General features: G+C 57.1%; 48 protein-coding genes and 2 tRNA genes (1 of these 50 running past the window's edge). 23 read left to right on the top strand and 27 right to left on the bottom strand.

Annotation, left to right across the window (positions count from 1 at the left end; translation table 11 throughout):
* Nucleotides 1-843: the 3' portion of an acetyl-CoA C-acyltransferase family protein gene (locus tag ACR0LI_RS10470; protein WP_210093232.1), read on the top strand. It extends 333 nt beyond the left edge of the window; 843 of the gene's 1,176 nt are visible here — the last part of the coding sequence; the start codon falls outside the window, past its left edge; it ends in the stop codon at nucleotides 841-843.
* Nucleotides 844-936: 93 nt separating this feature from the next.
* Here the strand turns inward: ACR0LI_RS10470 and ubiB are convergent, their stop codons facing one another.
* Together ubiB and ubiE are read right to left on the bottom strand one after the other, a co-directional pair.
* Nucleotides 937-2,466 (bottom strand): 2-polyprenylphenol 6-hydroxylase, encoded by a 1,530-nt coding sequence (gene ubiB / locus ACR0LI_RS10465; protein ID WP_152459789.1) that lies wholly within the window; start codon nucleotides 2,464-2,466, stop codon nucleotides 937-939.
* A gap of 3 nt (nucleotides 2,467-2,469) precedes the next feature.
* Nucleotides 2,470-3,222 carry a bifunctional demethylmenaquinone methyltransferase/2-methoxy-6-polyprenyl-1,4-benzoquinol methylase UbiE gene (gene ubiE / locus ACR0LI_RS10460; protein ID WP_171724136.1) on the bottom strand — a complete coding sequence of 251 codons (753 nt, stop codon included), beginning with the start codon at nucleotides 3,220-3,222 and terminating at the stop codon, nucleotides 2,470-2,472.
* A gap of 86 nt (nucleotides 3,223-3,308) precedes the next feature.
* On the opposite strand from ubiE, the gene mutM reads away from it, so the two are divergent.
* From mutM to recF, 6 genes are all read left to right on the top strand, one after another.
* Nucleotides 3,309-4,160 carry a bifunctional DNA-formamidopyrimidine glycosylase/DNA-(apurinic or apyrimidinic site) lyase gene (gene mutM / locus ACR0LI_RS10455; protein ID WP_480718482.1) on the top strand — a complete coding sequence of 284 codons (852 nt, stop codon included), beginning with the start codon at nucleotides 3,309-3,311 and terminating at the stop codon, nucleotides 4,158-4,160.
* A 66-nt stretch (nucleotides 4,161-4,226) separates the two neighbouring features.
* Nucleotides 4,227-5,003, top strand: coding sequence for an enoyl-CoA hydratase (locus ACR0LI_RS10450; RefSeq protein ID WP_117870917.1), 777 nt, complete (start codon nucleotides 4,227-4,229; stop codon nucleotides 5,001-5,003).
* A 221-nt stretch (nucleotides 5,004-5,224) separates the two neighbouring features.
* The gene (gene rpsT, locus ACR0LI_RS10445) at nucleotides 5,225-5,488 is read left to right on the top strand and encodes a 30S ribosomal protein S20 (RefSeq protein WP_170345656.1); all 264 of its coding nucleotides are present in this window, start codon (nucleotides 5,225-5,227) and stop codon (nucleotides 5,486-5,488) included.
* Between the two features lie 556 nt (nucleotides 5,489-6,044).
* A complete protein-coding gene (dnaA, locus tag ACR0LI_RS10440; protein ID WP_170345655.1) occupies nucleotides 6,045-7,430 on the top strand; it encodes a chromosomal replication initiator protein DnaA in 1,386 nt (461 codons plus the stop codon).
* A 225-nt stretch (nucleotides 7,431-7,655) separates the two neighbouring features.
* Complete coding sequence (gene dnaN / locus ACR0LI_RS10435) at nucleotides 7,656-8,777, top strand: DNA polymerase III subunit beta (RefSeq protein WP_171617360.1); 1,122 nt, start codon at nucleotides 7,656-7,658, stop codon at nucleotides 8,775-8,777.
* 59 nt (nucleotides 8,778-8,836) lie between these two features.
* Nucleotides 8,837-9,934: a DNA replication/repair protein RecF gene (recF, locus tag ACR0LI_RS10430; RefSeq protein ID WP_210093235.1), complete on the top strand. Its 1,098-nt coding sequence runs from the start codon at nucleotides 8,837-8,839 to the stop codon at nucleotides 9,932-9,934.
* Here the strand turns inward: recF and ACR0LI_RS10425 are convergent.
* On the bottom strand, nucleotides 9,931-10,497 hold the full coding sequence (locus ACR0LI_RS10425) for a carboxymuconolactone decarboxylase family protein (RefSeq protein WP_209834144.1): 567 nt from the start codon (nucleotides 10,495-10,497) through the stop codon (nucleotides 9,931-9,933). The two genes, recF and ACR0LI_RS10425, sit on opposite strands and share 4 nt — an antisense overlap.
* A 100-nt stretch (nucleotides 10,498-10,597) precedes the next feature.
* Here ACR0LI_RS10425 and ACR0LI_RS10420 point away from each other — a divergent pair, with 100 nt between their 5' ends.
* The 3 genes from ACR0LI_RS10420 (at nucleotide 10,598) to ACR0LI_RS10410 (ending at nucleotide 17,195) form a co-directional block, all read left to right on the top strand.
* Nucleotides 10,598-11,170 carry a TetR/AcrR family transcriptional regulator gene (locus tag ACR0LI_RS10420; RefSeq protein ID WP_171724140.1) on the top strand — a complete coding sequence of 191 codons (573 nt, stop codon included), beginning with the start codon at nucleotides 10,598-10,600 and terminating at the stop codon, nucleotides 11,168-11,170.
* Between the two features lie 114 nt (nucleotides 11,171-11,284).
* Entirely contained in the window at nucleotides 11,285-13,702 is a 2,418-nt protein-coding gene (gene gyrB, locus ACR0LI_RS10415; protein WP_480492242.1) for a DNA topoisomerase (ATP-hydrolyzing) subunit B, read from the top strand.
* A 724-nt stretch (nucleotides 13,703-14,426) separates the two neighbouring features.
* A complete protein-coding gene (locus ACR0LI_RS10410; RefSeq protein ID WP_480718481.1) occupies nucleotides 14,427-17,195 on the top strand; it encodes an AsmA family protein in 2,769 nt (922 codons plus the stop codon).
* Between the two features lie 11 nt (nucleotides 17,196-17,206).
* On the opposite strand, the gene ACR0LI_RS10405 is transcribed toward ACR0LI_RS10410, so the two are convergent.
* Both ACR0LI_RS10405 and ACR0LI_RS10400 read right to left on the bottom strand, forming a co-directional pair.
* A complete protein-coding gene (locus ACR0LI_RS10405; RefSeq protein ID WP_480485983.1) occupies nucleotides 17,207-17,707 on the bottom strand; it encodes a hypothetical protein in 501 nt (166 codons plus the stop codon).
* Nucleotides 17,708-17,915: 208 nt separating this feature from the next.
* Nucleotides 17,916-18,365, bottom strand: a complete 450-nt coding sequence (locus ACR0LI_RS10400) for a mechanosensitive ion channel family protein (RefSeq protein WP_480492238.1) — start codon at nucleotides 18,363-18,365, stop codon at nucleotides 17,916-17,918.
* 319 nt (nucleotides 18,366-18,684) lie between these two features.
* On the opposite strand from ACR0LI_RS10400, the gene ACR0LI_RS10395 reads away from it, so the two are divergent.
* Nucleotides 18,685-18,912 carry a hypothetical protein gene (locus ACR0LI_RS10395; protein WP_245218079.1) on the top strand — a complete coding sequence of 76 codons (228 nt, stop codon included), beginning with the start codon at nucleotides 18,685-18,687 and terminating at the stop codon, nucleotides 18,910-18,912.
* Between the two features lie 153 nt (nucleotides 18,913-19,065).
* Here the strand turns inward: ACR0LI_RS10395 and ACR0LI_RS10390 are convergent, their stop codons facing one another.
* The 5 genes from ACR0LI_RS10390 to ACR0LI_RS10370 form a co-directional block, all read right to left on the bottom strand.
* Nucleotides 19,066-20,565 (bottom strand): AMP-binding protein, encoded by a 1,500-nt coding sequence (locus tag ACR0LI_RS10390; RefSeq protein WP_480718480.1) that lies wholly within the window; start codon nucleotides 20,563-20,565, stop codon nucleotides 19,066-19,068.
* Nucleotides 20,562-21,965, bottom strand: coding sequence for an acylating sulfoacetaldehyde dehydrogenase (sauS, locus tag ACR0LI_RS10385; RefSeq protein WP_480718479.1), 1,404 nt, complete (start codon nucleotides 21,963-21,965; stop codon nucleotides 20,562-20,564). Before sauS ends, ACR0LI_RS10390 begins: the two co-directional genes overlap by 4 nt.
* Nucleotides 21,966-22,029: 64 nt before the next feature.
* Nucleotides 22,030-22,992 carry a tripartite tricarboxylate transporter substrate binding protein gene (locus ACR0LI_RS10380; protein ID WP_171635713.1) on the bottom strand — a complete coding sequence of 321 codons (963 nt, stop codon included), beginning with the start codon at nucleotides 22,990-22,992 and terminating at the stop codon, nucleotides 22,030-22,032.
* A gap of 49 nt (nucleotides 22,993-23,041) precedes the next feature.
* Nucleotides 23,042-23,512 carry a tripartite tricarboxylate transporter TctB family protein gene (locus ACR0LI_RS10375; RefSeq protein ID WP_171635715.1) on the bottom strand — a complete coding sequence of 157 codons (471 nt, stop codon included), beginning with the start codon at nucleotides 23,510-23,512 and terminating at the stop codon, nucleotides 23,042-23,044.
* On the bottom strand, nucleotides 23,509-25,020 hold the full coding sequence (locus ACR0LI_RS10370; protein WP_171724144.1) for a tripartite tricarboxylate transporter permease: 1,512 nt from the start codon (nucleotides 25,018-25,020) through the stop codon (nucleotides 23,509-23,511). The genes ACR0LI_RS10375 and ACR0LI_RS10370 overlap by 4 nt, the downstream gene beginning before the upstream one ends.
* Nucleotides 25,021-25,134: 114 nt before the next feature.
* On the opposite strand from ACR0LI_RS10370, the gene ACR0LI_RS10365 reads away from it, so the two are divergent.
* Nucleotides 25,135-26,160, top strand: a complete 1,026-nt coding sequence (locus tag ACR0LI_RS10365; protein ID WP_480718478.1) for a LacI family DNA-binding transcriptional regulator — start codon at nucleotides 25,135-25,137, stop codon at nucleotides 26,158-26,160.
* Nucleotides 26,161-27,173: 1,013 nt separating this feature from the next.
* Here the strand turns inward: ACR0LI_RS10365 and ACR0LI_RS10360 are convergent.
* Nucleotides 27,174-27,249 (bottom strand) — tRNA-Thr (locus ACR0LI_RS10360).
* Between the two features lie 145 nt (nucleotides 27,250-27,394).
* Here ACR0LI_RS10360 and ACR0LI_RS10355 point away from each other — a divergent pair.
* Nucleotides 27,395-28,300 (top strand): hypothetical protein, encoded by a 906-nt coding sequence (locus ACR0LI_RS10355; protein WP_480492230.1) that lies wholly within the window; start codon nucleotides 27,395-27,397, stop codon nucleotides 28,298-28,300.
* 268 nt (nucleotides 28,301-28,568) lie between these two features.
* Here the strand turns inward: ACR0LI_RS10355 and ACR0LI_RS10350 are convergent, their stop codons facing one another.
* The 4 genes from ACR0LI_RS10350 to ACR0LI_RS10335 form a co-directional block, all read right to left on the bottom strand.
* Nucleotides 28,569-29,288 (bottom strand): alpha/beta fold hydrolase, encoded by a 720-nt coding sequence (locus tag ACR0LI_RS10350; RefSeq protein WP_480718477.1) that lies wholly within the window; start codon nucleotides 29,286-29,288, stop codon nucleotides 28,569-28,571.
* Nucleotides 29,285-30,826 (bottom strand): ABC transporter permease, encoded by a 1,542-nt coding sequence (locus ACR0LI_RS10345; RefSeq protein ID WP_480492226.1) that lies wholly within the window; start codon nucleotides 30,824-30,826, stop codon nucleotides 29,285-29,287. The genes ACR0LI_RS10350 and ACR0LI_RS10345 overlap by 4 nt, the downstream gene beginning before the upstream one ends.
* On the bottom strand, nucleotides 30,823-31,878 hold the full coding sequence (locus tag ACR0LI_RS10340) for a quaternary amine ABC transporter ATP-binding protein (protein WP_480718476.1): 1,056 nt from the start codon (nucleotides 31,876-31,878) through the stop codon (nucleotides 30,823-30,825). The genes ACR0LI_RS10345 and ACR0LI_RS10340 overlap by 4 nt, the downstream gene beginning before the upstream one ends.
* A 67-nt stretch (nucleotides 31,879-31,945) precedes the next feature.
* Complete coding sequence (locus ACR0LI_RS10335; RefSeq protein WP_480485964.1) at nucleotides 31,946-32,911, bottom strand: ABC transporter substrate-binding protein; 966 nt, start codon at nucleotides 32,909-32,911, stop codon at nucleotides 31,946-31,948.
* A gap of 268 nt (nucleotides 32,912-33,179) precedes the next feature.
* On the opposite strand from ACR0LI_RS10335, the gene ACR0LI_RS10330 reads away from it, so the two are divergent.
* Nucleotides 33,180-34,064, top strand: a complete 885-nt coding sequence (locus ACR0LI_RS10330; protein ID WP_171635733.1) for a LysR family transcriptional regulator — start codon at nucleotides 33,180-33,182, stop codon at nucleotides 34,062-34,064.
* 53 nt (nucleotides 34,065-34,117) lie between these two features.
* Here ACR0LI_RS10330 and cuyB read toward each other — a convergent pair whose 3' ends face one another.
* Both cuyB and cuyA read right to left on the bottom strand, forming a co-directional pair.
* The gene (cuyB, locus tag ACR0LI_RS10325; RefSeq protein WP_480492223.1) at nucleotides 34,118-34,825 is read right to left on the bottom strand and encodes a cysteate racemase; all 708 of its coding nucleotides are present in this window, start codon (nucleotides 34,823-34,825) and stop codon (nucleotides 34,118-34,120) included.
* A gap of 3 nt (nucleotides 34,826-34,828) precedes the next feature.
* Nucleotides 34,829-35,842 carry a D-cysteate sulfo-lyase gene (cuyA, locus tag ACR0LI_RS10320; protein WP_480718475.1) on the bottom strand — a complete coding sequence of 338 codons (1,014 nt, stop codon included), beginning with the start codon at nucleotides 35,840-35,842 and terminating at the stop codon, nucleotides 34,829-34,831.
* Between the two features lie 122 nt (nucleotides 35,843-35,964).
* Between cuyA and ACR0LI_RS10315 the strand changes: the two genes are divergently transcribed.
* The 3 genes from ACR0LI_RS10315 to ACR0LI_RS10305 all read left to right on the top strand — a co-directional run bounded on the left by ACR0LI_RS10315 (nucleotide 35,965) and on the right by ACR0LI_RS10305 (nucleotide 41,327).
* Nucleotides 35,965-36,888, top strand: a complete 924-nt coding sequence (locus ACR0LI_RS10315) for a LysR family transcriptional regulator (RefSeq protein ID WP_209834130.1) — start codon at nucleotides 35,965-35,967, stop codon at nucleotides 36,886-36,888.
* A gap of 126 nt (nucleotides 36,889-37,014) precedes the next feature.
* A complete protein-coding gene (locus ACR0LI_RS10310) occupies nucleotides 37,015-38,352 on the top strand; it encodes a serine hydrolase domain-containing protein (protein WP_480718474.1) in 1,338 nt (445 codons plus the stop codon).
* Nucleotides 38,353-38,534: 182 nt separating this feature from the next.
* Complete coding sequence (locus tag ACR0LI_RS10305) at nucleotides 38,535-41,327, top strand: bifunctional aconitate hydratase 2/2-methylisocitrate dehydratase (protein WP_480718473.1); 2,793 nt, start codon at nucleotides 38,535-38,537, stop codon at nucleotides 41,325-41,327.
* Nucleotides 41,328-41,520: 193 nt separating this feature from the next.
* Here ACR0LI_RS10305 and ACR0LI_RS10300 read toward each other — a convergent pair whose 3' ends face one another.
* The 6 genes from ACR0LI_RS10300 to ACR0LI_RS10275 form a co-directional block, all read right to left on the bottom strand.
* Nucleotides 41,521-42,042, bottom strand: coding sequence for a GNAT family N-acetyltransferase (locus ACR0LI_RS10300; protein WP_171635747.1), 522 nt, complete (start codon nucleotides 42,040-42,042; stop codon nucleotides 41,521-41,523).
* A complete protein-coding gene (locus ACR0LI_RS10295; RefSeq protein WP_480492216.1) occupies nucleotides 42,039-42,593 on the bottom strand; it encodes a helix-turn-helix domain-containing protein in 555 nt (184 codons plus the stop codon). Before ACR0LI_RS10295 ends, ACR0LI_RS10300 begins: the two co-directional genes overlap by 4 nt.
* A 118-nt stretch (nucleotides 42,594-42,711) precedes the next feature.
* A complete protein-coding gene (locus ACR0LI_RS10290) occupies nucleotides 42,712-43,728 on the bottom strand; it encodes a Fe(3+) ABC transporter substrate-binding protein (protein WP_171120613.1) in 1,017 nt (338 codons plus the stop codon).
* A 196-nt stretch (nucleotides 43,729-43,924) separates the two neighbouring features.
* Entirely contained in the window at nucleotides 43,925-45,085 is a 1,161-nt protein-coding gene (locus ACR0LI_RS10285) for a WD40/YVTN/BNR-like repeat-containing protein (protein WP_480492213.1), read from the bottom strand.
* 113 nt (nucleotides 45,086-45,198) lie between these two features.
* Nucleotides 45,199-45,324: a type B 50S ribosomal protein L36 gene (ykgO, locus tag ACR0LI_RS10280; protein ID WP_005648635.1), complete on the bottom strand. Its 126-nt coding sequence runs from the start codon at nucleotides 45,322-45,324 to the stop codon at nucleotides 45,199-45,201.
* Nucleotides 45,325-45,414: 90 nt separating this feature from the next.
* Nucleotides 45,415-45,489: transfer RNA gene (locus ACR0LI_RS10275), tRNA-Val, on the bottom strand.
* A 148-nt stretch (nucleotides 45,490-45,637) separates the two neighbouring features.
* On the opposite strand from ACR0LI_RS10275, the gene ACR0LI_RS10270 reads away from it, so the two are divergent.
* A complete protein-coding gene (locus ACR0LI_RS10270) occupies nucleotides 45,638-46,498 on the top strand; it encodes an N-formylglutamate amidohydrolase (RefSeq protein ID WP_480620469.1) in 861 nt (286 codons plus the stop codon).
* Nucleotides 46,499-46,500: 2 nt separating this feature from the next.
* Here ACR0LI_RS10270 and ACR0LI_RS10265 read toward each other — a convergent pair whose 3' ends face one another.
* Both ACR0LI_RS10265 and pyrF read right to left on the bottom strand, forming a co-directional pair.
* Complete coding sequence (locus ACR0LI_RS10265) at nucleotides 46,501-47,754, bottom strand: DNA polymerase IV (protein WP_480485947.1); 1,254 nt, start codon at nucleotides 47,752-47,754, stop codon at nucleotides 46,501-46,503.
* 339 nt (nucleotides 47,755-48,093) lie between these two features.
* Nucleotides 48,094-48,804 (bottom strand): orotidine-5'-phosphate decarboxylase, encoded by a 711-nt coding sequence (pyrF, locus tag ACR0LI_RS10260; RefSeq protein ID WP_171635758.1) that lies wholly within the window; start codon nucleotides 48,802-48,804, stop codon nucleotides 48,094-48,096.
* Between the two features lie 87 nt (nucleotides 48,805-48,891).
* Between pyrF and ACR0LI_RS10255 the strand changes: the two genes are divergently transcribed.
* The 3 genes from ACR0LI_RS10255 (at nucleotide 48,892) to clpB (ending at nucleotide 53,308) form a co-directional block, all read left to right on the top strand.
* Nucleotides 48,892-50,148, top strand: a complete 1,257-nt coding sequence (locus tag ACR0LI_RS10255; RefSeq protein WP_209834114.1) for a tetratricopeptide repeat protein — start codon at nucleotides 48,892-48,894, stop codon at nucleotides 50,146-50,148.
* Nucleotides 50,149-50,248: 100 nt separating this feature from the next.
* Nucleotides 50,249-50,563 (top strand): hypothetical protein, encoded by a 315-nt coding sequence (locus ACR0LI_RS10250; protein WP_171635763.1) that lies wholly within the window; start codon nucleotides 50,249-50,251, stop codon nucleotides 50,561-50,563.
* Between the two features lie 126 nt (nucleotides 50,564-50,689).
* Nucleotides 50,690-53,308 carry an ATP-dependent chaperone ClpB gene (clpB, locus tag ACR0LI_RS10245; protein WP_480718472.1) on the top strand — a complete coding sequence of 873 codons (2,619 nt, stop codon included), beginning with the start codon at nucleotides 50,690-50,692 and terminating at the stop codon, nucleotides 53,306-53,308.
* 45 nt (nucleotides 53,309-53,353) lie between these two features.
* Here the strand turns inward: clpB and ACR0LI_RS10240 are convergent, their stop codons facing one another.
* Complete coding sequence (locus ACR0LI_RS10240) at nucleotides 53,354-53,890, bottom strand: hypothetical protein (RefSeq protein ID WP_171635767.1); 537 nt, start codon at nucleotides 53,888-53,890, stop codon at nucleotides 53,354-53,356.
* A gap of 100 nt (nucleotides 53,891-53,990) precedes the next feature.
* Complete coding sequence (locus tag ACR0LI_RS10235) at nucleotides 53,991-54,806, bottom strand: cyclase family protein (protein WP_480718471.1); 816 nt, start codon at nucleotides 54,804-54,806, stop codon at nucleotides 53,991-53,993.
* Between the two features lie 331 nt (nucleotides 54,807-55,137).
* Between ACR0LI_RS10235 and msrP the strand changes: the two genes are divergently transcribed.
* Together msrP and msrQ are read left to right on the top strand one after the other, a co-directional pair.
* Nucleotides 55,138-56,040, top strand: coding sequence for a protein-methionine-sulfoxide reductase catalytic subunit MsrP (gene msrP / locus ACR0LI_RS10230; RefSeq protein ID WP_171635771.1), 903 nt, complete (start codon nucleotides 55,138-55,140; stop codon nucleotides 56,038-56,040).
* A 4-nt stretch (nucleotides 56,041-56,044) separates the two neighbouring features.
* On the top strand, nucleotides 56,045-56,659 hold the full coding sequence (gene msrQ / locus ACR0LI_RS10225) for a protein-methionine-sulfoxide reductase heme-binding subunit MsrQ (RefSeq protein WP_209834108.1): 615 nt from the start codon (nucleotides 56,045-56,047) through the stop codon (nucleotides 56,657-56,659).
* The last annotated feature ends 292 nt before the right edge of the window (nucleotides 56,660-56,951 follow it).

Below are 56,951 nucleotides of genomic sequence, written 5' to 3'. Positions count from 1 at the left end.
GTGGCAGGTGGAGCAGAAAGCATGTCCCGAAGCCCCTATATCGTTCCGCAGGCGCGCTGGGGCGCAAAGATGGGCGACGTCACCGCGCTGGACATGATGCTGGGCGCGTTGAACTGCCCCTTTGGCACCGGACATATGGGGGTGACGGCCGAAAACGTGGCGGATGAGCATCAGATCAGCCGCGAACAGATGGATGCGTTCGCATTGGACAGCCAGACACGTGCGGCGGCGGCGATCGAGGCCGGTTACTTCGACAGCCAGATCACTCCGGTACAGGTCAAGGTCAAGCGGGACATGGTCGATTTCAAAGTCGACGAGCATCCAAAGGCGACGACCGCCGAAGCGTTGGCCGGTCTGCGCCCGGTATTCAAGAAGGACGGGCGTGTGACAGCCGGGAATGCCTCGGGCATCAATGACGGCGCGGCGGCGATGGTGCTGGCGACAGCGGATGCGGCCGAAAGGGCCGGGTTGAAACCGAAGGCGCGTGTGATTGGTTATGCGCATGCAGGCGTGCGGCCGGAAGTCATGGGCATCGGTCCGGTTCCGGCAGTGCAAAACCTGTTTGCGAAGACGGGTCTGTCAGCGGAAGATTTCGACGTGATCGAAAGCAATGAAGCCTTCGCCGCGCAGGCACTGGCCGTGAATCAGGAGCTTGGATTGGATGCGAGCAAGGTGAACCCCAACGGCGGTGCGATTGCGCTGGGGCATCCGGTGGGGGCCACGGGTGCGATCATCACGCTGAAAGCACTGTACGAGCTGGAACGTTCCGGCGGATCCAAAGGGTTGATCACCATGTGCATCGGGGGCGGTCAGGGGATTGCCATCGCCATCGAGCGGCTCTGACCCGGAAGGGGTGCGGGGGGCTGTCTGCCCCCATCGCGCCAGGGCGCGATCCCCCCGAGGATATTTGTGGCCAGATGAAGCAGGCGGGTTGGTTCAGCTGAGCGCGTTGATCAGCAAGACTAGCGCCGCACCTGCTGCGGCGCCGATCGTGGCGGGCAGAGCAAAGGACCAAAAGGTGGGCGTCTGCGGTTCGTCCTTCTGTGTCTGCGCAATCAGTGCGTTTTCGACCAGTGCCGGCAGACGCGGGCCGAAGCGGGCCAGCACCATTGCGGTTTTCCCAAAATCACGCAGGGCCGCCCGAGGGCCGATGGATTGTTTGATGTAGTCTTCGACCACGGGGCGGGCGACTTCCCAGATGTTCATATGAGGGTCGAGTGAGCGCGCAACGCCTTCGACGACAACCATGGTGCGTTGCAGCAGGATCAGCTCGGTTCGTGTTTCCATCCCGAACCGTTCGGTCACTTCGAACAGATAGCTCAGCAACCGCCCCATGGAAATATGCGTGGCATCCATGCCGAAGATCGGCTCGCCCACGGCACGCAGGGCGCGGGCGAACTCGTCCACGTCCTGGTTGGCGGGAACATAGCCGGCTTCGAAATGCACCTCGGCCACACGTTTGTAGTCGCGGCGGATGAAGCCAAACAGGATTTCGGCATAGACCCGGCGCGTGTATTCATCGATATGCCCCATGATGCCATAGTCATAGGCAATGATGTCTCCGTTCGCGGCGACCTTGAGGTTGCCCTGGTGCATGTCGGCGTGGAAAAAGCCGTCGCGCAGCGCATGGAGGAGGAACAGGCGCAGGACACGTTCGGCCAGATCATTGCGGTTGTGACCTGCGGCATCCAGAGCATCATTGTCACCCAGCGCGATCCCGTCCGCCCAGCTGAGCGTCATGACGCGCCGCGCGGACAGTGACCACACAACGGGCGGCAGCCAGAAGCCGGTGTCGTCCTTGGTGTTGGCGGCATATTCGGAGGCCGCCGCGCTTTCCAGACGCAGATCCAGTTCGCCGCGCACGACACCGTCGAAATGCTCGATCACCTCCACCGGTCGCAGACGGCGCGCGCCGGGGGCGAAGAGCTGGACGATCCGGGCGGCAAAATAGAACGCATCGACATCTTTGCGGAACGCGCGTTCGATCCCCGGACGCAGGACTTTCACTGCGACATCCTCACCCGTGCTGGTCAGCTTGGCCTTGTGAACCTGCGCAATCGAGGCTGCGGCAATCGGTTCGCTGAATTCGCTGAACATGTCCGAGATCGGCTGACCCAGTTCTTTCTCGACTTCGGCCATCGCGTCGGCTTTGGAGAAAGGGGGCAGCTTGTCTTGCAGAACGCGCAGTTGCTCGGCCAGTTCATTTCCAACGACGTCAGGGCGGGTCGAAAGCACTTGCCCGAATTTGATATAGGCGGGGCCAAGCGCCGTCAGGGCGCGCGTTGCCGGTGGCATACCGGGGTCGCCTTTGTAGCCAAGCCATTGAAAGGGTTTGCCCAATGCGTGGGCCAGGATGCGTACGGCGCGCGGGGCTTCGAACGCATCCAGTACCACGTTCATGGCGCCTGTGCGCTCGAGCGTGGCGCCTGTGCGGATCAGGCGGATGATGTTATGGGGACCACGCATGTGTCAGATCTTCCAGCCGGAATGCAGCGCGGCGATACCCATGCTCAGGTTCCGGTATTTGGCGTTTTCGAAACCTGCTGTGCGAACCATGTTCAGGAACGTTTCCTGATCGGGAAATTTTCGGATCGATTCGACCAGGTACTGATAGCTGTCATAGTCATTGGCGATCAGTTTTCCCATGCGCGGGATGACGTTGAAGCTGTAAAGGTCGTAGAGCTTCTGCAGCCCCTCATTGGGCAGCTGGCTGAATTCCAGCACCATCAGGCGGCCGCCGGGTTTCAGCACGCGGTAAGCCTCGTTCAAAGCTTCTTGCGGGCGGGTGACGTTCCGAATGCCGAACGAGATCGTGTAAACATCGAATGTATTGTCTTCGAAGGGCAGGGCCATGGCATCGCCCACGACCCAGTTCAGGCTGCCCGACATCTGATCTGCCTCGGCACGTTGGCGCCCTTCGATCAGCATCGGCTCGGTCAGGTCCAGGACCGTGGCGTGGCCGTGACCCGCGCGCTTGAGGAACCTGAACGAGATGTCGCCCGTGCCACCGGCCACGTCCAGCAGCCGCTGGCCGGGGCGTGGCGCCAGCCAGTCCATCATCGCGTCCTTCCAGACCCGGTGGATGCCCATCGACATGACGTCGTTCATCACGTCATATTTCGAGGCAACCGAGTTGAACACGCCCTGTACGCGCCCTGCCTTTTCGGCCTCGGGGACGGTTTCGAAACCGAAATGAGTGGTCTTGTCGATGTTGTCGGACATTTGCCTTGCCGTTTGTCGATTTTCGCCTCTGTTATAGGGCCAAGAGAGGCGGGCACAATGCGGCCCTTTGAATTAGGAGCCCTGTAATGCCCGAATTACCTGAGGTCGAGACAGTAAGACGCGGCCTGAGTCCTGCCATGGAAGGGGTCGTGATCGAACGGGCTGATGTGAACCGCCCCGATCTGCGCTGGCCGTTCCCCGAACGTATGGCCGAACGGCTGACCGGGCAGCGGGTAGAGCGGCTGCGGCGGCGGTCGAAATACATTCTGGCGGATCTCAGCAGCGGTGAGACGTTGCTGATCCACCTGGGTATGTCGGGGCGGATGACGGTGTCGGGTGACCCGTTGGGGCAATTCGTCCATGACCATCCCGCCGTGCAAAAACATGACCATGTGGTCTTTCATATGGCCAACGGCGCGCGCATCACCTTCAACGATCCCCGCCGGTTTGGCGCGATGGACCTGATGCAAACGGCCAACGCCGAAGATCACAAGTTGCTGTCGCTTCTGGGGCCTGAACCCTTGGGCAACGATTTTCACGACCAACACCTGATCAAGGCGTTCAAAGGCAAGAACACCCCTGTCAAATCCGCCCTGCTGGATCAGGGAATCGTTGCCGGTCTGGGCAATATCTATGTTTGCGAAGCTCTTTATCGCGGCCGAGTGTCGCCACGTCGCAAAGCCGGACAGATTTCCGCGCCCCGCGTGGCGGCGCTTGTTCCGATCATCCGGCAGGTGTTGCAGGACGCCATCGAAGCCGGTGGGTCTTCGCTGCGGGATTTCCGCCAAGCCGATGGAGAACTTGGATATTTTCAGCACAAGTTTGATGTCTATGGCCGCGAGGGCGAGGCCTGCCGGACCGAAGGGTGCGGAGCGCCGATCAAGAGAATCACCCAGTCCGGTCGCTCATCCTTCTATTGTGCGCAATGCCAAAGATAGCTTGATCCAAGTTTTTCGCGTGGTAAGGAATCGTACCTGAACGGAACAACCGGAAGCTTTCTCCTCATGGCTTTTGAGACGATCATCGTCGAAATCGAAGACCACGTCGCACTTATCAAACTCAACCGACCGGATGCGTTGAACGCGTTGAACACCCAGTTGCTGGGTGAGCTCTGCACCGCGCTGGAAGATGCGGACAGCAACGACAAGGTGCGCTGCATCGTGATAACCGGATCGGACAAGGCCTTCGCCGCCGGCGCGGACATCAAGGAAATGTCCGAGATGAGTTTTGTCGACGTCTACAACATCAACCTTTTTGCCGATGCGAATGATCGTGTGACCGCGATTCGCAAGCCGATCATCGCGGCCGTTGCGGGCTATGCGCTGGGCGGTGGCTGTGAACTTGCCATGCTGTGCGATTTCATCATCGCGGCGGACACCGCGAAATTCGGCCAGCCCGAGATCAATCTGGGCGTCATTGCCGGTCTGGGTGGAAGTCAGCGTCTGACGCGGTTCGTGGGTAAATCCAAATCGATGGACATGAACCTGACCGGGCGTTTCATGGATGCCGACGAAGCCGAGCGCGCGGGTCTCGTCAGCCGGGTGGTGCCGGCCAAGAAGCTGATCGAAGAGGCCGTGAGCGCAGCGCAGAAGATTGCCGAGAAATCGCAATTGACTGCAATGGCCGCGAAAGAAGCGGTGAACCGCAGCTACGAGCTTCCGCTGAGTGAAGGTATGTTGTTCGAGCGTCGTGTCTTCCATTCGATGTTCGCTACCGAAGATCAGAAGGAAGGCATGGCCGCGTTCCTGGAAAAGCGCACGGCGCAATTCCGCGACAAGTAAAGCGCGGGACCTCTGAGGCGGGTGTTTCAAGCCCGCCCCATATTCTTGGCCCTTGTTCCAAGAATCAACTTGGCAATCTCTCGAAAATTGGCTAAAGACCCCCGCTATACATGCGCGTGCGGCCCGCTTGGCCCGACTCACACTCGTGATTTCTGATCCGGTGCGGATATGTCCGTGGCGCGCAACCCAAGATTAACGTACCGAACGAAGGTCAGATTCACATGGCAAACTCGCCTCAGGCAAAAAAACGCGCGCGTCAGAACGAAAAGCGCTTTGCAATCAACAAAGCGCGTCGTTCGCGCATCCGCACCTATCTGCGTAAAGTCGAAGAAGCGATCGCATCCGGCGACAAGGACGCGGCGACTGCTGCTCTGCGTGCGGCTCAGCCCGAGCTGATGCGCGGCGTTACCAAGGGTGTTTTCCACAAGAACACCGCCGCCCGCAAAATGTCGCGCCTGTCCGCGCGCGTCAAAGCACTGGGCTAAGCTTTTGGGTGACCCAAGGTCACGTCAGAAAGGCTGAACCATTCTGAAAAGGCGTCGTGCATCACGGCGCCTTTTGTCGTGTTGCCAGAAAACCGCGCCTTCACAAAACCGAGAGATTCTTTCGCCCAAAGACCCGAGTCAATATCAGAGTTTCGTTGCCGCGCCCCTCTCTGAATTGCTACGACTGATGTCAGCGATTCACTCGCTTGGGGGGACAGGCTGTTTTCCCGATCGAACTGACGGGCATCAGAGCGATCTGGGGACAATTGTCGACGACTGGCTTGAGCCAGGCTGCCGATCTGCCATGGAAGCCGGAATAAACTCGGTGATCTTGGCCCTGTCTAAAAATTGAGATTGCGACGTGCAACCCGATTTTCGGGACGTTCCGTTATTGCTGAGCGTCAGAATTGGGGGTTGCCGGGCTATTCGGGATGGTCCCGCCAAGCCGACTGGTTTGGCGATTGGATACCTATTGCGTGTGAATACAACACCGGGAAACCGGCTTCGTATGAATAAGGCTGACAGGCCAATAAGAATGGGATGCGTGAGGCGCTTAATGACACAAGAAAAATGGGGACTACTGCGTAACAAGTTGCTGAAGGCCATCGGTCGGAACAATTATACGACCTGGATCGAGCCTTTGGAATTCAAGGAGCTTCAGGACGGCGTGGCGGTTTTCTCGGTGCCGACCAATTTCATGGGCAATTACGTCAGCCAGAATTTTGCCGACCTCATTTTATACGAGCTGAACACCGCAGGTGAAACTGTGCAGCGTCTGGATTTCCGCGTCGCTGCAAACTCGCCTGCACGGCCTAAGCCAGCTGTCGATACGCCGCCGGTGGCAAAGCCTGAACCTGTCGCCGCGCCGAGCGAGGACCCGGCGCAGGATACATTGGAATCGCTTCAGGCTGCCCCGTTGGATTCCCGCTTTACCTTTGACAGTTTTGTCGTCGGCAAGCCCAATGAACTGGCCCATGCGGCCGCGCGTCGGGTATCCGAGGGCGGGCCGGTAACCTTCAATCCGCTGGTTCTGTACGGCGGCGTGGGGCTGGGTAAGACCCACTTGATGCACGCCATTGCATGGGAGCTGAAAACCAAACATCCGGAACTCAACGTTCTGTACCTGTCAGCGGAACAGTTCATGTACCGGTTCGTGCAGGCCCTGCGCGAGCGTCGGATGATGGATTTCAAACACCTGTTCCGTTCGGTTGACGTTTTGATGGTTGACGACGTGCAGTTCATCGCCGGCAAGGATTCCACTCAGGAAGAGTTTTTCCACACGTTCAACGCGCTGGTGGATCAGAATAAACAGATCATCATCTCGGCCGACCGCGCCCCGGGTGAGATCAAGGATCTGGAAGACCGGGTGAAATCCCGCCTGCAATGTGGTCTGGTGGTTGATCTGCACCCGACCGATTATGAACTGCGTCTGGGCATTTTGCAGAACAAGGTGCAGCAATACAGCTCATCCTATCCGGACCTGGCGATTGCCGATGGCGTTCTGGAATTCCTGGCGCATCGCATCTCGACCAATGTTCGGGTGCTGGAAGGTGCCCTGACCCGTCTGTTCGCTTTTGCCTCGCTGGTTGGCCGCGAGATCGACATGGAACTGACGCAGGATTGTCTGGCGGATGTGCTGCGCGCCTCGGAACGCAAGATCACCGTTGAAGAGATCCAGCGGAAGGTGTCCGAGTATTACAACATCCGGCTTTCTGACATCATCGGCCCGAAGCGCCTGCGCTCTTACGCGCGTCCGCGTCAGGTGGCGATGTATCTGTGCAAGCAGTTGACCAGCCGGTCGCTGCCCGAGATTGGCCGCCGTTTTGGCGGGCGCGATCACACGACGGTCATGCATGGCGTCAAGCGCATTGAAGAGTTGAAGCTGACCGACGGTCAGATCGCTGAAGACGTGGAAATGCTGCGCCGGTCGCTTGAAGCCTGATCCGCGCCTTTAATGCAGGAAACCGCCCCGGTTCCTTGGGTCCGGGGCGTTTCTTGTGCGCATTAGTCCACGGTTGGATCAGAACTGGTGCCTGTCAGGCACGCTGCCCTTGACGCTGGACGCAATCCAACCCAGAAATCCGTAAAAAATCCTTGTGCCTCAGGGTGGAACCGCTAACGTGCCAGTCCCGCCCATGTCGGTACGCAAGTCAGAGGAATTGAGGGTATGAAGATCAGCATCGAACGCGGCACCCTTCTCAAGGCCGTTTCGCAGGCCCAATCCGTAGTGGAACGCCGCAATACCATTCCCATACTTGCGAATGTCCTGATTGAGGCGGAAGGCGATCAGGCGCTGTTTCGCGCGACCGATCTGGATATCGAAGTGGTCGACAAAGCCCCGGCGCAGGTCGAGAAAGCCGGTGCCACCACCGTGGCCGCGACCACCTTGCACGAGATCGTGCGCAAACTGCCCGACGGAGCGTTGGTCACGCTGACCGCGGACAGCGCGGCAGGGCGTCTGACGGTTGAGGCGGGTCGGTCGAATTTCTCGCTGGCGACGCTGCCGAAAGAGGATTTCCCGGTCATGGCGTCGTCGGAGTATCAATCAAATTTCACGGCTTCGGCTGCCCTGCTGCGACGGTTGTTCGACAAGTCGAAATTCGCAATCTCAACAGAAGAGACCCGGTATTATCTGAACGGTGTCTATATGCATGTGGCCGACGGATCCGATGGCGGCAAGGTGCTGCGCTGCGTGGCCACCGACGGCCACCGGCTTGCTCGGATCGATGCCGATTTGCCGGATGGTGCAGAGGGCATGCCGGGCGTTATCGTCCCGCGTAAAACCGTAGGCGAACTGCGCAAGCTGCTGGACGATGATGAAATGGATATCGCGGTTTCGGTCAGCGAAACCAAGGTGCGTTTCGCCACGCCTGATATCACGCTGACCTCGAAGGTCATTGACGGAACCTTTCCCGACTACACGCGCGTTATCCCGCAAGGAAATACGCGCAAGCTGGAAGTGGATGCTGCCGAGTTCGCACAGGCCGTGGACCGGGTGGCAACGGTGTCTTCCGAGCGTTCGCGTGCGGTGAAGCTGCAACTGGATGGCGACAAGCTGGTCCTGTCGGTGAACGCACCAGACAGTGGCGCGGCCGAGGAAGAACTGGCGGTCGCCTATGGTGATGAGCGTCTGGAGATCGGGTTCAATGCCAAATATCTGCTGGAGATCGCGTCTCAGGTGGATCGAGAGAATGCGGTGTTCATGTTCAATTCAGCTGGCGACCCGACCCTGATGCGCGAAGGCAATGACCAGAGCGCAGTTTACGTCGTCATGCCAATGCGCGTCTGATCGCGCGGACGTGCGATGCCTCCGGCAGGAGTATTTTTGAAAAAATGAAGGGAGGGGTCATGGGATTGGCCCTGACCGAGCTTACGGTCTCGCATTTTCGGTCTCACAAGCTGGCGCGGTTGTCTCTGGACGGGCGGCCGGTGGCTATTCACGGGTCGAACGGGGCGGGCAAGACCAATATTCTGGAAGCGGTATCCTTGTTTTCACCCGGTCGCGGAATGCGGCGGGCAAGCGCGGCCGAGATGACGCGGCGGCCCGAGGCGCTGGGCTGGAAACTGTCGGGACTGTTGCAATCGCAGGGTCAGAATTTCGAAATCGAAACCTGGTCTGAGGGTGGTGCGGCACGGCAGGTGAGGATTGATGGAAAATCCGCCACCCAGATTGATCTGGGTAAACTTGCGCGGGTGGTCTGGCTGGTTCCATCCATGGACCGCCTGTGGATTGAAGGGGCCGAAGGCCGGCGCCGGTTTCTTGATCGCATTGCGCTCAGTTTTGATCCGTCTCATGCAGAGGCCTCGCTGGCTTACGAAAAAGCGATGCGCGAACGGAACCGTTTGCTGAAAGAGCAGGTTCGGGACGCGCATTGGTATGCTGCGCTTGAGGGTCAGTTGGCCGAGATGGGGCATCGTATCCACACAGCGCGATTGGCGGCGTTAAGCCATCTGAGGGTGGCGCAGGATCAGGCGGAAACGGCTTTTCCGTCTGCCGAGTTGGAATTGGTGCAAACCGAAGGCGCGATGCCCGAAACGGCAGAGGATCTGCGCGAGGCTTTGAATGAAAGCCGGTTCAGGGACTTGGCTGCGGGTCGGACTTTGGTTGGGCCGCATCGGTCAGACTTGTATGGCGTCTTTGCTGCCAAGGGTGTTCCCGCCAAGGATTGTTCGACCGGTGAGCAGAAGGCGCTGCTGGTTTCATTGATCCTGTCCAATGCCCGAGCTTTGGCTGCAATGGTAGGTGCGCCACCGATCGTTTTGCTGGATGAGGTGGCCGCTCATCTGGACGCGGGTCGGCGCGCTTCACTTTATGACGAGATTTGTGCGTTGGGTGCTCAGGCCTGGATGACGGGCACCGGGCCTGAACTGTTTGAGGAGTTGAGTGACCGGGCCCAGACGCTGATCGTGACCGAAGGCGATGAGGGGTCGGTCGTGGCGGCTTAGGCCGGTTCGTTGACTTTGCGCTCCCACAGGAAACCGCGCATGACTTCATCGACCGGTGTTTTGGCCATGTGGTTGACGTAGTTTGACATGGTTTTTTGTGCAAGGCCCAGCACCACGTCCAGAACCGCACGATGGGAATAGCCCGCGTCGAAGAACGCCTGAAGCTGTTCCTCGGTCGGGTTGCCACGGGTTTCCATCACTTGCAGGGTGAAGCTGCGCAGCGCTTCGAGTTTGGGCGAAGGCAGTGGGGTTTCATTGCGCAGAGCCTGGGAGATTTCGTCTGATACCTTCATCATCTTTGCGATGCCGGTGTGCGCGGGCACGCAGTAATGGCATTCGTTTTCCACATTGATGGTCTGCCAGACGACGGTTTTCTCATCGTTGTCAAAATCGGTCTGCAAGAACAGGCTGTGCAGAACTTGATAGCCTTCAAGGTGCTGTGGGCTTTCTGCCATCACCTTGTGCAGGCCCGGCAAACGGCCAAAAGCGGCCTGGGACTTTTCCAACAGTGGTTTGGATGCTTCGGGTGCGGATTCTATGTCATGAGACGGGAAAGTGGCCATGTCGGAACTCCTGTTTCTGGCGCGATGGGTGGTATTTAGGGTTTCTTGAGTGATCACTCAAGTATATATTTGAGCGAACGTTCAAGAATTGGTGATGCCGATGCCCCGCAAACCCGCATATGATCGCGACGCGTTGATCGAGAAGGCCCGTGACATCTTTTGGCGTCAGGGTTGGGCTGGTACGTCGCTGAAGGACCTTGAACGGGAATTGAAGCTGAAACCCGGCAGTTTCTACGCGGCTTTCGGGTCGAAGGACGCGCTCTATGCGTTGACGCTGGAAAGCTACACGCAAGAAGGTGTGGCGCGCCTGAAAGCCCTTGCTGAAAGACTGGGGCCGAAGGAGGCGCTCAAGGCGCAACCACGTCTGGTCATCGAAGCGGTCGAGAACCCGGCAAAGGCCTGCATGCTGGCAAAGACATATGCCGAGTTGCAGGCGAAGGATCATGCGCTTGCGGATCAGGCCGCGCGTCACATGGCGGAAATGAAGGCGTGTTTCGCCGACCTGTTCCGCAGCGCCCAGGCCGCCGGTGAAATCCGGCCTGAACATGACCCGGATCGGCTGGCGGCCCGGTATCAGTCGGACATTCTGGGGCTTCGGTTATCGGCCGAACGCAAGGATGTCGATGCGCTGGAAATCGCGGCGGATATCGCTTCTGACATCGACCGGTTATGAGGTGGATTCAGATGGGCAGAAAACGACTTGAGCACACACAAAATATTGGGGGATCGCGTGACAATCCCCACCAGAAAACGTATAAGGTACCAAAATAATATAGGTACTGACTGAATGTCCGAAGACGCACAGGCTCCTCAAGAATACGGCGCAGATTCCATCAAAGTTCTCAAGGGTTTAGAGGCCGTTCGCAAACGCCCCGGGATGTATATCGGGGACACGGATGATGGATCGGGCCTGCACCACATGGTGTATGAGGTTGTCGACAACGGAATTGACGAAGCGCTGGCGGGTCACGCCGACCATGTGACTGTGAAAATTCACGCGGATTCCAGCGTTTCGGTCAGCGACAACGGCCGCGGAATTCCGGTTGATATCCACCCGGAAGAAGGCGTTTCAGCGGCAGAGGTCATCATGACCCAGCTGCACGCGGGCGGCAAGTTCGACAGCAACTCTTACAAGGTGTCGGGCGGACTGCATGGCGTGGGTGTTTCGGTAGTAAACGCCCTGTCGGACTGGCTGGAGCTGCGCATTTGGCGCGCGGGCAAAGAGCACGTGGCGCGATTTGAGGGCGGTGAAACAGCAAAGCATCTGAAGGTTGTCGGCGAATGCGGCGATCGTACGGGAACCGAAGTGCGGTTTCTGGCGTCGACCGACACGTTCTCGAATCTCGAATACTCGTTCGAGACGTTGGAAAAACGGCTGCGCGAACTGGCATTCCTGAACTCGGGCGTGCGGATCATCCTGATCGACGAACGCCCTGCCGAGCGGCTGGAGACCGAGCTGTTCTACGAAGGCGGCGTAAAGGAGTTCGTCAAATACCTCGACCGTTCCAAAACGCCGGCCATGCCCGAGCCGATCTATATCAAGGGTGAGCGCGACGATATCGGTGTCGAGATCGCCATGTGGTGGAATGACAGCTACCACGAAACGGTACTGCCATTCACCAACAACATTCCGCAGCGCGACGGCGGGACCCATGTGGCTGGGTTCCGGGGGGCTTTGACCCGGACGATCAACAACTATGCGCAGTCCAGCGGGATCGCGAAAAAGGAAAAGGTCAGCTTCACCGGCGATGATGCGCGCGAAGGTTTGACCTGCGTATTGTCGGTGAAAGTGCCCGACCCGAAATTCTCGTCCCAGACCAAGGACAAGCTGGTTTCCTCCGAGGTCCGCCCGGCTGTCGAAGGTCTGATGAACGAAAAACTGGCCGAGTGGTTCGAAGAAAACCCCAACGAGGCCAAGAATATCGTCGGCAAGATCATCGAGGCTGCGTTGGCCCGGGAAGCTGCGCGTAAGGCACGCGAGCTGACCCGACGCAAGACGGCGATGGATGTGAACTATCTGGCGGGCAAGCTGAAGGATTGTTCCGAGAAGGATCCATCGAAAACCGAAGTCTTCCTGGTCGAGGGTGACTCGGCTGGTGGTTCCGCCCAGACCGGCCGGGACCGTCTGACGCAGGCGGTTCTGCCCCTGCGGGGGAAAATCCTGAACGTCGAACGCGCCCGGTTCGACCGGATGCTATCGTCTCAGGAAATTGGCAACCTCGTCATGGCGCTGGGTACGGGCATTGGCCGCGATGAGTTCAACATCGAAAAGCTGCGCTACCACAAGATCGTCATCATGACCGATGCGGATGTGGACGGCGCGCATATCCGGACCCTGTTGCTGACCTTCTTCTATCGGCAGATGCCTGAGCTGATCGAGGGCGGGTACCTCTATATCGCGCAACCGCCGCTGTACAAGGTTTCCCGCGGAAAGTCAGAGGTTTACCTGAAGGATCAGGCCGCTCTGGATGACTATCTGATCAATCAGGGCGTCGAAGGCGCGGTTCTGAAACTCGGCTCGGGTGAGGAAATCATCGGTCAGGACCTGACCCGCGTGGTGGATGAGGCGCGTCAGCTGAAACGTGTGCTGGATGCGTTTCCAACGCATTACCCGCGTCATATTCTGGAACAGGCCGCCGTTGCAGGAGCCTTTGTGCCTGGCGCTGTTGATGCTGACCTGCAAGGTGTGGCTGACAAAGTCGCCGCACGGCTGGATCTGATCGCGTTGGAGTACGAACGCGGTTGGCAGGGTCGTATCACACAGGATCACGGCATCCGGCTGGCCCGTATCCTGCGCGGTGTCGAAGAGGTTCGCACGCTGGACGGCCCGATGCTGCGCTCGGGCGAGGCGCGCAAGACCGGCAGCTTTACGCAGAGCCTGCAAGAGATCTACAACTCTCCGGCCACTTTGAACCGTCGTGATCGCAGCCAGATGATCCACGGTCCGCTGGACTTGTTGCGCGCCATTCTGGAAGAGGGTGAAAAGGGCTTGTCCTTGCAGCGCTATAAAGGCTTGGGTGAGATGAACCCTGACCAGCTGTGGGAAACGACACTGGACCCGGATGCGCGGACGCTGCTGCAAGTGCGCGTGGATGACATGGTCGAGGCGGATGATCTGTTCACCAAGTTGATGGGTGACGTTGTGGAACCTCGTCGGGAGTTCATCCAGAAAAACGCCTTGAGTGTTGAGAATCTGGATTTCTGATCATGTGTAGGTTTGCGAATAACACTTCGCGCACCCCATAAGTTTGCATAGTTTGCCCATAGTTTTGCGCTGCGCGATTGTCTGCCTTAGCGATGAATTCAATCAGTTTTTGGCTTAGTCGTTGCGGTTATGGTCCTTTGCGTTGCTCGATCACGCAAAGGGCCTTCCTAAGGAACCTTGGGTTCCATGCGGCCTTTTTGCTTGGATTCTCGCGAACGTCTGCGACGCGCAGAAAGCAGACTTTGCAAAGTTTCGCGGACGGCCCTTTTCAAGTTTTATGAAGTCTACTTTGATGCCGCACTGGGGCGATTCGAAGCTGCCGTTCGTTGCATGCGCAAATACTAGTGCCTGAATTTTCTGCCTCCACGGCACTATGCACTATAAGTCTATCTCCATCTGTCAGGACGACTGAACGCCAGCAACGAAAAAACACCGCACTGCGCAATCGGGAACAAAGTCGCGGCAGAGCTGATGAAATTGCCAGACGCGTTCAGCCCGTTTGTGTGATCAAAGGGCGGAAAATCTAGGCGCGAGTGTGGACACTCCCGATAGCACAGCACAAACCCATGGACTTTCTTTGTGAACGAGCTGACCTGGGCGAGAGGCCACCAAAACTCAGAAAATAGGATGCAATCCTACGGACGCAACCAACGCGACATAGCAATCACTATATCCTTAGTTGCCAGAAAGATTGGAGATTTCCGATTTGCGGTTAAACTGAATTATGAAAGCGATCACAGGGAAGCAAATGAGAACTTGGCTGTTTAGGATAATTGGACTCGTTGCGCTACTCGCTTTTGCAGCAATCGCTTTTGTTTGGTTGCTACTTGCTGCGCCGTTGTTCTCAGATATGCGACGCAACCTTGTGGAAAAGGCTCTTTCGGAACAAATTGGGCAGCCGCTTCTGGTCAACGACGATGTGAGCGTCGCACTAGGTCGCATTACCCACATCTATGTCGGCGGCGTGGTCATCCCGAGCGAGACACTGCCAGAGACCTCTCTTGCAGAATTGAAACTGCTTGAACTGGAACTGGACGTTGCCGCCTTGGCCAACGGACGTCTGCACTTTGACAACCTTTTGGTGGACGGTCTTCAGGCTAACTTTCTTACAGCCACGGATGGGACAACAAGCTGGCGAAAAAGCCGACCAATGCCAACGCCTCAAACCAACGGGTCGCTTGCAGAGGACAATCAGGATGCTGAGGCCGAACTCGAAACGTCCGAAGTTGGTGGCAAAGAAAACAGTGGGATTCTTACTTTTCTCAGCGACAAGAACGTCAATTTCACATCAATCGGGTTAAACATCGACGACAGGGTCTCGGGCTTCTCATTTGTGTTTGACCTTCAGTCGCTTGCGCTTGAACAAGTAGATAACGGAAAAAGAACAAAGGTCTCTGGTTCCGGCTCGGTCAACGGTCAAGGTTTTGAAATCAAGGGCGACTATCCCCATGACGCGCCGTTTACGACGAGAGCCAACTTTGGAGAAATGACTGTCCGCTACGATGGCGAGCCATTCGCGGAAGACGAAGGTGGCGGTTATCGGGCTGTCCTGGAGATGGATACTGGCGAATTCGGTGACTTTCTCGATGTCATGGGATTGGAACGCGTTCTGGAAGGTAATGGCCAGTTGCAAGCTGAGCTTGTGTCTCAGGACGCCCTAAAGATCGAAGCATTTACTACAACCGTAAGCCTTGAAGATGGGCAAAAACTCGAAGCTGAAGGTTCGATAGATGACCTCTATACAGCTAAAGGCGTCGATCTGCTTTTCAATACGCGCCTTCACCCAGAGGGGCAGCCGCCTCAAGCAGCAAAGAGTATCCAAGATCTGAAGTTCACTGGCTTTGAAATGCATATGGTTGGATCCCTCGCCTCCTTCGAATTCGAGAAGCTACTGTTCGAAACCAACGCCTTTGACCAAGGGCTGGACGTGATCGGCCCAGCCTCTATCGAGAGCATTCGCCGCATGCCGGATGGCCGCCTCGCGATGTTGGGCATTACCTTGCAAGCCGGCCCAATTGAGGAGCCGGTGCTAAAAGCCCAAGGCGAAATACTCGACCTGCTTCAGCTTCAGGACGTGAGCTTCGATGGCATGCTGAATGGGCCTGCCAAGTTGATTTTGCCCGATCTCGACGAAGGTTTTGTCGACCAGTTTGGCGGTATTAAGGCGGACTTCAGCATATCCAATGCGGGAGGCCCGGTATCACTAAATAGGTTCAACGCGACCAGCTATGACACCGATCTTTGGGCGCTCGACCTTGCGTTGTCGGTCAATGAGCTCAAAGGGCTGGCCGGGCTTGATTTCGACGTGAACCTGGATGTGGGCGATGGTGCTCAATTTCTGAACGCGCTCAACCTGCAACCTATCGAAATTGGCGCACTCGGCATTGATGCTGAAACCTCAAAGCAGGGCGAGGACTTTAATGCTGCAATCGAGTTCGAAGCTGGCTCCTCGCAGCTTCTAGCGGCTTTCGATGCAAAATTTCCGGATGGCTCTTCTGTTATTCGCGGCAACGTTACCAGCGAGAGGCTCGATCTCAACGACCTGAAGAACCTGACTGCCGTGCTGGACCAATTGAAAAGCCTGGTAGGGGAAACCCCAAAAGAACCTGAAGCCGAAGTTCAGCCTTTGGTTTTGTCGAAGGAGACAAACGTCCAGCCCCTGGTGTTGCCAAAGGAAAAAGGGAAGCCTGCCGATCTTCTGGATGTGCAACGCGTGCTGCGAGAAGCTGACGTCGAGGTACAGATCGAATTCAAAGAGATTGTAGGCCAGCAAGTCGTAACATCTGTTTCCAGCCAATTGTCTGCAAAAGACGGAACCGTGGATTTCGGACCTCTTCAGATGGCTTATGGCGGCGGAACCTTCAGCCTGCGGGCGGTCATGGATCTGATTGACTCACCTGATTGGCTTTCATTGTCGGGGTCGACCTCAGGGTGGGAGTTCGGTGAGATCCTTGATGAGTTAGGGATTGGAATTGATGCCTACGGGCGTTTGAGTGGTGAATTCAACGTTTCGGGCAGTACCGCCTCGGGCAAGGCCTTCATCAACTCCATGCGCGGCAAAGCGTCTTTGTCGATGTCGCAAGGTTACATTAGTACCAGTCTTCTTGAGTTGGCCGGGCTAGGTATTTTCCCTTGGCTGTTTTCAGAAGAGTTCAGACAAGGCTACACCGACATCACTTGCGTGGTTGCTCCGGTTGATATTCAGGCCGGGCGGGTCAGTTCAAACTCCATCGTCATTGAAACAGCATCTGTTCAGTTGGTGGCCAGGGGACAAGTGGACTGGCTGAACGATACGATTGCAATACGAGCGGAGCCACGGCGCGTGGGCAAACCCCTTTCCCGCAGCGCTTGGCCGTTTGATGTGACAGGTAAGCTTTCATCACCGAAGTTCAAGCTGGACGTGGGTGGGTCTAGGAACAAGGCTCCAGAGGGCGCTGATGCAATGCCAGTAAACAGGCAACCTTGCGTGCCAGACATCAACCAATTGCAGTAATCGGTCGCGACCTAATTCTTCAGCGGATCTGGCTGCTCCGCCTGACACGCCAGAACGGCCTCAATGGCTTTTGCGGATCCGCTTAAATCGAGTTCGACTTCGGCTCCGCTTTCGCCAATGATCGTAACGCTTTGGCGTTTTCCAAACTCGGTTACAAATGCCGGATTGTCGAAAAATGCGTAGCCACCGGGCACGCCATTCTTGTAGACACCTACGGCCTCACCTTCGAACTGCGCATCACCAAAATCAAATCTTACTATGCCTGTCGCACCGTCCTCGACTTGAACCCAGGCCGGATTGTAGGCGGCAAAAAAGCCGCCAGCCTGGTTTGGTGCAGCGCCAATTTCTACTGTCATATCGTCTTCAAAGGCTCTCCACGCGAGACAACCGTTGCCTTTTTCTGGATCGATGAGAATTGCCCAGTCGCCGGACTCACCCCACTGTTCCATCCCGGCTGCGTGAACAAACCCAGGCAGAAGCACTGCAGTTGCGGAAAGTACCCACTTGATCATCCGGAGCCTCGCTGAGTTCTGAAGATTTCTTGTTTGATTCTAATCATTGCTCAATATCAATCAATCCAATCCGACGACGGCGGTGTTGCGTTTTTGAAGTTTCATAGATGACCCTGACGAGTTGTTAGTCAGATATGTGAGCAAGCTCACACTCAATCAGCTGAAGGTATTTTGGGTTCCGGTGGGTCAGCGATGTAAGACGGAGTCATTATTTGAGTTTCGTTTTCATTAAAAACATCGACAATGTTCTCGCGAAGATCCAACAAAATTTTGGTAAACTCGATCCACGAGAAGTGTACGCGTTGATTTCATAGTTGATCGCGTAATCTGCCAACTGGGTCCAAAGCACAAATGGCTCTGGGCTCTTTCTCAACCCTTGCGTTCGGTGTGCCGCCTCAATCAGCATCGCTTTGATTTTCTTGGGAGGCTCCTCGTAGCCAATCCCCACCGTCGTGTGCACCATTAGCCCCCGGCCATCCACTTTTCGTGAGTAGTTCACAACTTCGGAATTGAGCAGCTGGGCATTTGGAATACATATCATCTCGTTTTTGATCGATTTGATGAGTGTTTCCTTCAGTTTGATCTCTGTTACGTCGCCGATCTTGTCACCGACCTTAAGCCACAGGAGCTGGTTTGTTCGATGGGTTCTCTGTGGCACGCAAACTTATGGGCAAATCGTGCAAAGTTATGCATAAACAAAGCGCAGAGTTATGGGCAATCTTCCAAGATTTTCTTCAATGAAATCAATGTTGGGAATGCAGCGTAATGAGCGGACCTACACATGCGTAGGTGCGCGCATAGCACTGCGGATACCCCATAGTTTTGCGGTATCCGCCCATAGTTCTGCGGGTTAGTTGGTTGGTTTTGAACGGGTGGCTCGGCGTTGGCGTGTCTTCATCGAATCGGCCATACTGCCATGCAGGCGGGCCTGCTCAAATCGAAAAGTGGCTACAGGGAAGCCACCCGATATCTACCTGATGGTACATCGCCCGCCGTTCTTCATGGGAAGCAAGCTCGGTGTGAAGCTGGAATGGCGCTTGAGGAAAACAAAGAACTCGCCCAAGGGCGAGGCACTGGCCAGGCATCTTCTGGCAGAGTGGGATCTGGAACTTGGTCGGTTGATCGTCTTGATGAAAGCCGGGTTTCATTGGATCGTGGGCTCTACTTCTCCTGCCGCCCCGGCGATCAAGACAGGGTCACGGTGAGAATTTTCATGAAATGGCTCAAATCGTTTTAAGCTCTGGTTCCGGCCCAAGCCTCGGGAATGCCGTTATTGGTCAATGCCTTGCGAAGGCCCGTCTGGATTGCATATCGGAAATTGCAAGCCTGCTTGCGGGGCCTCTATGGGCTGCAATCGGTCACTGTGTCAAAACAGGCAACTTAATCCTTTGGATCTTTCCAGATGGACCCTTTGGCAAGTCTTGCAACAAGTGCACCTTATCAGGTGATTTGAAGGCACCCAGCCGTTGGACGCATATCGCGATGAGTTGGTCGGATGAAACGCTTGACCCGGTTCGCAATTTGACGGCGGCCTCGACGCGTTCACCGTAGGTTTTGCAAGGGCGTGCAAATGCGGCAGCCTCGATCACGTCAGGGTGCGAATATAGAGCTTCGTCGATTTCACGAGGGGCGATATTTTCTCCGCCCTTTATGATCAGCTCTTTCAAACGGCCGGTCACGAAGAAGTACCCGTCTTCGTCCATATGCCCTAGGTCTCCGGTGCGCAGCCAGCCATCGGGCGTGAATGTCGCGCGCGTGGCATCCGGGTTCTTCAGATATTCTCTCATCAAATTGGGGCCGCGTACGGCGATTTCGCCCTTGGTGTTTGGCGGCAGGGGGGTCAGATCTGCCGACAGGATACATGCCTCGTTGCCGTAAGCTTTGCCCGGCGACCCAATCTTGCGGACGCCCGGCGGCAGCGGGTTGGACAAAATCTGTGCGGCTGTTTCCGTCAGGCCCATTGTTTCGACGATGGGGACTTCAAAACGGGTTTCGAACGCGGTTTGTACATCTGGTGCAAGCGGCGAGGATGCCGAGCGGCCGAAACGAAGGCGTGCTCTGGTTTCCTGCGCGGGTGTCAATTCGGAATGCAGCAAGTGCGAAATGATGGTCGGCACCACCGAAAACCACGTGGTTTTGGCGCTCTGGCACTGGTCCCAGAATTTGCGCGTTGAAAACTTTTCGGCCACGGCCAGGGAACCGCCGGAAACAAGCGCGCTCAGCACGGTCACGCAGAGCCCGTTGATGTGATAGATCGGAAGCACGCAAAGACCACGATCCGCCGGTGTCAGCTTGTGCGCAACGGTAGGGGTCCATCCGCCTGCCAGCAGGCTGAAGTGACTGTGCACGACCCCCTTCGGGCGACCGGTTGTCCCTGAGGTATACATGAGCAGCGCGTCGTCATTGGGACCAAGCGCATGGAGATCAGGGGCCTTATCGAAACGAGAGGCTGAATACCGCGTCATCTCTTTGGGGCGAACTCTGTCGAACAGATCGGCCTGCGCGTCGCCGACGAACGCAATTCGTGCGCCGCAATGGCCCAGCGCATATCCAATGGCCTCGTCCCCGGCGACAAGGTTTATGACCGTTGCGCGGAACCCGCCATAGAGCACGCCGTAAAGGCATTCGATCGCCTCGCGCCCATTTGGTTGAAGGATGGCAACGCTGGCCCCCTTGTCCAATCCCTGCGCGGTCAGATTTTCGGCCAGTTTTCGTGCCCGATCCCTCAGGGATGACCAGGTTAGCGCAGCTTCTCCGTCGAAAAACAGATAAGCATCACGATCACCGATGGTGCTTGCGCGTTCGTCCAGCCAGCTGCGGATTGTCCCTCCTGGGGGCGTCTGATCGTCCATACTCATGTCCCCGCATCAGCCCAATAATCCGCGAAGATATCTTCGACGGAAGGTTCGATTGCCGGGATTTCACGGATGACTTTGGTGCTTTGGACAAAGTGTTTCCAATGCAGGTTCTCATCAATCGCATTGCCACCCCAGCTGCCACACCCCATCGAAAGCGAGAAAGGCATGCCGTTGTTGAATGACCCTCCGGTCGCAAAGGTGTGAGCCTGATTGACGATTACGCGGCAGGTGGGCATCGAGGCACCCAACGCCACCGCACGGGCATCATCGGCGGTGTGTATCCCGATGGAATGCCCCGCGCCCTGATACCGCAAGATTTGAGCGGCTATGGCTTGGGCGTCCTCGAAATCGTTTGCACGATAGAGCGCAGCCACGCGGCTTAGTTTCTCACCCGAAAGCGGATGATCCGGACCGATCCCCTTGGTTTCAACTGCAAGGAACCTTGTGTTTTCAGGCACCTGACCAACCATGCCCAGTGCCTTGATCATCTTGTCGGCGTCCTGTGCGATCACTTCGCGGCTCAGATGCCCATCCGGCCAAAGCTTTGAGACGATCTGGTTTTCGTCCTTCACCAATGCGCCTCCTTCATCGGCAAGGGCTGCGACGAAATCATCATAGATTGCGTCGACGGCGATGATTGCGTTCTCGGACGAACAGGAGGTCGCATTGTCGAAAGTCTTGGAGGCCGTGATCTTCCGGGCAGCGGCCTTCAGGTCAGCTGTCTCATCGACGATCACGGTGACATTGCCCGCACCGACGGCCACCGCAGGGGTGCCGCATGTCTGTGCGCGGTGCACATTGTTTTGACTGCCGGTGCAGATCACCCGGTCGCAGAGCTCCATCATCGCCTGAGTCTTGGCCTTGGAACCCGGCGGGGGAATCATCTGGACCAGATCGTGATCCAGCCCCAGTTTGTCGAACTCGGCATGAATGTAACGCAAAAGCAGCTCGCAGCTTGCAACGCCTTTGGGTGACGGGGCGACAACAACCGAGTTGCCGCATTTCAACGCGTTGATGACGTTGTTGGCGGGTGTGGCTGCCGGGTTCGTCGACGGCACCACGGCGCCAATCACCCCGATTGGGCGCGCAATCTCGGTGATGCCGGTACTTGCATCCTCATGGATGATCCCATGGGTTCTGACGTCTTTTATGTCGCGCATCAGGCCAAGGGTCTTGCGATGGTTCTTGATCACCTTGTCCGGCACGTTGCCCAGTCCTGTCGTCTTGACCGCAAGTTCGGCCAAAGCCCTGTTGCGTGAAGGCTCCATGATCGCCCAGGCGGCGGCAGCTGCTGCGCGGTCATAGCGCGTCTGGCTGGCGCCGGTTTCGTATTCTTTCTGAGCGGTGCGCGCACGGGTCATGATCAAACTGACTTGGGCGATGTCATCATGTGCATTCATCATTGAATTCCTATTGGTGGGGACAGGGCGGAAACCGCCCCATCCTGTGCCACTGCTCAAATCGTTACAGACCGGCCAGAAGCTCTTGCAGGGTTTCCTGACGTGCGGCCCACATCTGTTGAACCTCTTCGCGGGTCATGACGTGCATGGGTGATCCACCGGCTTTCATTTTTCCTGCCACCCGCGCGTTTTTGAACATTTCCGGGACTGTAGCGGCCAGTTTGTCGATGACCTCTGGCGGGGTGCCCTTGGGGACCATGACGCCGCGGAAATTCACGCTGGCATTGTCGATGTCAAAGCCTTGCTCTTTCAGTGTGGGGACGTCCGGCAGGAACGCGCTGCGTTCCAGATCGAACACGCCAAGGATTTTGACATTTCCGGCTTCCTGTGCGCGGAACGCATCGGACAGGTTGTTCACGCCGCCCATGACGTCGCCTGCAATCACGGCTTTCATGGCCGCCGCACCGCCGCCCTTGGTCGGGATGTACGCCATTTTGACCCCGGCTTCCTTCTCAAGCTGCAAAGCGGCGATGTGGTGCCCGACGAACAGGCCCGCACCCGAAAAGGTCAGCTTCCCCGGGTTTTCCTTGGCATAGTTCACCACCTCCTGCATGGAATTGAAGGGGCTGTCCTTGGCCACGACGAATACCGCAGGATCCGCCCCCCAGTTGGCGATGGGCTCAAAGCTGTCTGCCGAGTATTCAACGCCGCCCTTGATCGACTGGGCGATGAAATGCGGGATGTTGTAAGCCGCCAGCGTATAGCCATCAGCTTCGGCCTGTGTCGCAAACCAGTTCCAGCCGACACGGCCACCGGCCCCCGGCTTGTTGATGATCGCGATGGGCATTCCAAGCGCGTCTTCATTTCCCGCAGTCATGGTGACGATGCGCGCCTGAAAGTCGGTGGCGCCACCCGCACCGTAACTGACCATCATCATGATCGGGCGTTCGGGGTAGTCCTGCGCGACGGCCGCGCCACCGGTCAGGGACATCAGCGCCAGTGCAGCGCCTGCCAGTAGATGTTTCATTTCAGATCCTCCCTTGGATTTGCGTAAGCCGCTTTTCGCGCGGTCTTTTTCAGAAAAATACTTCTCGTGGCGTGTAAACTTTGAGGAGCATGGCGAAGAGCCCATACATTACGGCCAAATACCCGATCGTGATGATCACACGCCTGGTCCAGGTTTTGATTTCGCCATGCGGTGCAGGGTCATAGAAGCTGAGCAGCAAGAAGAATGTGATCGTTCCGGCGGTGTAAAACCCAAGCGCCTTGGCGGCCCAAAAGATGTAGATGAGCGCGATAATCAGTCCTGGCAGAAGCCAAATGAAATCCTTGCGCGAGACGCCGTTGCCCACCTTGGTCCAGCCCAGAAGCGCCTTGGCAAACGTCCACAGGGCCAGAACGACAAACACAGTCGAAATCAGGCGTGGGAACAAGAAAGCTTCGGCCGGTTGCTGGGTATAGCTGACCCATGCCACCCAGATCCCGACGGCAGCAATGACACCGGACGCCACAATATGTTGCGCGCGTGGAAGACTGACGGAACTCATGCCATGATCTCCTCTTTTGATGTGTAGCGACGATTGCGAAGCTCCATCCAGACCGAATAGGCGATCGAAGCGATGACGATTGCGATCAGAACGATATTCAGCGTTCCGGTCAGGAAATAGCTGGCCATCCCTTCGCTGGCCCCTGCAATCATCGAACCTTGAATGAAGTTCGCCTCGGCAATCGGGCCAAGGATCAGGCCAAGCACCAGTGGCGCAGCTGAAAAGCCAAAACGCTCAAGAAAGTACATCATGATGCCAAGTGCCGCCATGACATAGACGTCGCCCATGCTGGACTGTACCGAATAGCTTCCGAAGACAGCCAGGCCCAGAACAACTGCGGCCATGACGCTCTGCGGTACCTGCGCCACCCGGGCGGCAAGGCCCGCGACATAAAGACCGAAGATGCACATCAACACCTGCCCGATCAGCATCGAATTTATGAAGGTCCAGGCAACATCCGGGTGGTTGTCGAAAAGGTCCGTGCCGGGAAAAATCCCGTGGATCAACAGGCCGCCCAGCAGCACCGCCGCAGTCGGCGACCCCGGGATCGAGAGCGTCAAAAGCGGAACAAGGCTGGGGCCGACCATGGCGTTGTTCGCGCTTTCCGCTGCGATCACGCCTTCGCTGTGGCCCTTTCCGAATTTCTCGCGCTCGGGACTGAACTTCTTGGTCTGGTCATAGGCGACCAAACCCGCGATCTGTCCACCGACGCCCGGGATCAGCCCGATGACCGAGCCGGTAATGGTGCCGATGCTCAGCGCCCTCGGGCGGCGCAGAAGCTCACGCACCGCATCCATGATCGAGTGCTTTTCGACTTCGATCACTTCGGCATTTGCCGTGTTGCGGCCCTTGGCGAACATGGTCAGGACCTGAGGAATTGCAAAAAGCCCGATGAGCGCGGCGATGATGTTGATGCCGCCACCAAGCGCCGGGTGGAAGATGAACCGTTGCGCGCCCATGATGTCATCGAACCCAATGGTCGCAAGCCAAAGACCGATGCATCCCGACAGCAACCCTTTGACAACGGATGCACTATCCAGCGATCCAATGACGGTTACGCCCAGGATGGCGAGCCAGAACAGGTGGCTTGGTCCAAAGGCCAACGCCCATTGCGCAAGAACCGGTGTCAGGAAGATGAGCAGAAGCACTCCGATCACCCCCCCAACGGCAGACGCCAGAAAGCTCAGCTGCAACGCCTGTGCGCCCTTGCCCTGCTTGGCCATCGTATGCCCATCCAACGTCGTGGCGATGTTTGCGGGCGCTCCGGGAATTTTCAAAAGGATGGCGCTGACCGCGCCGCCGGCGACCGTCGAGGTATAGGCCGCGCCAAGAAGGATCAGCCCCTGAACGGGTGCCAGATGAAACGTGAATGGGATCAGCAGGGCCACGGCCATGGTGGGTGACAGTCCGGGGGTTGCCCCCAAAATCAGCCCGCCAATCGTTCCCAGGAGCAACAGCCCGAACGAGACCGGTGTGAAGACATCTCCGAAGTAATACAGAAATTCCACGTTGCATCCCTGTGTTTGTTTGCGCGTTGACATTTTAGGCTAAGAGATGAAAATAGTTTTGCAAATGTTTTCATAAATAGCCTCGATCGAATGAAAGTTGTGAATAAAAAACATATGGATAAGCCGGATATTGTCGCTGTCGCAAAGGCTTCCGGTGTTTCCATCTCGACGGTTTCGAGAAGCTTCAATCACCCGGAATTGCTCAAGCCGGCGACTCGGAAAAAGATTGACCGGGCGGTGCAGAAGCTTGGTTATATTCGCAACCGAGCCGCGCAAGTCATGCACGGCCGACGCAGCGGAACTGTCGGGCTGGTGGTTCCGACAATCGACAACGCCATCTTCGCTGAACTGATCCAATCCTTTTCGGATGGGCTGGACCAGCATGGTTTCACGATGTTGATTGCTTCGCACGGGTTCGATCTGGAGCGCGAATACAAGATGCTGCGCAAACTGATGGAGCATCGCGTTGACGGGCTTGCGCTTATCGGGCTTGAACACTCGGAATCGACGTATCAATTGATCGAACAACAGGGTGTTCCGACGATTGCAATCTGGAACTATGACGATGAAGCGCGATTGTCTTGCGTGGGTGTTCAGAATTCTGAAGCTGGCCGTTTGTCCGCACGCCACTTGCTGGATTTGGGACACCGCGACATAGGTTTGATCTTTCCCGACCCTGCCGGGAATGATCGCGCATATGACCGGTTGCACGGCGCCTTGGAAGAATTGGGATTGGAACGGATCGAGGTTCCCGAACAATGGCGCCTGGAAGCCCCCTATAGCATTTTGGAAGCCAAACGCGCCTGCATAAGCTTGTTGGATCATTCACCACGTCCTACCGCTATTTTATGCGGCAATGACATTATCGCTCAGGGCGTGCTGTACGCAGCAAAACACTGCGGTGTGCGTGTTCCTGAAGACCTGTCCGTCATGGGAATCGGAGATTTCAAAGGCTCAAGCGAAATCGAACCGTCCCTCTCGACCATTCGCATCCCAGCCAAGCGCATTGGCGCCCTGTCCGCAGAATTGATCACAAGCATTGTCGCAGAGCATTCCGAAAAGATCACGACGACCAAGTGCGACCTGAAAGTGCTGACCAGGGCATCGACGTCCACCCCATCAGGAGCGCCGTCCAGATAAATCTCGGGACTTCCTTAACCGAAACAAGTTCCGAGACCTGTATTTTGGACCGGGCGGTGTCGAAACATCAGCGCCGAAAGTCTGTTCTTCTGGTTTGTTGCCAATCAAATACCGATTTTGAGAAGGTCGGTATTCCGCGTCGACCGTGTTTTGCGCTTGTCGAAATACGCTCAAAGAAGTCCCTTGACCGAACATCTGGATCGCAGCATCGCCCATGACTCTTGAACGTTCGGCGCGGGGCTGTTCCGAGGCCACTTGATCTCTCTTAAGCGGCCAATCCATCAATCTTCGATCAGTGAAGAATCGTCGCCGTCGTTCGATGTTCTTTCGCGGCTTCCTGTCTTTCTGGATCGCCGTGGGCTCTTGGGAACATGGTCGTCGTTCAACGCTTTTTCGACCAGCCAAGTCGCGTGGTGATCCGGGAAACCATATGGGTTTCAATGCGCCCTTTCTGGATATGAAAAACCGTTGGCCGTCGTCCCACTTCTGACAAAAGTCTTCTTGGTCGTTGATCAGATATGATGGGGCTGACCCAAAGGCTGACAAAGCTCGGATTACTTTGGCGTCGAACTTGAGATCAAGAAGAGTTTCGGCCGAAATCTCATAGTCGACAATCAAACTGTTGGTGACGACAAGCAGCTTACCGTTGATCAGATGAACCCATTCCTCGACGGGATTCCCTTTTCGCTTCACAAAAAGGGAGCAAGAAGCTGAGGCCCTTGATCAAATCCGACGGCAAGGGAAACCTCTCTTCTCCCAGTCAAATCGACTGGACAGGCTGAGAGTACGGAATCGTGTTTTTCCACCTACTGAGCAAAGATGCCCCCTGTACGGCGGAACGCTAAAGCCCTGATGTAGCGGGATTTTGGCGCACCCTGGAAATTTTTCACTGAGTCGCCGGCACGTTTAAACGACGGGGCAACGAAACCGCGAACGTTAGAAAAACGTTTGAAAATTCGAAACGCACATCGCCAGCGATGCGAAATTATTTGTTCATTTTCAATGATTTCAAGTGGTGCCCCCACACGGACTCGAACCGCGGACCTACTGATTACAAATCAGTTGCTCTACCAGCTGAGCTATAGGGGCACTGGCTGTCGATTACTTCCTCTGGCAGTGGACTGCAAGCCTGAATTTTAGCCCAAACTTAGACATTGCCCGATTTCCTGAGAACGTGCAAAAAACGCTGAATTCATCCGTTGCAAATATCTCGCGTGTGGTAACGGACGCGGCTATGCAGAAAAGCCAAGGGGTAAAGGAAAAAATGCAGGTTGCCATCCACGCCGGTGTTGCCTTTTCGGATGAAGGGCTGGTGATGTCCTCGCTTGGTGCGAACAGGAGCGTACTGGCCAAGTACCGAACTGCGGTTCTGGGGCCGCGTCGGTCCCGGCTATTCGTCAAAGTGATGTCTGAATCGATTCTGCAGGATGTATCTGATGCAGACGCACGAAACAGATTGTCCGAGCTTGTTGCCGGAAACCAGAATCTGGACCGCGTTGTTGTGTCGAGCGACAAGTTCTTTGGCCCCAGGCGCACCGCGCTGCAAGACGGCCAGATCTATCCGTTTGCGGGGAATAGAACGGCCCATGCGGACACTCTGCTGGACGGCGTGCAGGTTCAAGTGTTTGCAGGGCTGGTGAACCCCGGGGTTTTTATCGCAAAGATTCTGGCCTCGATCCATGAGGACCATCGGCGGGACATTCTGGCCAGCACCGATTTAAGCTGCCTCAGCTGGCTTGGCATGATCGAAGACCTGCGGGATCTTGCGCCTCAGGTTCAGCTCACCTTGTGGGAACACGAGAATTCGCCGCTTATCTGGGGCGATATCATCCGCGCCATAGCGGGATTGCCTGATGAGGCTGTGCTTCATGAAGAGTTTGCATTCCTGTCCTCACTTTTGACAGAAGCCGGACAACGTCATGTATTGGACATCGTGAGAAAAGGGGACGCCATCGATCACGACCGCCGACGCGAAGAGATGGCAAATATTCTGGACGAATACGCCCGACCGGAGCAGATCGAAGAAGAGCTCGACTTGCCGGGCTGGAATTCCGATATAGTTGAAGCGTTCACAGAGCTTTACGAGCAAGATCTGGCCACGATCCGGTCCATGCCGGACGTCCGTGTTTTGCAAATCTGATCGATTTGCGCAGTTTCGTTGGATTGGGTGCATAACTGCGCGAAGGAAACTTTTTCGACGATTCAAGCGTGAGGGCAGGAACGCATGCCAATTTGGGGCCCTGCCGAATATCAGGCCAGGAACTGGTGGTCTTGCGGCGACGCGTTGATATGTAAAATCCGGCCGATCAACGGATTAATCTGACGGACCATGGCGTTCGACCAAATCGATCATCCGGTTTGCCGCGGAATGGCAACATCTGACCGGTTCAATTGTTTGGCGCAATTCATCAGGCAGCAAAGTAGTCTCGCAATATCCCGTTGAACAGCTCGGCTTTTTCCAGATGCGCCGCATGTGCAGAGTTTGGTATCACCGCGAGGTTTGCATTCGGGATGGATTGCCACAACTGTTCCGTCTGACTCCATGGGTAGGTGCGATCACGATCCCCCCAGATAATCAGCGTCTTGGTCTTGATTGCCGGCAGGTTTTCAGCGCCGCTCCAGGAATGCATCGCATCCAAACCAGCGAGCATGGCCTTCAGGTTGCTTTTCTGGGCTATCGTGGCGCAAAGTTCATATTCCAAAGCATTTTCGCGTTCGAGAAACCAGGTTGCCGCAATCCGTCGCGCCGTCACTTTCGGCCCGTCTGCACAGGCACGGGTTTTCGAGGTGTCGATGGTCTCAAACCGCCCGGGCAGCACACCGACGGAGCCGGTGCCATAAAGAACCAAACGGTCAACACGCTCGGGCGCGCGCGCAACCATTTCCTGCGCGACCATTCCACCCATCGAGTGACCAACCAGGTGGAATGTCTCGATGTCGCGCGCCTTCAGCTCATTCAGCGCCCAGTCCGCGAATCCCGAGATGCTGCAAAACGCGTCACGTTGCGCATTTTCGCCAAAACCCGGCAGATCCAGCGTGATGACATCGTAACCTTTCAGGGCCTCGACCTGCCGCTGCCATTGCCGACTGCCGCCCAGAAACCCATGAACAAACACGATGGGTGTCATTTCCGGCCGCCCTGTACAATCCGATCGAGGATCATGGCACAGAACAGGATTGAGAACCCCGCAAGAATACCCTGGCCCACATTCGCGTATTGCAACGCTTCAAGAACATCCTCGCCCAGCCCTTTGGCACCGATCAGAGACGCAACAACAACCATTGCCAGTGACAACATGATTGTCTGATTGATCCCCGCCCGGATCGACGGGCTTGCCAGCGGCAAGTCGACTTTGGTGAGCAGGTACCATTTGTTGGCGCCGAAACTGATCGCCGCCTCGCGTACGCTTTCGGGCACGCCACGCAAGCCGAGAACGGTCAGGCGCACCACGGGCGTACCACCGAAAATCATCGTGACCACAACCGCCGCCGGCTTGCCGACACCAAAAAACGCGATCACGGGGACCATGAAAACAAAGGCGGGCATGGTTTGCATGAAATCCATGATCGGCTGGATGAAAGCGTAGAACCGAGGGCGACGCGCCGCGAACATGCCCAGTGGAATTCCGATGACAATCGACAGGCATGCCGCTGTCCCCAACAAGGCCAGCGTGGTCATTGCGCCCTCCCAAAAGCCCAACAGCCCCATATAGGCCAGAAACGCGCCCGAATAGATTGCCGTGCTGACACCCGCAGTCAGCCATGTCAGCAGAATGATGAGACTGGCGATCACGATCCAAGGCGTCTGCACCAAGATGACCTCAAGCGCGTCCAGCAGGGTACGGATGCCGAATGTCAGCCCGTCAAAGAACGCTTCGCTGTTGCGCACGCACCAGGCGATGAAATCTTCCACCCAGGTGATGCTGGTCAGGCGGATATTGGGGTCTGTCGGGAAATGGCTGAGCAACGAGAAACGCCCCGGAAAGCTGTAATGCATCATCGCCGCAGCAACGATCAGCGCCATGAAGATCGCGCTGAACACGATCTGCGATACCGGCATTGCAGATCGGATTGAACGATCTGACAGCCATTCCGAGAAACGCGACTCGAGCGCCCAATTTGCCACCTGAGACTGAACAAGCTTGACGATGATCAGAATGAACAGGCCGGTCAGAACGATGTAAGGCCCTTCAGCGGCCATTGCTTCGGCTTCGGCGCGGATGCCGCCTATGTTTTCCTCGAGCGAGTCCACCGTTCGCTGATAGACATCGATCTTGTCCGAGTTGTTTTCGATGGCAGCGGCCAACTGCTGACGGCGCAGCTCAAGCGTCCCTTCAATTGACGCGATGCGTTCCATTGCCTCGGCCGCCAGGTCGCCGAACAACCCGCGCGCGATCTGCACATAGGCTATTGTTTCCAGGATCAGAAATGGCAACGCCCATGACCACAAGCCCCGCGCACCGAACCAGACCGGGCCAAACAACCCGGCCATCAGATTGAAAGTCGGCGTAAATCGGGACGACGCGCCGATCTTGTCGAAGTTGCGGATGTAATAGTCGGGGCTGGTGCGAACAAAGGCCCGGATGTTTTCGCGCCGCTCTTCGGCATATGCCTGAGCTGCTTCGCTCTCGGTATCTTCCAGCGGGTTCACATCTGAAGACCTCATGACACTTCGGTTCCTTCGATCACGGTGCGCAACAGATCGGCACGGGTTATGACGCCAACATCCTCGCCGCCGTCCTCCACAACGATCGCGCTGTCGGTGTCGATTGCCAGATTGATCAGCGTGCTCAGGTTTTCGCCTTCATTCACACGCGGGGCATCCGAGAGCAGAGGACCGTGGGTCGCGACATGTTCCGGTATGGGCCGCATGACGGCGTGGGCACGCACCACCTTGAGCCTTGAGATACCCGCCACGAAATCGGCGACATAGTCGTCGGCGGGGTTCATGACGATGTCTTCGGCCGTCCCGATCTGCACCACCTTGCCGTCGCGCATGATTGCGATCCGGTTCCCGATACGGACGGCTTCATCCAAATCATGGGTGATGAAGATCGTCGTCTTTTTCAGGATTTTACTCAGTCGAATGAACTCATCCTGCAATTGCCGCCGGATCAACGGGTCCAACGCCGAGAACGGTTCGTCCATCAACAACACATCCGGGTTCGCTGCCAGTGCCCGGGCAAGGCCCACACGTTGCTGCATACCCCCGGACAGCTCGTGTGCGAATTTCGATCCCCAGGCTCCGAGTTCGACGATATCCAGAATAGCAGCGGCCTGACGCATGCGTTCATTCTTGCTGACCTGCCGGATCTCCAGCGGCATTGCGACATTGTCCAGCACAGACCGATGCGGCATCAGCGCAAAGTTCTGAAACACCATGCCAATCTTGTTGTTGCGAAACTGCTGAAGCTCTTTCGGGCCCAGGGCCATCACGTCAGTGCCTTCGATTTCGATCTTGCCTGCGGTGGGTTCCAACAGCCGGTTGAAATGGCGAACCAGAGTGGACTTCCCGCTGCCTGACAGGCCCATGATGCAGAATATCTCGCCCCGGTTGACCGAAAGACTGACATCCGCGACGCCGACAACGCAGTTGTATTCCGCCAGCACCTGGGCCTTGTCCAATCCACGGTCGCGGATTGCCTGCAGCGCCACCTCGGGCCTGCCCCCGAAAATCTTCCAGACATTCGAGATTTCAATAACGGTATCGTCGCTCATAAGTCCCCCAGAGGTGCGCATTTGGGTGGCGCCGTCCATTGCCGCCACCCTGTTTTGGGACGAAAGATCAGAGACCCAGCCAGGCGTCGACACGATCCGGGTTCGCTTCGACCCATTCACGGGCAACGTCCGCCGGGTCGCGGCCCTTGCCGCTGATCTCATAGGCGAACCCGCTGACATCATCCGCCGTCAATGCGAAATTCGCCAAGAAATCGGCAATCGCCGGAGAACGCTCTGGCAGCGTGTTGGACCACGCAATCTGCACGTTCTTGAGCGCGTCCTTGGTCGCAACATTGGATTTGTTGTACCAGTCCGGGTCATCAGACGGTTGGACCATCACGTATTTTGCCGGGTCGAATTGTGGCTCGGTCAACATCTGGACGTCGAACATGTACCAGACGGCATGCGGCTTGTAGCAATAAAAGGCGTAGCCTTCGCCCTTGGCGATGCTGTCCTTGATCCGCGCGGTTTTCACGCTTTCCTCGGCGCGTATCGGCTCAATGAAATCAAGCAGGCCGTAATCGCGGGTTTTGACTTCGTTCACGTTGGCCGAAGCCCAACCTGGCGCGCCAATCCACATTTCACCTTTGCCATTGCCGTCACTGTCCATCAATGCGGCCACATCCGGGCGGCCCAGATCGGCGATGTCGGTGATGTTGTTGGCTTCACCAAAGTCTTTGCTGACGCAGAAACCCTGATTACCCTCGTAGGGGTTCGATGACAGAGTGACGGTGCCCGCTTCGTCCACATATTTCTTGGTGAAGCTTTCCTGGTTGGGCAGCCAAACGTCGGGATGAACGTCGATATCGCCCTTGCCCTGATCCATCGCCTGAAAGATCGTGGCGTTGTTGCCGGGCACATATTCCACTTTGCCCCCGATGCGCATTTCCACGACCGCGCCCAGCACATGGGCAATCGCTTGTGCACCGGTCCAGGATGGCACGCCGATTTTCACCTCTTCGGCTGCGAATGCCGGTACAGCGCAGACGCTGATCACAGCAGCCATCCCCAGCTTTTTCAGATTGGTTCTCATGGTCTTCTCCTCTGTTGAAATGCGCCGTGGTTCGGCGTCGTTCTTTCCGTCGTTCGATTTTCCCGTCGCGCAATAGGGGCGCGCCAACATGTCTTTGGCGACACATTCGGACGGAAGGCTGAAACAAGACCAACCGCCAGACCCTGCCCGGAAGTCTAGAACAGGAGCTTTTCCGAGAGCCAATTCGAACATTTCATCAAACTATTCTTTTTCTGCATAGTTTTCTGTATCCTTGCTGAAGATGCTCTTTCACAAACGGGGATACGCATTGGATCTGAATTGGTTACGCGATTTTGAATGCCTCGCCCGGACCTTGAACTTCACCCGTGCGTCTGATGAACGTAACATCACGCAATCCGCATTCAGTCGCAGAATCAAAGCGTTGGAAAGCTGGGTGGGGCTGCCTTTGGTCAATCGGGCAACCTATCCGGTGCAATTGACCGAGGCCGGCAAACAATTCCTGCCTGTTGCGCAGGCGGCAATTTCACAGCTGTCTGAATCCCGCCAATCCCTGCGGGACGCCGACCGGGGCGACAGTCGGTTCATCCGGTTTTCGGTTCTGCACACCATTGCGGTTAATTTTTTGGCGACCCGCATAGAAGAGTTGCAGAAGCAGATCCCGGAATTGCGCACGCGCGTCCTGTCCGATTCTCTGAGCACCTGCTGTGATCTTTTGGTCGAAGGCGCGGTGGATATCCTGCTGTGCTACTATCACCATACTGTCTCGCCCATGATCGACGAAACCGCGTTCGAGCGTAAGGATCTGTTGAAGGACCGTCTGATACCGGTGGCTGCCGCACAGCCGGTTCGGACACTGGGTTGGGATTTGTCCCGGCAGGATGGCCCGCCGATCCCTTATCTGGCCTATGACCGATCGTCCTTCTTGGGCATGGTCGTTGAAAACACCGTTGACCGGAAACCCCAGAATACCGAAACGATATATGTCGATAGCCTCGTCGAAACGATCAAGCGAAGATTGATGACTGGCAGCGGATTTGCCTGGATGCCCGAAACGTCGATCTCGGCGGAGCTGGATCAGGGGTTGCTGGTGCCGATCGGTGACGATGCATGGTGTGCAACGTTGACGATTTCAGCCTTTTCCAATCCGGCCAGCTTGGATCAGATCGCGCACCAGCTTTGGCAGCGTTTGTGACCGGACGGATTCGTTTTGGCGCACCGACCGGCCGTTGAACGGAAAATGCGCCTTTACCTCGTATGCCGGCCCGTCTGAGAAAAATTGACGATCGCGCGGACCAGCAGATCGATCGTATCCACTGCATTGGCGTCATCCGCGACGCTGTCGGCAATGAGGGAGAATTCAGAGCAAGCGACAAACTGCAAGTCCGCCCCCGCCTTGACCAAGGCCCTTGAGGACGCTCGCAGCGTTTCGCGCGCCTTGTCGCTTTGGCCGTTGACCTTGATCGCGCGGATCGCCGCCAGCATTGCGTCGTCATCCGTTGGCCAAACGGTTGACAGCCCGCGCGCGTGCAGGGCTGTTTCGAAAAGACAAGTACGGCGCACCGCCGGAGAAGCGAGCACACCAACGCGCCCACCCTTCCCGAGTGTCCCGACGGCGTGATCCGCGGCCAGTTCAACCATGTTCAACAGCGGAACGGTCACGGCTTCGGTGATCGCCTTGGCATAGTGATGCGCCGTGTTGCAGGGCATTGCCAGCGCCATGGCGCCGGCATCCTGAAGACGTCGCGCCATCGCCGCCAGTGTCGGCCCCGGATCTTCGCCCGCCCCTTCGATCAAATGCGCGATCCGTGACGGGACCTGAGTGTTCATGTCGATCAAAAGCGGAATGTGGTCCCGGTCGTCGCTCACCGGCACAGCCTCGACCAGCTTGCGCTGGAGGAGGATCGTTGCCTCAGGGCCCATGCCGCCAAGAATGCCGATGAGGCGCAGTGTCATTGCTCAGATATTCACCCAGCGGTATTTGTGATCGAAGGCAAAGTCATACCCCGCCAAGGCCGCCGCGCCACCCGTGTGAAGGAAAACGACCCGCTGGTCTTTGAATTCGCCTTTGCGCGCCAGATCGATCAGGCCCGCCGCACCCTTGGCCGAGTAGCAGGGATCCAGAAGGATACCTTCCAATTCGGCAAACATCTGGATCGCTTCGATGCCGCTTTCAGTGGGCAGGCCATAGCCTTCGCCGACATAGTCGGTATTGGCCATGACATCTTCACGCTTTACCACGCCCGCGCACCCCAGCTTTTCGGCGGTCTTGCAGGCGAGGTCGTACACCATCTGTTCCTGCTTTGGCCGAGGTGCCCTTGTCCCGATGCCAAGCACCGGCACCTGCGCATTCATGGCGCACATTCCCGTCACCAAACCTGCCTGCGTACCGGACGACCCGGTTGCATGTACCAGCCGGTCAATCCGCAATCCGCTGTCATTGGCCTGACCCAACAGTTCAAAGGCCGCGTTTACATAGCCCAGCGCCCCGGTCGGGTTCGAGCCGCCGCCGGGAATGACATAGACATTGCGGCCTTCTGCCCGTTTCTTCGCGGCAGCCTTTTCCATTTCGCCCGGCATATCGTGACCCCCGGGAAACTTCTGGGTGGTCGCGCCGTGCAAGTGGTCCAGCAGGACATTGCCGTTTGTATTGTAGTTGCCATCTTGATAGCCGGTGCGATCTTCCAGAAGAATATGGCAATCAAGGCCCAGCTTGGCGGCAAACGCTGCGGTTTGTCGACCGTGGTTGGTTTGAGTGGCACCTTGCGTCATCACCATGTCGGCGCCCTGCGCTTCCGCTTCGGCCATCAGAAATTCCAGCTTGCGGGTCTTGTTGCCGCCGGTTGACATGCCGGTGCAATCGTCGCGCTTGATCCAGATTTCCACCCCCAGTTCTTTGGAAAGCCGCTTCATCGGTTCAAGCGGTGTCGGAAGATGGGCGAGGTGAAGGCGGGGAAAGCGCGCAAGATGCATGTCACAATTCCTAATATTGATTTTCGTCAATTTACGCTGTGTGTTGCCGCTCTTCTAATTCGAAATTCAGTGAGTATGTTGCAAAAATTGCATATTAGTAAGGTCTGGGCTATCTTATTCACATGCGTTTGGAATGGATCGATGACATATTGGCCGTGCTGGACAGCGGATCGCTGACGCGCGCCGCGGAAAAACGGCTGCTGACCCAATCTGCCTTTACCCGTCGGGTGCGGCTCATCGAAGGCAGTATCGGAGCGACCCTGTTTGATCGTCGCCGCAAACCCGTATCCCTAATGCCGGGCGTTCAGGCGTTGGAACCTGAACTGCGCGAGCTGAGCGCGCGTCTGCACAAACTGCGTCACAGTTTGAAAACAGAAAGCGATCAGGCCAGCCAGTCTTTGTCGCTCGTGTGCCAGCATGCGTTGACGACAACCGTCTCGCCGAAAGTGGTCCGGATGTTGACCGAAAACAGCGATATCTCGGTTCAGGTGCGATCGGGGAACCAGGACGAATGCCTGTTGCAACTGATCTCGAAAGAAGTCGATTTCGCGATCATGTACGCGGCATCGGACGGTGGGGTGCAGAACCTCGAAAGTGCGTTCGAGGCGAGGACGCTTGGTGCCGACACATTGATCCCGGTATGCGCACCGGCAATGCGCGGGGAATTGGATGGCAAGACTATTCCTGCGATTGTCTACCCGCCTGATGTTTTTCTTGGGCAAGTGTTTTCCCGATTGATTGCACCGCGTTTGCCCGACGAAACCAGACTCGTGGCCAAGGCCGAGACGGCCCTGACGCTGGCGATGCTGCAATATGCCGTGAATGAAATCGGCGTTGCATGGCTACCCCACTCTTTGGTCGCCACGCTGCTTGCTCAGGGGCAGCTTGTAAGCGTTGAAGAGGCCCTGCCTGCACAGGCGCTGACAATAAGAATGGTTCGTTTGGCCGAAGCGAAGCCAGAGTTCAGTGAACAGATTTGGCAACGTCTTGCCGGGCAATCGCAAAGCTTTTGGTTGTCGCCGGATCAAAGCGACGAGACGACTTAAGCAGTTCACCGAGAAAGGCGCCGAGTTTGCGATCAGCATCGGAAGAATACGCAACGGAATAGTGGCAAAACCGAACTGGATGTATCTAACCTGTGCTGAAAAGACAGCAAAAGGGCAGGTCAGCGGATGTTCAGTAAGGTATTGAAAACGGGTCTAGGTGTCGTGGTTCTGGGCATCGTGGGGCTGCTTGGTTATCTGCTGATCGCCCCGCCCGATTTGTTGAAAGTGGGCACGAATTACTCGGCCAAGATTGTCTGTTCAAACGTTTTCGTTGCCGGACGTGATCCGGAAGAGGTCCTTGCGGTGGATGTGCAGGCCCCGGGGCATCCGCTGCTCAAACATGTTTCGATTGAGGTCGATCGAGAGGCGCAGACTGTTCATGCGCGACTCTTTCGGTTCTTCGCGCCCGCCAGGTCGCAGTTCCGGCAGGGGCTTGGCTGCACCAACGTGCATGCTACATCCCTGAGTGCGCAAGGGCTTGAGGCTGCCAAGCCCGCGCCGACAGGGCTTTGGCCAAGCGGAAACGACGTTGCGCAGTCTCATGATTCCAAATTTCAGGCCGTCTTGTCGGATGATACGCTGCTTGGCGAAGGATACCGCGCCGTAGTGGTGGTTCAAGGCGGGCGTATCGTGGCCGAACGCTATGCGGAAGGGTTTGACGCCGACACACCGTTGCTGGGCTGGTCCATGACCAAGACCGTGACGGCCGGGCTGATCGGAACGTTGATCAAAGCGGGTCAGATGAATGTATCGGACACCCTCGTCGACAGTTTTCCCGAATGGGCAGAAGACGCAAGGCGAGACATTACTGTTGCGGACATGCTGGCAATGACAAGCGGTCTGCAATGGAATGAAGAATACGGAGACGTGTCAGACGTGACCAGGATGCTGTATCTCAGCGATGACATGGCCGGTTTCGCTGCCGACCGTGCACTGGAAGCCGGCATTGGAACCGACTTCAACTATTCTTCCGGCACGTCCACCGTGTTGTCCCGGGTGTGGCAGGACAAGCTGCCCGATGGCGGTTTGAGCTATCCTCGGGATGCGCTTTTTGAACCGCTTGGCATGGCTTCGGCGATCATCGAGACAGATGTCGCCGATACATTCATCGGATCCAGCTATATGTACGCCACGGCCCGAGACTGGGCGAGGTATGGCCAGTTTCTGCTGCAAAAAGGGGTTTGGGACGGCGCACAGATTTTGCCCACAGGTTTTGTGGACTGGATGTTCGGACCCGTTGCGGCGTCTGGCGGTGAATATGCCAAGGGTCATCTCTGGTTGAAATCGCCGGGCGACCTGCCACCGTTTTTAGACGCGGTTTGGTTGCAAGGGCATGACGGTCAGTCCATCGGAATTTTCCCGTCGTGTGACATGGTCGTCGTGCGGATGGGGCTTACACCTTCACGGGTGGGCTATTCTTCTTTGCCCTTGGCGAAAGCGCTTATTGCGGCTTTCGGGGGGTAGGGGATCGAACATTCCCATCGACGCACCGCCCGACATTGCGGCGGGCATCGCCCGTAGGGCAGGACACTGGGTCGCAGATCGGCATCTTGCACGTCGGTACGCTTTGGTATACCGCCGCATACAAATTCAAGGTGCCGGGCTTTCACGTGGCCCGGTGCATCAGCTAAATGGTCGGAACCGTCATGAGCCTTTACACAGAATACCTGAACGAAATCGAGACGCGCAAAGAACAGGGTCTGCACCCCAAACCCATCGAAGACGGTGCCCTTTTGCAGGAAATCATCGGGCAGATCAAAGATACGGGTCACGCTCATCGCGCCGATTCACTGAACTACTTCATCTACAACACGCTTCCGGGCACAACCAGCGCCGCAGGTGAAAAGGCGCGCTTTCTGAAAGAGATCATCCTGGGTGAAGCGACGGTTGAAGAAATCTCGCAGGATTTCGCGTTTGAATTGCTGTCGCATATGAAGGGCGGCCCATCGGTAGAGGTTCTGCTTGATCTGGCGCTGGGCGATGACGCAGAGATTGCGCAGAAAGCGGCGGCAGTTCTGAAAACCCAGGTGTTCCTGTACGACGCAGATACCAACCGTCTGAAAACAGCCTTTGAGGCCGGGAACGCCTTTGCCAGTGACATTCTGGAAAGCTATGCCAAGGCCGAGTTCTTTACCCGGCTTCCCGACATCGAAGAAGAAATCAAGGTTGTGACCTATGTGGCGGCCGAAGGGGATATTTCGACCGATCTTCTGTCGCCCGGCAATCAGGCGCATTCGCGGTCGGACCGTGAATTGCACGGCAAGTGCATGATCTCACCCGAAGCACAGGCCGAGATTCAGGACTTGCAAAAACAGCACCCGGACAAGCGCGTCATGCTGGTTGCTGAAAAAGGCACGATGGGCGTTGGATCGTCGCGCATGTCCGGTGTCAACAACGTTGCATTGTGGACCGGAAAGCAAGCCAGCCCTTATGTTCCTTTCGTGAACATCGCGCCGGTTGTTGCCGGTACAAACGGGATTTCACCGATCTTTCTGACCACCGTCGGCGTCACCGGCGGGATCGGCATCGATCTCAAGAACTGGGTTAAGAAAGTGGATGCCGACGGCAATCCGATCCTGAACAATGACGGCAATCCTATCCTCGAGCAGAAATACTCCGTCGAGACAGGAACGGTACTGACCATCAACACCAAGGACAAAAAGCTGTACAATGACGCAGGCGACAAAGAGCTGGTCGATCTGTCATCATCCTTCACGCCGCAAAAGACCGAGTTCATAAAGGCCGGAGGATCTTATGCCATTGTCTTTGGCAAAAAGCTTCAGACATTCGCGGCCGAGACGCTCGGTCTCGAGGTGAAATCCGCTTTCGCGCCGTCCAAGGAGATTTCGCATGAAGGGCAGGGCCTGACGGCGGTTGAAAAGATATTCAACAAAAACGCGGTTGGCGTGGCCGAAAGCAAAGTTCTGCATGCGGGCTCGGACGTTCGGGTGAAGGTCAACATCGTCGGTTCGCAAGACACCACCGGCCTGATGACGGCGCAGGAACTGGAAGCCATGGCGGCGACAGTGATATCGCCCACCGTTGACGGTGCCTATCAGTCTGGCTGTCATACTGCTTCGGTTTGGGATTCCAAGGCGCAGGCAAATATCCCAAAACTGATGAAATTCATGAACAACTTTGGCCTGATCACCGCGCGTGACCCCAAAGGTGTTTATCACTCGATGACAGACGTCATCCACAAGGTTCTGAATGACATCACCGTGGATGACTGGGCGATCATCATCGGTGGCGACTCGCATACACGTATGTCCAAAGGCGTCGCGTTTGGTGCTGACTCGGGTACTGTTGCACTGGCGCTGGCCACTGGCGAAGCCACCATGCCGATCCCGGAATCGGTCAAGGTGACATTCAAGGGCCAGATGGCGGATCACATGGATTTCCGCGATGTGGTTCACGCCACCCAGGCGCAGATGCTGAAGAAATTCGGCGACAACGTGTTTCAGGGGCGGATCATCGAAGTTCACATCGGCACATTGCTGGCGGATCAGGCATTCACCTTTACTGACTGGACGGCCGAGATGAAGGCCAAGGCGTCGATCTGCATCTCAGCGGATGACACGTTGATCGAATCTCTGGAAATCGCGAAAAGCCGTATTCAGATCATGATCGACAAGGGAATGGATAACGAGGCCCGGACACTGCAAGGTCTGATCGACAAGGCCAACGCTCGGATCGCGGAAATCAAGTCGGGTGAAAAGCCGGCCCTGAAACCGGATGAAAACGCCAAGTATTTTGCCGAGTTGGTGGTTGACCTGGATGAAATCAGCGAACCCATGATCGCCGACCCGGATGTCAATAACGCCGATGTATCAAAACGTTACACCCACGATACGATCCGGCCGGTTTCCCACTACAAAGGGGAAAAGAAGGTCGATCTGGGATTTGTTGGATCGTGCATGGTGCACAAGGGCGATCTGGTCATCGTCTCGCAGATGCTGAAAAACATCGAGCAGGAGAAGGGCACAGTAGAATTCAAGGCCCCGCTGGTCGTTGCTGCGCCCACCTACAACATCATCGATGAGCTGAAAGAAGAAGGCGAGTGGAGCATTCTTCAGAAGTATTCAGGCTTTGAATTCGACGATCTGTTCCCAAAAAGCAAAGCGCGGACGGAATACGAGAACATCCTGTATCTAGAGCGTCCGGGATGTAACCTCTGCATGGGCAACCAGGAGAAAGCGGCAAAGGGTGACACTGTGCTGGCCACGTCCACACGATTGTTCCAAGGCCGTGTTGTTGAGGACGCGGCGGACAAGAAAGGTGAATCCCTGCTGGCATCGACCCCGGTGGTCGTGCTGTCGGCTGTTTTGGGCCGAATGCCGACCGCCGAGGAATACAAATCGGCCGTGAAAGGTATCGACCTGACCAAATTTGCGCCTCCGATGGAAAAGCCCGCAGGCACGAAGTCAGCGCATTTCTAAACGCAAGGCACAAAGTTGATTGCCCGGGCATCCCTTCAGGTGGCCGGGCGATTGAGTTCCGCTGTGTTCAGGCCTGGTTGCAGCGCACGCCGCGAAAAAGCGCGGCATGGGAATGCCCCGGACCTTTCGCACGACTTCGCGTGGACTACTGGGGAAAATCCATGATCCACGGTCATACGGTCGCTGTTTGGCGTCAAGCTGACAGCTCTTTATACATGTAAGTCGTGGGTTCCAGTCTGGTTTCGAACGGGTTTCGGCAATAGTTCGGAATTTCCCCGGCGATCTGAAACCCCAGGTCCAGATAAAGCAATCGAGAAGGATCGGTGCTGCGGGTATCAAGAACCAGCATCGTGCGCTCCAACTCTGTCGCTCGTTGAAAGAGGGCTTCCATCAAGGCGCGGCCAAAACCGCGCCGTCTGGCGTTCGGGTGCACCAGAAGTTTCGCGACATCAGCGCGGTGCGGTTGATTGGGCATGGTCGCGGGGATCAGTTGCACCGTGCCCTGAATGCGCCCGTTGTCGTGGAGGGCAAACAGCTCCAACGCACCGGATTTCAGCCCGGGACGAACATTTTGCAGCCAGTAATTTCGTGCGTCACTCTCGGTAAACGGAAGGACAAAGCCTATGCTGGCCCCGTCATGCACACAGGCGTGGAGGATTTCCGCCAGATCATCCACTGCCGCGCTGAAATCGAGATCGGTCAGACGCGAGATCATATCAGCACCAAAAGATAACGCGCACCGCGAGATGCCCCGGTTTCGAACCGGGTTGGGCCCGACAGGTGATAGCGCAGGCAATCTCCGGCGCTCAGCGCATGGGGGGTTCCGTCAACTGTCAGTGTCAGTGCGCCGTCGATCAGGATCAGATGGTGTTCCTGCCCGGATTTGGGCGGCGCCTCGTAAGTGATGACCGTATCGCGCGGCAGGTGGCATTCCACGACCTCGGCGTTCAAGCCGTTTGCAGGCGGTGAAACTGCACGGCGGGTAAAGCCGGTTTCGGGATCACGCCATTCGGTCTGGCGTTCAAACGCCACCTTGGGGTCAAAGCTGTCTTCGACCATCATCAAAAGCCGGGACATCGGAAGGTCATAAGCGGCACAGAGGCGGCCAAGATTCTCAGCGGTGGGGCTGACCTCTCCTTTCTCCATGCGGGACAGCGTGGCGCGGCTGATTCCGCTGTGGGCGGCCAGTTGATCCAGGGACCACCCGCGCCCGTGGCGGAGTTCGTTCAAACGGACGGCAAGGCGGCTTGAGAGGTTGTCGAGCATGGACCACAAACGAGAGGAGTTTTCATTTGTGGGAAAATTACATAAAAATTATGTGTGTGTAAATGAAAAAAGGCGCAGAGACTCTGCGCCTTTCGCAAGCTTTTGACGAGGTGGTGGATTATTTCCAGCCGACTTCGTTAAAGATTTTCTGTGCTTCCGGGATGTTCTTTGCGACCTCCGACAGGTTCACGTCGTCAGCTTTGAACTCACCCAGGGCCTTTACCGATTCCGCCAGTTCAACACTCTGCACTGCCGGGAATTCGTCATTGCCCGCCGAGAAGTACTTCTGCGCCTGATCGCTTGCCAGATACTCGAGGAACAGGATTGCGTTTTCCTTGTTCGGGGCGTGTGCCGCGACGCCACCGCCCGACAGGTTCATATGCGCACCATAGCTGTCCTGATTGGGGAAGACCCAGCCGATCTTGTCGAGGTCAGAGGACAGGCCTTTGACGTCTTTGCGGATAGCCCGTGCATAGTAGTAGGTGTTCGATACAGCGATGTCGCATTCACCCGAAACGATGCCACGCAGCTGGTCGGTGTCACCTCCCTGCGGGTCTCGGGCCATGTTGGCGACAACGCCTTCCGCCCAGGATTTTGCAGCTTCGGTACCTTCATGTGTGATGATCGAGGCGAGCAGGGTCTGGTTGTAGGTGTTGGTCGAGGATCGGATGCAGATCAGGCCCTTGTATTCCGGCTTGGCGAGGTCTGCGTAAGTGGCCGGCGGATTGGCAACGTTTTCTTTGTTGTAAAAGATGATCCGACCGCGCTGTGAGAAGCCGAACCACTGGTTGTCTTCGTCCTGAAGGTTGGCGGGGATGCGCTCCTCCAGGGTTTCGCTGTCGATGGCTTGCAGAATGCCCGCATCTTTGGCACGCGCCAGGCGAGACGTGTCGACCGTCAGCATGATATCCGCCGGAGAGTTCGCGCCTTCGGCTTCCATGCGCGCGATCAATTCATCCGCCTTGCCTTCGATCCGGTTGATCTTGATGCCGGTCGCTTCTTCGAAGTCCGTGTAAAGACGTTCGTCAGTGTCATAGTGGCGCGACGAATAAAGGTTCAGCTCGCCTTCAGCTGCGGCTGATGTTGCGATCAATGCCGACAGAGCGGCGGCCAGGCAGGTTGTGGATTTCAGCATAGTTTGCCCCAACAATTGAATTTCGCGTCGGTTGATAACCCGACTGATTTGCTCAATTATACGATTCTCAGCGAGATGCAAGAAAATCCGACAGATTTACTTGGTCAAATGAGCGCAGGCACCCTTGCGAGGCTTGTTGGGGGCGGGCGCGAGTTGTGTTGAACGGAAAGATCCGCGTCACACGGCAGTGTCTGGATCACTCACGATCAAGTACCTCAACTGCAAGGATCGTGGGCAAATGGCGCGCGACTTCCGTCCATGTGTCCCCTTCATCAACACTGGCAAAAACCGAGCCGCTGTTGGTCCCGAAATAGATACCGGCGGGGTCTCGGCGGTCTCCGGCCATGGCCTGTCGCAGAACAGTGAAAAAACAGCTTTCTTGCGGCAAGCCACGTCGCTGGTCTTGCCATGTTGCGCCTCCGTTTGTGGACTTCCAAACTGCCGCGGCGGCATCCGGTGGATAGCGCCCGATGCTGTCTCCGTTCAAAGGCAATGTCCAGATCGTGTCCGGATCACGTGGGTGCACATGAATCGGAAATCCAAAGGTGGATGGCAGGCCTTCGGTGATGTCATCCCAACTGCGCCCTCCGTCGGCCGAGCGCCAAACACCGTGATGGTTTTGCTGGTACAGCAAATCCGCGGTTCCCGGAGCTTGAACCATGTTGTGGACGCAATGACCCGTTTCACCATCCCTGGGGGCAGCGGGATGATCATGATGCGTGCAAGATTCGGCGTTGGACAATCTGTTTCGCCGCTCCCAGCTTGCGCCACCATCCTCGGTTGCAAACACACCCGCAGCGGAAATGCCGACCCAGAGCTTTTTCGAATCATTTGGGTCAGTCACGATTGTATGCAGGACCAGCCCCGCACCGCCGGGATCCCAATCGGGTGCCGAGGGGTGGTTTGTCAGGCCCTCAAGCGTGTCCCATGTCCGACCATTGTCGTGGCTGGCTAGCAGGCGGGCCGGTTTTGTGCCTGCGTACAACGTTCCATGTTGATAACGCAAAGACCAGACCTGCGAAAACTCATCGGCGAATGGTGCGGGTTCTCCGGTCCAGCCGATCATCTGGGCAAAATCCTGGTCGTTGGCGGCCCACTCGTCCATTTGGCCCTTGGTGAGTTTTGCGACCTGCCAAGTCACACCGCCGTCTTCGGAACACCAGACTCCGGCGCCATGCCAGTCACCACCGCCCCCGGCCCAAATCGTGCCCGTTTCCTTGTCGCCGATGACGTGGTTGATCGGCCATCCTTCACAATGCGGGCCCGTCACTTTCCAATCTGACCTGTTCTGATCACCAGAGATAATGAACGTTCCCTTGGTCGTTCCCACCAGTACGTCGATGCCGTGTTCGCGCATGGGTTTCACACTCCGCAATGTCGAAGCAAGGGTAGCACGTCAGGCCCACAGGTGCAGAAAACAAAAAAACCGCGCTCAAGGGCGCGGTTTTCTAAAACGGTGTTTTGCTGTTCTCAGCCTTGGCGAGCTTTGAACTTGCGCTGCGTCTTGTTGATAACGTAGACGCGGCCTTTGCGACGCACAACACGGCAGTCGCGGTGCCGATTCTTGAGCGAGCGGAGCGAGTTCTTGACCTTCATGGTCTGTCTCCAATCTGCGGCGCCTTCATCAAGGACGTGGCCAGCGCCTGGGTTACTCGGGTGTCCCGGATCTCCGGAACAGTGAAATCATGGTGGGCGGTACAAGGATCGAACTTGTGACCCCTTCGATGTCAACGAAGTGCTCTACCGCTGAGCTAACCGCCCACTTTCCCTTTGCGTGCCCAGCCCCATAACGAAATGGGGCGCGGAACCCCGCGCCGGTAGCGGGGTCTATAAAAGGAGTCGCAAAGGGGTTCAAGGGGTTTGGTAGAACTATTTTCCGGTCTATGTTGATTGCGAACATGGAGGGATCATGCAGAACGCAGCCTTTGTATTGGATATGCCGGAAAACCGCAGTTCATGCGTGGTTTTTTCATCTCCTCATAGCGGGCGGAATTATCCCGAAGCGTTTTTGAAGCGGTCCGTTCTGAATCAAAGCGTGATTCGATCCTCGGAAGACGCCTTCGTGGATCAATTGTTTGCTGCCGCGGCCGAGAATGGCGCGCCTTTGATCAAAGCGACCATGCCACGCGCCTATCTGGACCTGAATCGCAGTCTGGACGAACTGGACCCGGCGCTGATCAGCGGTGCCCGCAGGCATGGGCACAACCCCAGGGTCGCATCAGGGTTGGGTGTGATTCCCCGCGTTGTGGCCAATGGACGGGCAATCTACAGCGGCAAGCTGACCATGGACGAGGCGCGGCTGCGCATCGACACCTATTGGCGCCCCTATCATGCACGTTTGAAATCCCTGCTGGCCGAATCACACGAGAAATTCGGCCAGGCCATACTGGTGGATTGCCACTCCATGCCGCATGAGGCGGTGGCCATGGCTGGTACGACCCGAAACAAACGGCCCGAGATCGTGCTGGGTGATCGGTTCGGTGCGTCGGCCTCGTCTGAAATCGTGGACCTCATCGAATCGGCGTTTGCCGCGGCAGGTCTGAATGTGGTGCGCAACGCCCCGTTTGCCGGGGCCTATGTGACACAGACTTACGGCCGCCCCACCCGCCAGCAACACGCGATCCAGATTGAAATCGACCGGGCCTTGTATATGGACGAAGAAAAAATTGCGCCGAACGCCAATTTCATGACGTTTTCGAAACTCCTCCGGCAGGTGGTGCGCGACATATCCAGAATCGGTTCAAAACCTTTCCGTCTGGCGGCGGAATGAAACTAGCGCAAAGCGCGGCCCTTCACGATTGCTTCCGGGCCGAATCTCTGGCGGATCTGGTCAGTGGCCCGCTCGGCCTGTGATCTGCGGACGGCGCCGGGATCAAGCAGGTCGCCGGAGATGTCAGCCTGATCCGCCGGGCACAGGTCAGACAGGCCACACCCCAACAGGCGGTATGGCCCCTGATCCCCCACCTGATCGAAAAGCCCTTTTGCGGTGCGATAGATTTTGTCCGCGATCTGCGTTGCGTCCCGCAATGACACGCGCCGTGTCAGAATCTTGTGATTGGCTTTCTTCAGCTTCAGCGTAACGACCCGGCCAGCCAGATCCTTGGCCTTGGCCCGGTCCGAGACCTTCAGGGCCATGCGCCACAAATGTCCGTCCAGAATATCAATATTGGCGGTGTCCTCGAAAAACGTGGTCTCATTGCTGATGGATTTCATCGGTTCATGGGCTGAAACGCGTCGTTTGTCCTGACCCCGTGCCAAATGCCACAGGCGATACCCCATCGAGCCGAAACGCACAGTCAAAGCCTCCTGATCCCAACGCAGTAGGTCGTTGAAGGTTCGAATCCCTGCCCGGTCCAGTGATTCCTGCGCAGCGGGGCCAATACCCCAGATCAACCTTACGGGTTTGTCATTCAGAAACTCAGCCGTCTCGGCCTTGCCGATCACCGAAAACCCACGGGGCTTGTCGAGGTCCGAGGCAACCTTGGCCAGAAACTTGTTGTGACTCAGCCCGATGGATCCTGTCACACCCAGTTCATCCTTCATGCGTTTGACCAGGCGCGCCAGCATGACGGCCGGGGGGGCTCCGTGCAGGCGTTCGGTGCCGGACAGGTCCATGAAAGCTTCGTCCAGGGACAGGGGTTCGACCACTGGTGTCAGTTCGTCCATCATGGCGCGGATGTCCCGTGACACCTGGGCATACACGGACATGCGTGGTTTGATCACGACGGCATCGGGGCACAGTTGCAGCGCTTTGAACATGGGCATGGCGGATCGCACACCGCGAATTCGGGCCACGTAGCATGCCGTGGATACAACACCGCGTTTGCCGCCGCCGATGATGACAGGCTTGTCTGCCAGTTCCGGATTGTCCCGCTTTTCCACCGAAGCATAGAAGGCATCGCAATCCATATGTGCGATGGACAGATCAAACAGTTCGGGATGAGACTTTACCCTGGGACTGCCGCAGGCCGTGCAGCGCCGTTCGTTCGTAAAAGGGGTCAGGCAATCTCGGCAAAGACCGGGCATCTGCGTCCTCGTGTGTTCCGCAGTTGTCTTGGGGGTCCTTTATATCATCCAGTGATATCGATCAAAGATCATTCGGAGAAAAGAACCCCCCGCGCTTCGCGGGGGGGAAGTAACGAACCTCAGGAAGAGTAGGTTCGTTGGGGAGTAAATCCCCTTGAGAATCGCTAAGATTTTCCGGTTGAGATAGGGTTTGGCGCGCTTTTCAGAAACTCGCTTTTTGAATGTGTGTTTTCTGGCACAGGGACGATTTGGCGCGGATTCGCGAAAAACTGACGTAAGGTCAACCTGTTGCGGCGGTTTTTTCAGCGTGAATCCCTGTTGAAACGATGATTCTGCTCATCACGTTTTCAGAGAATTTAACTCGGTCAAAACGGCCGCGGCCGCGGATTTTGGATCTTCGGCCTGATAAATGGGGCGGCCAACTACGATATGATCCGCCCCGTCCTGGATGGCGCTGGCAGGTGTGGCCACACGTTTTTGATCGCCCAGTGCCGCGCCTGCCGGACGCACGCCGGGGGTTACGATCAGCCGGCCCTTCGCCTGGGGCAGGGCGCGGATCAGGGCGGCCTCCTGCGGGCTGGCGATCACGCCGTCGGCCCCGGCCTCGAAGGCGTGGGCGGCGCGTTCCACCACCATGTCCTGAACGTCACCGGCCTTCATCATGCCGGCATCCAAGTCGTCGCGGTTCAGCGAGGTCAGGATAGTCACCGCCAGGATTTTCAGATCCTTGCCCGCCGCCCCTTCCTTGGCGGCGCGCACCACATGCGGGTCGCCATGCACGGTCAGGAAATCCAGATCGAACTGCGCCAGCCCCCGCACCGCGTTTTCCACCGTGTTGCCGATGTCGAACAGCTTCATGTCCAGGAAGATGCGCTTGCCGTGTTCCTGCTTGAGCTCATTGGCCAGTGCCAGCCCGCCGCCTGTCAGCATGCCCAGGCCGATTTTGTAGAACGAAACGGCGTCGCCCAGCGTCTCGGCCAGCTTCAGCCCTTCCAGCGCGTTGGGGACGTCGAGGGCGACGATCAGGCGGTCATCGGCGGTTTGGAGCATTGTATCGACCTTTCAAGCTTGACGGGATCGGCGCTTCTGTAGAGCGTGTGGCGCATTGAGACAAGAAAAGACGCAGGAAAATACGGGATGATACGGTTGGGTGTGGTGGCCTCGGCGGCTGTTCTGGTCGGGGCGGGCGCGGTCTGGGCCGATGAAACGGATTGCGGCGAGGCCCGACTGGTCTGGGCGGACGTCAAGGACAGCGGGTCGGCGACGGCGATCGAGAGTTTTTCACGGATCTACGCCGATTGCCCGATCTATTCGCAGCTGGCGCGCGATCTGCTGGTCGGGCTGACCGGCGAGGCCTCTGCGCCGGCAAAGGCCGACGACCCCAAGGAACCGCAACGGCGCCTGCGGGTTTCCGACCTGCGCCCCCGGCCGGAACCCAACCCCGACGATCCACCGCAGGACCCCGACTATTCGGACGGAGAGTATGACTGCCTGATGGCCGCTGCCGCTCCGGGGCAGTCGCCCTATTTCGACGGGGTGAAATGGGCCGACATGGACGCCGAGAATGCGATGGCGATCTGCGCCGATCTGCTGCTGAAAGACCAGGATGTCGATGCCGAGGTCGTGGCCGCCTTTGGCCGGGCGCTCATGAAGGGCGGCAAGCTGGAAATGGCGCTCGAGTTTTCGGAACTGGCCGCGATGGAGGGCAGCGGGCTGGCGATGAACACGCTCGCTTCGCTCTATAGTGATGGCGAGATCGTTCCCGAGGACCACGAGACCGCGTTTGCCTGGTACATGGCGGCTGCCGAAAGCGCTCTGCCGATGGGCATGCACAACGTCGCGTATGGCTTCGAGAACGGGAAAGGTGTTGCGCCCGACATCGACAAGGCGCTGTACTATTATGAAAGGGCTGCGTTCTTCGGATATGAGCCGTCTCAGCTGCACCTCGGCGTAATCTATCGCGAAGGAACGCATGTCCCGCGCGATATGCAGCGCGCGGTCGACTATCTGAAGATGGCGGCCCGAAACGGCAGCGCCGATGCCGCGGCGCGATTGGGCTACATCTACGAGATCGGCGAGAACGGCTACTCCAAAGACATCGAACAGGCGCTGGATTATTATTTCCAGGCCGCCAAGCAGGACAATGTCGTGGCGCTGCACAATCTCGGTTCTTTGACCTATCACGGGCGGGACGGTGTGCCTCAGGACACGGAAGCGACCCTGTTGTTCTGGGGCAGGGCCGCAAAGCTTGGCGATGTGAAATCGCAGCGCAAATTCGGCCGGTTGCTCTATGAAATCGGCGATGTCGAAGAGGCGCTGAGGTTTCTTCGCCTCGCGGCCGAGCAGGGCGATGACGAGGCGCAAAAGCTGATCCGGCAGATCGAAGGCGGTTGACGCCCACAGCTGACAAAGGAGCCAGCGGTGTCCTCGCTTTGTCCCAACTGTGCTATGGTGCTGCCACTCTGAAACGAAAATTGCATCAAAGGGACAGACCATGAAGCACCTTGTTCCGCTGGCCGTCGTCGCCACGCTGGCCGCCTGCGACGACACGCCGCCACAGACCGAAACCGGCGCCGCGCCGCCCCCGACCAATGATGATTTGTATCTTGTTCGGGGCTATCGGTCCGAAGATGACTGGTGCCAGTTGACCGGAGAAACCACCTTTACCGGCAATTTCCTCGACCACACCGCCGATCTTGTATCCTGCCCCACGGGCAGCGCCGCCGCGCAGTCGCTGGTCGAGACGAACGATGCCCAGCAGGTGGCCGAAACCGGGGGCTACACTGTCTATACGATTCCGCGTGGTTGAGGCGTTTTTTCACTCTCTAGCCTCTTGAACCGGCAAAGGTATTTCCCAGATTGAATGTGAGGCTTCGACCGACGCGTGCCGCCAGGCGGGCGCATCAAAACGGGGCGCTTGGAAAAGGAGAATATCATGGACTTGAACAAGTTCACTGAACGGGCACGGGGGTTCGTGCAGGCGGCGCAGACCATTGCGCTGCGCGAGGGGCACCAGAGGCTGGAGCCCACACATATACTCAAAGCACTGATGGATGACGATCAGGGGCTGGCAAGCAATCTGATCACACGCGCGGGCGGCGCGCCGAACCGCGTGGTCGAGGCGCTTGACGCTGCCATGGGCAAGATCCCGAAAGTCAGCGGTGATGCCGGCCAGATTTACATGGACGGCCAGACGGCCAAGGTTCTGGACGAGGCCGAAAAGATCGCCACCAAGGCGGGCGACAGCTTTGTGCCCGTTGAACGCGTTTTGATGGCGCTGTGCATGGTGAAATCCAAAGCCAAGGAGGCTTTGGAGGCCGGTGCGGTATCTGCCCAGAAGCTGAATGAAGCGATCAATGACATCCGCAAGGGTCGCACTGCTGACACAGCGTCGGCGGAAGAGGGCTATGACGCGCTCAAGAAATATGCGCGGGATCTGACTGAAGCTGCGGCTGAAGGCAAGATTGACCCGATCATTGGGCGGGATGAGGAAATCCGCCGCTCAATGCAGGTTCTGTCGCGCCGCACCAAGAACAACCCGGTTCTGATAGGGGAACCTGGCGTCGGTAAAACCGCGATTGCCGAGGGCATGGCGTTGCGCATCGTCAACGGCGACGTACCGGAATCGCTGAGGGACAAGAAGCTGCTTGCGCTCGACATGGGTGCGCTGATTGCCGGTGCGAAATACCGTGGTGAATTCGAAGAACGCCTCAAGGCTGTTCTGACCGAGGTGACCGAGGCCGCGGGTGAGATCATCCTGTTCATCGACGAGATGCACACGCTGGTTGGCGCGGGCAAATCGGATGGTGCGATGGATGCCGCCAACCTGATCAAGCCCGCGCTCGCCCGGGGTGAGCTGCATTGTATCGGTGCGACCACACTGGACGAGTATCGCAAATACGTCGAAAAAGACGCGGCCCTTGCGCGCCGGTTCCAGCCGGTGATGGTTCAGGAGCCGACGGTCGAAGACACGATCAGCATTCTGCGTGGCATCAAGGAAAAGTACGAGCTGCACCACGGCGTGCGCATCTCGGATTCGGCGTTGGTGTCGGCGGCGACCCTGTCGCATCGCTATATCACCGACCGGTTCCTGCCCGACAAAGCCATCGACTTGGTCGATGAAGCCGCGTCGCGGTTGCGGATGGAGGTGGATTCCAAGCCTGAGGAACTCGATCAGCTGGATCGCCAGATTCTGCAAATGCAGATCGAGGAAGAGGCGCTGAAGCTGGAAGACGATGCGGCATCGAAGGATCGCCTGGAAACCTTGCAGAAGGATCTAGCAGAACTTCAGGAAAAATCCGCCGAGATGACTGCGCAGTGGCAGGCCGAACGCGACAAGCTGGCTGGCGCGCGGGATTTGAAGGAACAGCTCGACAAGGCGCGGGCCGATCTGGAAATCGCCAAGCGCGAAGGCAACCTCGCCAAGGCGGGTGAGCTGTCCTATGGCATCATCCCCGAGCTTGAGAAAAAGCTGTCCGAGGCCGAGAATGCCGAAAGCAACGCCATGATGGCCGAGGAAACGGTGCGTCCGGAACAGATAGCCAGCGTTGTCGAACGCTGGACGGGCATCCCGACCGCCAAAATGCTGGAAGGCGAACGCGAGAAACTGCTGCGGATGGAAGAAGAACTGCATTCGCGCGTGATCGGTCAGGATGCGGCTGTCACCGCTGTAGCCAATGCAGTACGCCGTGCTCGTGCGGGTCTGAATGACGAAAACCGCCCGCTGGGCTCGTTCCTGTTCCTTGGGCCGACTGGCGTGGGTAAGACCGAGCTGACCAAGGCCGTGGCGAATTTCCTGTTCGATGACGACAACGCGATGGTGCGCATCGACATGTCCGAGTTCATGGAGAAACACGCGGTCGCCCGTCTGATCGGTGCCCCTCCGGGTTATGTCGGTTATGACGAAGGCGGTGTGCTGACCGAAGCCGTGCGGCGCAGGCCCTATCAGGTCGTGCTGTTCGACGAGGTCGAAAAGGCGCACCCGGATGTTTTCAACGTGCTGTTGCAGGTTCTGGACGATGGCGTTCTGACCGATGGTCAGGGCCGCACCGTGGACTTCAAACAGACGCTGATCATCCTGACGTCGAACCTTGGGTCTCAGGCGCTCAGCCAGCTGCCCGAAGGTGCGGACAGTTCACAGGCCAAGCGCGACGTGATGGATGCGGTCCGGGCACATTTCCGGCCCGAATTCCTGAACCGTCTGGACGAAACGATCATCTTTGACCGCCTCAAGCGGGCCGATATGGATGGCATCGTCGATATTCAGATGGCACGTCTGCAAAAACGTCTGGCCGCCCGCAAGATCGAGCTGGCCCTGGATGACAGCGCCAAGGAATGGCTGGCCAATGAAGGCTATGACCCGGTCTTCGGTGCCCGCCCGCTGAAACGCGTCATCCAGCGCGCCTTGCAGAACCCGTTGGCCGAAGCTCTGCTGGCCGGGGAAATCAAGGATGGTGACGTCGTTCCGGTCACCGCCGGGCAAGATGGTTTGATCATCGGTGATCGTTTGGGAACTTCCGAGCGACCGCGCCCGGACGATGCCGTGGTGCATTGATCTGACACCGTGAACTGAAAGGCCCGCTTTTTTGGCGGGCCTTTTTCATGTCGGTTTTCCATAGCCTTTGTTCAGATAATCACTGAGGACCTTCATCCAGACCTGCGCTTTCTCCATTGGAAACTGGGCCGTGAACCTCAGCTTCACAATACAATTGTCCACGACGCCGACTGCCAGAAGTTCGGACAGGCCATCTGATGCTTTGGCCTCGGCCCGATACGGCAACACCTGCGACGGATCACGCAACTGATAGGCGTTGATTTCACCAAGCTCGGCACCGCGCCGCGCAGCTATTGCAGCGATATCGCGTGCAGCTTGTTTAAAGCTTTCAAGGGCCATTTCAGATGAGACGTCCCTTTGTTGATGGTCATAGAAGAAAACCGTGATCTTGGAAGATGGGTCTGCAAAAGTGGCGGAATAGCCGAGGCCCGGATGGCTGTCTTCATAAACTTCAGACCCGATCTGATTCAGATCGCTCAGGACCTGCGGCGCGCGCTCAAACAGCTTTTTGCACGATTGCACATCAGCCAATGCCGATCCGCACAGCAAAGACAAAAAAACAACAAGGGGTCTAAGCAACATGAAGGCAGTTGTCCCGAACAGATCAAGAATGCACGACGTCTTGGTCTGCAACTGTGGCAGAAGTTTGGCCCTACCGGAAAGATGGCCGCCCGGGCATTTGTCAGATCAATGCAAAGATCCGCGCCGGCCCGCCGGTGCCGCCTTGGTGCTTGGGTGCGCCGATCACCAGCGTTGCACCCGACGCAGGCACGCGATCCAGCCCAGCCAGACATTCGATCCCGAACCGGCCTGACGGCAACCACGCGTAATGTGTCGCGAAATCTGCGGACATGCCGTGATCCAAGGACAGGGTATCAACGGCAATTGATCGTGCTCCGGTCTCCTCCATCAGCATCTCCGCGGCTTCAACGTGGAAGCCCGGGTAATGCTGCGCTTCGCCGTCGAAATTGCGGAACTCATCCGTGGCGGTTTTGCCTGCCCATCCGGAATGCATCGCCACGCAGGCACCATCAGGAATATCACCATTGGCCGCAATCCAGGCTTTCAGATCGTCCGGGGTGACGCGCGTGTCAGCGTCCTCGGCCGCTCGGGCGGCGATGTCCACGACGCATAAGGGGGCGACCAGATCCGTGACGGGGATTTCATCAACCGACGTCCCATCCGCCGAAAAGTGAAGCGGCGCATCGATATGCGTGCCCGTATGTTCGTTGATTGACAGGCTGAACAGATTGAAGCCGTGATCAGCAAAGTTGAAAGCCTGCTCGGCCGAAATGCCGGGTTCGCCGCCCCATGTCGGGAAATCCGGGCTCAGAGTATGGGTCATATCTTCGACACCGCCATGCCCGGCCGCCAGTGCTTGCGGCGCGACGGCTCCGGTTGCGGCTGCTGCAACACCCGAAGCTGCGGCAGCTTTGAAGAACCCGCGACGAGACAGCATCTTGTCTTTGACGGCATTCATTACGCAGATATCACACATTTTTCTTCCTCCCATTGCGGCCAAAAGGCTGCACTCGCAGCCTTGCCTCGCGTTCGGCTTGGCGTGGCGCCCACCTGACAGAGTGCAGCCTTGCGCCCGCAGTTGTAAAGTTTTGTGCCCGTGTTCTGACGGTAATCCACGAAAACCGCAGTTTTCCGCCGGGCTCCAAAAGTTCTCGAGTCTATGGTTTTCGGTGCTGAAAACGTTACTCGAATGCCCTGTTACAATGGAACGTTACAATCACTTCGCTCAATCGTTACGCCTGTTTCCATGGCTCTGTGCTATCAGCACACTACGTCAATAGCGACCACTGAAGATGACGGAGACCCATATGGCGCATCGCTGGACCAATACTTTGACACATGCAGACGTCACCCCCCGGGCGGCGTTCCTCAACCGGCGGCAGGTTATGGCCGGGCTGGCTGGTGTCGGCCTGACTGCGATGGCCAAACCGGCGGCAGCACAAGATGGGTTGGAGCCGAACACGTGGGAAGAGATCACCACCTACAACAACTACTATGAGTTCGGGACCGGGAAAGATGACCCGGCGAAATATGCTCATACGCTGGTGACCGAACCCTGGAGCGTCACGATTGATGGTCTGGTCGACCACCCCGGCGACTATGATTTTCAGGCCATCCTGTCCGAGATGACGATAGAGGAGCGGATCTACCGCTTTCGCTGTGTGGAAGCCTGGTCGATGGTAATTCCGTGGAACGGATTTGAGCTGGCCGACCTTCTCAATATGGCGGGCGTGCAAGACGGCGCGAAATATGTGGCTTTTGAGACGGCCTATCGCCCGGATGAAATGCCGGGAACGCGGTTTCCCGTTCTCGATTGGCCGTACCGAGAGGGATTGCGCCTGGATGAGGCGATGCACCCCCTGACAATCATGGCAACCGGAATTTACGACCGCCCGATTCCCAACCAGAACGGTGCGCCCTTGCGTCTGGTCGTTCCTTGGAAATACGGCTTCAAATCGATCAAGTCGATTGTTCGGATCACGCTCACAAAGGATGAACCGCCCACCAGCTGGAACATGTCCAATCCACGCGAATACGGGTTCTACAGTAATGTGAACCCCAACGTGGACCATCCACGCTGGTCTCAGGCTTCAGAGCGCGAGATCGGGGGCGGGCTTTTCGCGTCACGTAAGCCGACCCTGATGTTCAACGGCTATGAACAAGAGGTCGCCAGCCTTTATGAAGGCATGGATCTGGCCAAGAATTATTAAAACCATGTCGGCGATGAACCAGACACTCCGCCGTATTCCGGTATGGGCCGTTTATCTGCTGGGGGCGTTGCCCGCCCCCTGGCTGTTTTATCTTGGCCTGACCGGTGGTTTGGGGGTCGAACCGATTGAGGCGTTGGAGCACAGATATGGGGAACTGGCCCTTCAGTTGCTGATTGCCGGTCTGGCGGTCACACCCCTGCGCCGGCATGTCGGCCTCAACCTGATGAAGTTTCGGCGCGCGATCGGGGTGCTCACGTTTGTATACGTCGCGTTGCATCTTCTTGTGTGGCTGGTTCTGGATGTGCAGCTTCCCAGCCAGATCTGGGCGGATATCCTCAAACGCCCGTACATAACAGTCGGCATGGCGGGGTTTCTTCTTCTGCTTCCGCTGGCGTTGACCTCCAACAACTGGTCTGTGCGCCGACTGGGACCGCGCTGGCGCAAGCTGCACCACCTCGTTTACGCGGCCGCATTGTTGGGGGCGATGCATTACCTCTTGCTGGCAAAAGGATTTCAGATCGAGCCGCTTGCTTACCTGGCTGCCATTATCGCCCTGCTTGTCCTGCGCCTGCCGATTCCCAACCTGTCTTTCCGGTCCAACAGGGCCGATTCCGCCTGACTCGGACGTGAGGCTGTGGGTAATCATGTGCATAACGCGCTGAACCGGGAATTCTGACCTGCCTTTACATAGTTATCGGCGGCAGTGTGCTTGGTTGATCTGAATTAACTATCTGTAATTCTTGGATAAATGAACTTTTCAAGAATTTCTTCTGTTTTTGTGTATTTTCCGCTTGCGGGATTTGTTTGTTATACTTAGAACCCCCTTCACCGGCGCTGCTGAGGCGCTGGGACGCGGCGGAAGCGGCGGTTACGCTCGGGAGAGACCGGGGGCATCTGAGGTTAGGATTTAG

This window comes from Ruegeria sp. CL7, assembly GCF_056536445.1.
Note: the sequence above shows the minus strand (reverse complement) of the source record. Positions and strands in the feature narration are given on the sequence as shown.

What these genes read in the sequence shown, in the direction of transcription:
- ubiB (WP_152459789.1), bottom strand. Translation starts at nt 2,466, where the DNA reads ATGCGTGGTCCCCATAACATCATCCGCCTGATCCGCACAGGCGCCACG.
- ubiE (WP_171724136.1), bottom strand. Translation starts at nt 3,222, where the DNA reads ATGTCCGACAACATCGACAAGACCACTCATTTCGGTTTCGAAACCGTC.
- mutM (WP_480718482.1), top strand. Translation starts at nt 3,309, where the DNA reads ATGCCCGAATTACCTGAGGTCGAGACAGTAAGACGCGGCCTGAGTCCT.
- ACR0LI_RS10450 (WP_117870917.1), top strand. Translation starts at nt 4,227, where the DNA reads ATGGCTTTTGAGACGATCATCGTCGAAATCGAAGACCACGTCGCACTT.
- rpsT (WP_170345656.1), top strand. Translation starts at nt 5,225, where the DNA reads ATGGCAAACTCGCCTCAGGCAAAAAAACGCGCGCGTCAGAACGAAAAG.
- dnaA (WP_170345655.1), top strand. Translation starts at nt 6,045, where the DNA reads ATGACACAAGAAAAATGGGGACTACTGCGTAACAAGTTGCTGAAGGCC.
- dnaN (WP_171617360.1), top strand. Translation starts at nt 7,656, where the DNA reads ATGAAGATCAGCATCGAACGCGGCACCCTTCTCAAGGCCGTTTCGCAG.
- recF (WP_210093235.1), top strand. Translation starts at nt 8,837, where the DNA reads ATGGGATTGGCCCTGACCGAGCTTACGGTCTCGCATTTTCGGTCTCAC.
- ACR0LI_RS10425 (WP_209834144.1), bottom strand. Translation starts at nt 10,497, where the DNA reads ATGGCCACTTTCCCGTCTCATGACATAGAATCCGCACCCGAAGCATCC.
- ACR0LI_RS10420 (WP_171724140.1), top strand. Translation starts at nt 10,598, where the DNA reads ATGCCCCGCAAACCCGCATATGATCGCGACGCGTTGATCGAGAAGGCC.
- gyrB (WP_480492242.1), top strand. Translation starts at nt 11,285, where the DNA reads ATGTCCGAAGACGCACAGGCTCCTCAAGAATACGGCGCAGATTCCATC.
- ACR0LI_RS10410 (WP_480718481.1), top strand. Translation starts at nt 14,427, where the DNA reads ATGAAAGCGATCACAGGGAAGCAAATGAGAACTTGGCTGTTTAGGATA.
- ACR0LI_RS10405 (WP_480485983.1), bottom strand. Translation starts at nt 17,707, where the DNA reads ATGATCAAGTGGGTACTTTCCGCAACTGCAGTGCTTCTGCCTGGGTTT.
- ACR0LI_RS10395 (WP_245218079.1), top strand. Translation starts at nt 18,685, where the DNA reads ATGGTACATCGCCCGCCGTTCTTCATGGGAAGCAAGCTCGGTGTGAAG.
- ACR0LI_RS10390 (WP_480718480.1), bottom strand. Translation starts at nt 20,565, where the DNA reads ATGAGTATGGACGATCAGACGCCCCCAGGAGGGACAATCCGCAGCTGG.
- sauS (WP_480718479.1), bottom strand. Translation starts at nt 21,965, where the DNA reads ATGAATGCACATGATGACATCGCCCAAGTCAGTTTGATCATGACCCGT.
- ACR0LI_RS10380 (WP_171635713.1), bottom strand. Translation starts at nt 22,992, where the DNA reads ATGAAACATCTACTGGCAGGCGCTGCACTGGCGCTGATGTCCCTGACC.
- ACR0LI_RS10375 (WP_171635715.1), bottom strand. Translation starts at nt 23,512, where the DNA reads ATGAGTTCCGTCAGTCTTCCACGCGCGCAACATATTGTGGCGTCCGGT.
- ACR0LI_RS10365 (WP_480718478.1), top strand. Translation starts at nt 25,135, where the DNA reads ATGGATAAGCCGGATATTGTCGCTGTCGCAAAGGCTTCCGGTGTTTCC.
- ACR0LI_RS10355 (WP_480492230.1), top strand. Translation starts at nt 27,395, where the DNA reads ATGCAGAAAAGCCAAGGGGTAAAGGAAAAAATGCAGGTTGCCATCCAC.
- ACR0LI_RS10350 (WP_480718477.1), bottom strand. Translation starts at nt 29,288, where the DNA reads ATGACACCCATCGTGTTTGTTCATGGGTTTCTGGGCGGCAGTCGGCAA.
- ACR0LI_RS10345 (WP_480492226.1), bottom strand. Translation starts at nt 30,826, where the DNA reads ATGAGGTCTTCAGATGTGAACCCGCTGGAAGATACCGAGAGCGAAGCA.
- ACR0LI_RS10340 (WP_480718476.1), bottom strand. Translation starts at nt 31,878, where the DNA reads ATGAGCGACGATACCGTTATTGAAATCTCGAATGTCTGGAAGATTTTC.
- ACR0LI_RS10335 (WP_480485964.1), bottom strand. Translation starts at nt 32,911, where the DNA reads ATGAGAACCAATCTGAAAAAGCTGGGGATGGCTGCTGTGATCAGCGTC.
- cuyB (WP_480492223.1), bottom strand. Translation starts at nt 34,825, where the DNA reads ATGACACTGCGCCTCATCGGCATTCTTGGCGGCATGGGCCCTGAGGCA.
- cuyA (WP_480718475.1), bottom strand. Translation starts at nt 35,842, where the DNA reads ATGCATCTTGCGCGCTTTCCCCGCCTTCACCTCGCCCATCTTCCGACA.
- ACR0LI_RS10315 (WP_209834130.1), top strand. Translation starts at nt 35,965, where the DNA reads ATGCGTTTGGAATGGATCGATGACATATTGGCCGTGCTGGACAGCGGA.
- ACR0LI_RS10310 (WP_480718474.1), top strand. Translation starts at nt 37,015, where the DNA reads ATGTTCAGTAAGGTATTGAAAACGGGTCTAGGTGTCGTGGTTCTGGGC.
- ACR0LI_RS10305 (WP_480718473.1), top strand. Translation starts at nt 38,535, where the DNA reads ATGAGCCTTTACACAGAATACCTGAACGAAATCGAGACGCGCAAAGAA.
- ACR0LI_RS10300 (WP_171635747.1), bottom strand. Translation starts at nt 42,042, where the DNA reads ATGATCTCGCGTCTGACCGATCTCGATTTCAGCGCGGCAGTGGATGAT.
- ACR0LI_RS10295 (WP_480492216.1), bottom strand. Translation starts at nt 42,593, where the DNA reads ATGCTCGACAACCTCTCAAGCCGCCTTGCCGTCCGTTTGAACGAACTC.
- ACR0LI_RS10290 (WP_171120613.1), bottom strand. Translation starts at nt 43,728, where the DNA reads ATGCTGAAATCCACAACCTGCCTGGCCGCCGCTCTGTCGGCATTGATC.
- ACR0LI_RS10285 (WP_480492213.1), bottom strand. Translation starts at nt 45,085, where the DNA reads ATGCGCGAACACGGCATCGACGTACTGGTGGGAACGACCAAGGGAACG.
- ykgO (WP_005648635.1), bottom strand. Translation starts at nt 45,324, where the DNA reads ATGAAGGTCAAGAACTCGCTCCGCTCGCTCAAGAATCGGCACCGCGAC.
- ACR0LI_RS10270 (WP_480620469.1), top strand. Translation starts at nt 45,638, where the DNA reads ATGCAGAACGCAGCCTTTGTATTGGATATGCCGGAAAACCGCAGTTCA.
- ACR0LI_RS10265 (WP_480485947.1), bottom strand. Translation starts at nt 47,754, where the DNA reads ATGCCCGGTCTTTGCCGAGATTGCCTGACCCCTTTTACGAACGAACGG.
- pyrF (WP_171635758.1), bottom strand. Translation starts at nt 48,804, where the DNA reads ATGCTCCAAACCGCCGATGACCGCCTGATCGTCGCCCTCGACGTCCCC.
- ACR0LI_RS10255 (WP_209834114.1), top strand. Translation starts at nt 48,892, where the DNA reads ATGATACGGTTGGGTGTGGTGGCCTCGGCGGCTGTTCTGGTCGGGGCG.
- ACR0LI_RS10250 (WP_171635763.1), top strand. Translation starts at nt 50,249, where the DNA reads ATGAAGCACCTTGTTCCGCTGGCCGTCGTCGCCACGCTGGCCGCCTGC.
- clpB (WP_480718472.1), top strand. Translation starts at nt 50,690, where the DNA reads ATGGACTTGAACAAGTTCACTGAACGGGCACGGGGGTTCGTGCAGGCG.
- ACR0LI_RS10240 (WP_171635767.1), bottom strand. Translation starts at nt 53,890, where the DNA reads ATGTTGCTTAGACCCCTTGTTGTTTTTTTGTCTTTGCTGTGCGGATCG.
- ACR0LI_RS10235 (WP_480718471.1), bottom strand. Translation starts at nt 54,806, where the DNA reads ATGTGTGATATCTGCGTAATGAATGCCGTCAAAGACAAGATGCTGTCT.
- msrP (WP_171635771.1), top strand. Translation starts at nt 55,138, where the DNA reads ATGGCGCATCGCTGGACCAATACTTTGACACATGCAGACGTCACCCCC.
- msrQ (WP_209834108.1), top strand. Translation starts at nt 56,045, where the DNA reads ATGTCGGCGATGAACCAGACACTCCGCCGTATTCCGGTATGGGCCGTT.